The sequence below is a fragment of the Collinsella sp. TM05-38 genome, assembly GCF_003466445.1.
Taxonomy (GTDB): domain Bacteria; phylum Actinomycetota; class Coriobacteriia; order Coriobacteriales; family Coriobacteriaceae; genus Collinsella.
In genome coordinates, this window is the sequence record NZ_QSPM01000002.1 from 115,344 (window position 1) to 173,014 (window position 57,671).

General features: G+C 60.9%; 44 protein-coding genes and 1 tRNA gene (1 of these 45 only partly in view). 12 read left to right on the forward strand and 33 right to left on the reverse strand.

Going from position 1 to position 57,671, the window contains the following annotated elements; translation table 11 throughout:
* Positions 1–210: 210 nt before the first annotated feature.
* Complete coding sequence (locus DXD49_RS01415) at positions 211–2,892, reverse strand: cation-translocating P-type ATPase (RefSeq protein WP_117763564.1); 2,682 nt, start codon at positions 2,890–2,892, stop codon at positions 211–213.
* Between the two features lie 441 nt (positions 2,893–3,333).
* On the opposite strand from DXD49_RS01415, the gene pyk reads away from it, so the two are divergent.
* Positions 3,334–4,794: a pyruvate kinase gene (gene pyk / locus DXD49_RS01420; protein WP_089572705.1), complete on the forward strand. Its 1,461-nt coding sequence runs from the start codon at positions 3,334–3,336 to the stop codon at positions 4,792–4,794.
* A 420-nt stretch (positions 4,795–5,214) separates the two neighbouring features.
* Positions 5,215–6,288, forward strand: coding sequence for a hypothetical protein (locus tag DXD49_RS01425; protein WP_117743144.1), 1,074 nt, complete (start codon positions 5,215–5,217; stop codon positions 6,286–6,288).
* Here the strand turns inward: DXD49_RS01425 and DXD49_RS01430 are convergent.
* The 6 genes from DXD49_RS01430 to pheS all read right to left on the reverse strand — a co-directional run bounded on the left by DXD49_RS01430 (position 6,285) and on the right by pheS (position 13,781).
* Positions 6,285–7,133 (reverse strand): hypothetical protein, encoded by an 849-nt coding sequence (locus DXD49_RS01430; protein ID WP_117763563.1) that lies wholly within the window; start codon positions 7,131–7,133, stop codon positions 6,285–6,287. The genes DXD49_RS01425 and DXD49_RS01430 overlap by 4 nt on opposite strands.
* A gap of 80 nt (positions 7,134–7,213) precedes the next feature.
* Positions 7,214–7,981, reverse strand: a complete 768-nt coding sequence (locus DXD49_RS01435) for an energy-coupling factor ABC transporter ATP-binding protein (protein ID WP_117734722.1) — start codon at positions 7,979–7,981, stop codon at positions 7,214–7,216.
* A gap of 44 nt (positions 7,982–8,025) precedes the next feature.
* The gene (locus tag DXD49_RS01440) at positions 8,026–8,862 is read right to left on the reverse strand and encodes an energy-coupling factor transporter transmembrane protein EcfT (protein ID WP_117734723.1); all 837 of its coding nucleotides are present in this window, start codon (positions 8,860–8,862) and stop codon (positions 8,026–8,028) included.
* Positions 8,840–9,922, reverse strand: a complete 1,083-nt coding sequence (cbiM, locus tag DXD49_RS01445; protein WP_117794011.1) for a cobalt transporter CbiM — start codon at positions 9,920–9,922, stop codon at positions 8,840–8,842. Before cbiM ends, DXD49_RS01440 begins: the two co-directional genes overlap by 23 nt.
* A gap of 166 nt (positions 9,923–10,088) precedes the next feature.
* Complete coding sequence (gene pheT / locus DXD49_RS01450) at positions 10,089–12,542, reverse strand: phenylalanine--tRNA ligase subunit beta (RefSeq protein WP_117734725.1); 2,454 nt, start codon at positions 12,540–12,542, stop codon at positions 10,089–10,091.
* A gap of 162 nt (positions 12,543–12,704) precedes the next feature.
* Entirely contained in the window at positions 12,705–13,781 is a 1,077-nt protein-coding gene (gene pheS, locus DXD49_RS01455; RefSeq protein WP_117794012.1) for a phenylalanine--tRNA ligase subunit alpha, read from the reverse strand.
* 504 nt (positions 13,782–14,285) lie between these two features.
* Between pheS and DXD49_RS01460 the strand changes: the two genes are divergently transcribed.
* A complete protein-coding gene (locus DXD49_RS01460) occupies positions 14,286–15,860 on the forward strand; it encodes a carboxypeptidase M32 (protein ID WP_117794013.1) in 1,575 nt (524 codons plus the stop codon).
* A 502-nt stretch (positions 15,861–16,362) separates the two neighbouring features.
* Here DXD49_RS01460 and glmM read toward each other — a convergent pair.
* From glmM to DXD49_RS01495, 7 genes are all read right to left on the reverse strand, one after another.
* Complete coding sequence (gene glmM, locus DXD49_RS01465; protein WP_117794014.1) at positions 16,363–17,694, reverse strand: phosphoglucosamine mutase; 1,332 nt, start codon at positions 17,692–17,694, stop codon at positions 16,363–16,365.
* Positions 17,695–17,777: 83 nt separating this feature from the next.
* A complete protein-coding gene (locus DXD49_RS01470) occupies positions 17,778–20,090 on the reverse strand; it encodes a DUF4012 domain-containing protein (protein ID WP_117794015.1) in 2,313 nt (770 codons plus the stop codon).
* Positions 20,091–20,239: 149 nt separating this feature from the next.
* Positions 20,240–21,262: a DMT family transporter gene (locus tag DXD49_RS01475; RefSeq protein ID WP_195404620.1), complete on the reverse strand. Its 1,023-nt coding sequence runs from the start codon at positions 21,260–21,262 to the stop codon at positions 20,240–20,242.
* Positions 21,263–21,703: 441 nt separating this feature from the next.
* Positions 21,704–21,910 (reverse strand): hypothetical protein, encoded by a 207-nt coding sequence (locus DXD49_RS01480; RefSeq protein ID WP_199568404.1) that lies wholly within the window; start codon positions 21,908–21,910, stop codon positions 21,704–21,706.
* 451 nt (positions 21,911–22,361) lie between these two features.
* The gene (locus tag DXD49_RS01485) at positions 22,362–23,267 is read right to left on the reverse strand and encodes a TVP38/TMEM64 family protein (RefSeq protein WP_233541714.1); all 906 of its coding nucleotides are present in this window, start codon (positions 23,265–23,267) and stop codon (positions 22,362–22,364) included.
* A 182-nt stretch (positions 23,268–23,449) separates the two neighbouring features.
* Positions 23,450–25,249 carry a HAMP domain-containing sensor histidine kinase gene (locus DXD49_RS01490; RefSeq protein WP_233541715.1) on the reverse strand — a complete coding sequence of 600 codons (1,800 nt, stop codon included), beginning with the start codon at positions 25,247–25,249 and terminating at the stop codon, positions 23,450–23,452.
* Positions 25,234–25,968, reverse strand: a complete 735-nt coding sequence (locus tag DXD49_RS01495; protein ID WP_117794016.1) for a response regulator transcription factor — start codon at positions 25,966–25,968, stop codon at positions 25,234–25,236. Before DXD49_RS01495 ends, DXD49_RS01490 begins: the two co-directional genes overlap by 16 nt.
* Positions 25,969–26,227: 259 nt before the next feature.
* On the opposite strand from DXD49_RS01495, the gene DXD49_RS01500 reads away from it, so the two are divergent.
* Together DXD49_RS01500 and DXD49_RS01505 are read left to right on the forward strand one after the other, a co-directional pair.
* Positions 26,228–26,302 (forward strand) — tRNA-Val (locus tag DXD49_RS01500).
* A 402-nt stretch (positions 26,303–26,704) separates the two neighbouring features.
* A complete protein-coding gene (locus tag DXD49_RS01505; protein ID WP_117794017.1) occupies positions 26,705–27,391 on the forward strand; it encodes a DUF5710 domain-containing protein in 687 nt (228 codons plus the stop codon).
* Between the two features lie 445 nt (positions 27,392–27,836).
* On the opposite strand, the gene DXD49_RS01515 is transcribed toward DXD49_RS01505, so the two are convergent.
* On the reverse strand, positions 27,837–28,919 hold the full coding sequence (locus tag DXD49_RS01515; protein ID WP_117794018.1) for an HNH endonuclease: 1,083 nt from the start codon (positions 28,917–28,919) through the stop codon (positions 27,837–27,839).
* 338 nt (positions 28,920–29,257) lie between these two features.
* On the opposite strand from DXD49_RS01515, the gene DXD49_RS01520 reads away from it, so the two are divergent.
* On the forward strand, positions 29,258–29,626 hold the full coding sequence (locus DXD49_RS01520; protein WP_117799310.1) for a hypothetical protein: 369 nt from the start codon (positions 29,258–29,260) through the stop codon (positions 29,624–29,626).
* 100 nt (positions 29,627–29,726) lie between these two features.
* Here the strand turns inward: DXD49_RS01520 and DXD49_RS01525 are convergent, their stop codons facing one another.
* The gene (locus DXD49_RS01525; protein WP_117743130.1) at positions 29,727–31,193 is read right to left on the reverse strand and encodes an ATP-binding protein; all 1,467 of its coding nucleotides are present in this window, start codon (positions 31,191–31,193) and stop codon (positions 29,727–29,729) included.
* Between the two features lie 569 nt (positions 31,194–31,762).
* On the opposite strand from DXD49_RS01525, the gene DXD49_RS01530 reads away from it, so the two are divergent.
* From DXD49_RS01530 to DXD49_RS01545, 4 genes are all read left to right on the forward strand, one after another.
* Positions 31,763–34,804 carry an insulinase family protein gene (locus DXD49_RS01530; RefSeq protein ID WP_117794019.1) on the forward strand — a complete coding sequence of 1,014 codons (3,042 nt, stop codon included), beginning with the start codon at positions 31,763–31,765 and terminating at the stop codon, positions 34,802–34,804.
* Positions 34,805–35,117: 313 nt separating this feature from the next.
* Entirely contained in the window at positions 35,118–35,381 is a 264-nt protein-coding gene (locus tag DXD49_RS10030) for a type II toxin-antitoxin system HicA family toxin (RefSeq protein ID WP_117794020.1), read from the forward strand.
* The gene (locus tag DXD49_RS01540; protein WP_022094981.1) at positions 35,374–35,703 is read left to right on the forward strand and encodes a type II toxin-antitoxin system HicB family antitoxin; all 330 of its coding nucleotides are present in this window, start codon (positions 35,374–35,376) and stop codon (positions 35,701–35,703) included. The genes DXD49_RS10030 and DXD49_RS01540 overlap by 8 nt, the downstream gene beginning before the upstream one ends.
* A 121-nt stretch (positions 35,704–35,824) precedes the next feature.
* Complete coding sequence (locus DXD49_RS01545) at positions 35,825–36,421, forward strand: 5-formyltetrahydrofolate cyclo-ligase (protein WP_117743128.1); 597 nt, start codon at positions 35,825–35,827, stop codon at positions 36,419–36,421.
* Positions 36,422–36,463: 42 nt separating this feature from the next.
* On the opposite strand, the gene metA is transcribed toward DXD49_RS01545, so the two are convergent.
* Positions 36,464–37,390, reverse strand: coding sequence for a homoserine O-succinyltransferase (gene metA / locus DXD49_RS01550; RefSeq protein WP_117794021.1), 927 nt, complete (start codon positions 37,388–37,390; stop codon positions 36,464–36,466).
* Between the two features lie 211 nt (positions 37,391–37,601).
* On the opposite strand from metA, the gene DXD49_RS01555 reads away from it, so the two are divergent.
* Complete coding sequence (locus DXD49_RS01555) at positions 37,602–38,579, forward strand: L-lactate dehydrogenase (protein ID WP_117794022.1); 978 nt, start codon at positions 37,602–37,604, stop codon at positions 38,577–38,579.
* A gap of 133 nt (positions 38,580–38,712) precedes the next feature.
* Here the strand turns inward: DXD49_RS01555 and DXD49_RS01560 are convergent, their stop codons facing one another.
* The 12 genes from DXD49_RS01560 to DXD49_RS01615 form a co-directional block, all read right to left on the reverse strand.
* Positions 38,713–39,681, reverse strand: a complete 969-nt coding sequence (locus DXD49_RS01560) for an SIS domain-containing protein (protein WP_117735445.1) — start codon at positions 39,679–39,681, stop codon at positions 38,713–38,715.
* Between the two features lie 144 nt (positions 39,682–39,825).
* Positions 39,826–40,593, reverse strand: coding sequence for a GntR family transcriptional regulator (locus DXD49_RS01565; protein WP_233541716.1), 768 nt, complete (start codon positions 40,591–40,593; stop codon positions 39,826–39,828).
* Entirely contained in the window at positions 40,593–42,575 is a 1,983-nt protein-coding gene (locus tag DXD49_RS01570) for an ATP-dependent DNA helicase RecQ (RefSeq protein ID WP_117794023.1), read from the reverse strand. Before DXD49_RS01570 ends, DXD49_RS01565 begins: the two co-directional genes overlap by 1 nt.
* Positions 42,576–42,782: 207 nt before the next feature.
* A complete protein-coding gene (locus tag DXD49_RS01575) occupies positions 42,783–43,502 on the reverse strand; it encodes a GntR family transcriptional regulator (protein ID WP_117794024.1) in 720 nt (239 codons plus the stop codon).
* A gap of 104 nt (positions 43,503–43,606) precedes the next feature.
* Positions 43,607–44,614: a YitT family protein gene (locus tag DXD49_RS01580; protein ID WP_117794025.1), complete on the reverse strand. Its 1,008-nt coding sequence runs from the start codon at positions 44,612–44,614 to the stop codon at positions 43,607–43,609.
* Between the two features lie 353 nt (positions 44,615–44,967).
* Positions 44,968–45,597 carry an HAD family phosphatase gene (locus DXD49_RS01585; protein ID WP_158553134.1) on the reverse strand — a complete coding sequence of 210 codons (630 nt, stop codon included), beginning with the start codon at positions 45,595–45,597 and terminating at the stop codon, positions 44,968–44,970.
* A gap of 159 nt (positions 45,598–45,756) precedes the next feature.
* Positions 45,757–46,740: an SIS domain-containing protein gene (locus DXD49_RS01590; RefSeq protein WP_233502247.1), complete on the reverse strand. Its 984-nt coding sequence runs from the start codon at positions 46,738–46,740 to the stop codon at positions 45,757–45,759.
* Positions 46,741–46,939: 199 nt separating this feature from the next.
* A complete protein-coding gene (locus DXD49_RS01595) occupies positions 46,940–47,773 on the reverse strand; it encodes a PTS system mannose/fructose/sorbose family transporter subunit IID (RefSeq protein WP_117794026.1) in 834 nt (277 codons plus the stop codon).
* 13 nt (positions 47,774–47,786) lie between these two features.
* Positions 47,787–48,581: a PTS sugar transporter subunit IIC gene (locus DXD49_RS01600; protein WP_117794027.1), complete on the reverse strand. Its 795-nt coding sequence runs from the start codon at positions 48,579–48,581 to the stop codon at positions 47,787–47,789.
* Between the two features lie 36 nt (positions 48,582–48,617).
* Entirely contained in the window at positions 48,618–49,541 is a 924-nt protein-coding gene (locus DXD49_RS01605) for a PTS mannose/fructose/sorbose transporter subunit IIAB (protein ID WP_117794028.1), read from the reverse strand.
* Between the two features lie 184 nt (positions 49,542–49,725).
* On the reverse strand, positions 49,726–50,808 hold the full coding sequence (locus DXD49_RS01610; RefSeq protein WP_158564838.1) for a DMT family transporter: 1,083 nt from the start codon (positions 50,806–50,808) through the stop codon (positions 49,726–49,728).
* 362 nt (positions 50,809–51,170) lie between these two features.
* A complete protein-coding gene (locus tag DXD49_RS01615) occupies positions 51,171–52,163 on the reverse strand; it encodes an SIS domain-containing protein (RefSeq protein WP_117648180.1) in 993 nt (330 codons plus the stop codon).
* Between the two features lie 205 nt (positions 52,164–52,368).
* On the opposite strand from DXD49_RS01615, the gene DXD49_RS01620 reads away from it, so the two are divergent.
* Positions 52,369–53,091, forward strand: coding sequence for a GntR family transcriptional regulator (locus DXD49_RS01620; RefSeq protein ID WP_117794030.1), 723 nt, complete (start codon positions 52,369–52,371; stop codon positions 53,089–53,091).
* Positions 53,092–53,215: 124 nt separating this feature from the next.
* On the opposite strand, the gene DXD49_RS01625 is transcribed toward DXD49_RS01620, so the two are convergent.
* From DXD49_RS01625 to mfd, 4 genes are all read right to left on the reverse strand, one after another.
* Entirely contained in the window at positions 53,216–53,797 is a 582-nt protein-coding gene (locus DXD49_RS01625) for a GNAT family N-acetyltransferase (RefSeq protein ID WP_117735434.1), read from the reverse strand.
* Between the two features lie 78 nt (positions 53,798–53,875).
* Entirely contained in the window at positions 53,876–54,901 is a 1,026-nt protein-coding gene (locus DXD49_RS01630; RefSeq protein ID WP_117735433.1) for a low specificity L-threonine aldolase, read from the reverse strand.
* 45 nt (positions 54,902–54,946) lie between these two features.
* A complete protein-coding gene (locus tag DXD49_RS01635; RefSeq protein WP_117735432.1) occupies positions 54,947–55,810 on the reverse strand; it encodes a phosphatase PAP2 family protein in 864 nt (287 codons plus the stop codon).
* A gap of 154 nt (positions 55,811–55,964) precedes the next feature.
* Positions 55,965–57,671: part of a transcription-repair coupling factor coding region (gene mfd, locus DXD49_RS09715; protein WP_199568913.1), annotated on the reverse strand (this coding region is incomplete at its 5' end). 545 nt of the annotated region lie beyond the right edge of the window; the window shows 1,707 of its 2,252 annotated nt.

Below are 57,671 nucleotides of genomic sequence, written 5' to 3' on the forward strand. Positions count from 1 at the left end.
GAGCAGGTATTTTAAAACAAAAAGAGCTGGCCGGGCAAAGCCCGACCAGCTCACAAACTTTCCCTCAGCTTATGGTCCTGAGAGGTTATCCGAAGGCCCGCCCGCCGGGAGGGGTTTCCCAAGGGCACATCCCGCAGCCGCAAAGCGGCGAGGACGTGCCCGTGGAAACCCCGCAGGCGGTCGGGCCGGTGGGAAGGATAGCCTTTCGACCTACTCCTTCTCCACGGCGCGCATGATCGCCTTGTAGATCTCCATCAGCGGAATGATCAGGAAGGCAAGGCACAGCGCGGCGATAACGCCCTTAAGCTCAAGCGTCACAGGGCCAAAGAACATCTCGGCAAGCGTCGGCTGCACGGTTACGATCACCGTCAGCACCAGCGCCAGCGCGGCCGAAGCCCACAGCCACTTGTTCTGCTTCTTCATCTTAAACAGCGACGTGCGACGGCTGCGCATGTTAAAGCAGTGGAAGATCTCGACCATGTTGAGCGTGATGAAGGCCATCATCACGCCTTCTTCGTCGGCGGCGCCGGCGATCATATCGGCGATGTGGATGTAGCCCATGTCAAAGTACACGCCCACAAAGAAGCTCGCCAGCACCAGCACGGTGATGATCAGGCCCTGGACCACGCAGTCCAGACCCATATGTCCGGCAAAGACGCCGTCCTTGGCGTTGCGCGGCTTGCGCTTCATGATGTCGCCCTCGGCGTCCTCCATGCCCAGCGCGAGCGCGGGGAAGCAGTCGGTGACCAGGTTCACCCACAGCAGCTGCACCGGCTGAAAGATGGTAAAGCCGATGAGCGTGGCGATGAACACCGAGAAGACCTCGGCAAGGTTGGCCGAAAGCAGGAACTGGATGACCTTGCGGATGTTGTCGTAGATACGACGGCCCTCTTCGCAGGCACCGATGATGGTGGCGAAGTTGTCGTCGGCAAGCACCATGTCGGCAACGTTCTTGGTAACGTCGGTGCCGGTGATGCCCATGCCAACGCCGATGTCGGCGCGTTTGATGGACGGGGCATCGTTGACGCCGTCGCCCGTCATGGCCACGATCTGGTCGCGCGACTTCCAAGCCTCTACGATACGGGTCTTGTGCTCGGGCTGGACGCGGGCGTACACGCCGTAGTCCTCGATATGCGCGTCGAGCTCCTCGTCGCTCATGCGATCGAGGTCGGCACCGGTGATGGCATGGCTGCGATCGGTGACGATTCCCAGCTGCTTGGCAATGGCCACGGCGGTATCGATATGGTCGCCCGTGATCATCACGGTGCGAATACCGGCATCGTGGGCCTCGCGGATGGCGTCGGCGACCTCGGGGCGGACAGGGTCAATCATGCCGGACAGGCCGCAGAAGACCAGGTCATGCTCGAGCGCAGCGGGACTGCAGTCGGCGGGAACCTCGGTGTAGGTGCGGCTCGCCAGCGCCAGCACGCGCAGGGCCTCGTCGGCCATGGCTTTGTTGGCCGCCACGAGCTCGGCACGACGCTCCTCGGTCAGGGGGACGACCTTATCGCCCTCGTAGATGTGGGTGCACAGGCCGATCACCACGTCGGGCGCGCCCTTGGTGTACTGCTCATACTCGCCGTCCAGGGTCTCGACGACCACGGACATCATCTTACGACCCGAGTCGAACGGGGCCTCGCCCACACGCGGATGCTCGGCAGTCAGGCCGGTGAGGCCCGCTTTGCCGGCGTCGTTGACAAGCGCGCACTCGGTCGGCTCGCCCACGGCCTCGCCTAAATCCTCGTCCCACTGGGCATCGGAGCACAGCGCCATACCGGCCAGGAACTTCTCCTTAGGCGCAGCAAGCTCGTGCTTGACGACGGTCATCTTGTTTTGAGTAAGGGTACCGGTCTTGTCGGAGCAGATGGTCTGCGTGCAGCCGAGGGTCTCGACGGCAGAAAGCTTGCGGATAATCGCCTGGCGCTTGGCCATCTTGGTCACGCCAAGCGACAGCACGATGGTCACAACGGCGACCAGGCCCTCGGGGATGGCAGCGACGGCGAGCGAGACGGCGACCATAAAGGTGTCGAGCAAAGCGGTCGGGTCGGTAAGGACGTTGCCCACGCCGTGGCGGAGGATATCGACGCCAAAGATGACGACGCAGATGACGATAACCATGATGGTAAGGATGCGGCTGAGCTCGGCGAGCTTCACCTGCAGCGGCGTGAGCTCTTCCTTAGCCTCGGCCAGGGCGCCGGCAATCTTGCCCATCTCGGTGTTCATACCGGTGCCGACCACGACGGCGCGGCCACGGCCGTACACAACGGTGGAGCCCATGTAGCACATGTTCTTGCGGTCGCCGAGCGGCACGTCATCGGTGCCCGCAGCAAGCTCGATCACGTTGGCGTGCTTCTCGACCGGCACGGACTCGCCGGTGAGTGCGGCCTCTTCGATCTTCATCGTGGCGCTCTCGAGCACGCGGCAGTCGGCCGGGACGGAGTCGCCCGCCTCGAGCATGATCACGTCACCGGGCACGAGCTCGGCGCTCGGCAGGTGCACGAGCTTGCCGTCGCGCAGTACCTTGGACTGCGCCGCGCTCATCTCTTGCAGGGCTTCGAGGGCCTCCTCGCTCTTGGCCTCTTGGACTACGCCCAGCACCGAGTTGACGATAACGACGAACATGATGATGGCGACATCAGCAAAGTCGGGCTCGCCCTTGACCATGCCCGTGAGCGCGCTGATAACCGCGGCCGCGATCAACATGATGACCATGGGGTCGGCCATCTGCTCAAAGAAACGCTTCCAAAGCGGCGTTTTCTCGGCTTCCTCAAGCTTGTTAGGGCCTGTCTTGGCAAGACGCGACGACGCCTCGCCGTTGCTCAGGCCGAGGTTCTCATCGACACCTTGGTCGCTGAGCACCTCCGCCGCGGCGGACAGGTATTCCTTTTGCATATAGAGTCCCCTCCTGGGATTCGGGCCACTCAGCAGATTGATGCCCGATCATAATTCCCAGGAGAAGGGCAAGGGCTCATCAAGGCTGCCGTGCTGAGCGGCAGTTGATAGTGGAGCTATGGTACCCCAAAGCGACGCGTCTAGCCAAAACATTCCATCTGGAAACACGGCACAGGCGCAACGGTGCAGACAGTGTGATGCTCGAGATTGATAAAACGTTTTTTCTTCAGCGCATCGGCAAACTGAAATATCGCCCAGATAGCAGCGGTAAGACCGCTTGGTAAAAGTTTTTCTTTAGTCTTTTTTGACTAAAGAATGAACTTCTAAATCGGCGTACGGTCGATTTTTTGGGGTATTCGGTCGTCATTTCGTTATAATCAACTCAGTTTTATTTCTTATGCTTTATCTATCAGCGCAAGACGATGTCAGATGGAGGTCTGAATGTACAAGCGCACTAAGATTGTATGCACCATGGGTCCCGCCTGCGATAGCGACGAGACCATCCGCGAGATGATCAAGGCGGGCATGAACGTCGCCCGTTTCAACTTCTCGCACGGATCCTACGACGAGCACCACGGTCGCATCGAGCGCGTCCGTCGTATTTCCAAGGAGCTCGGTTTGCCCGTCGGCATCCTGCTCGACACCAAGGGCCCCGAGGTCCGCACCGGCCTTCTGGTCGACGGCAAGAAGGTCGCCGTCAAGACCGGCGATAAGATCGTCGTCACCGCTCAGCCCACGTCCGAGGATTTCCACGGCACCGCTGAGCACATCTCCCTCGACTACCTGGCTCTGCCCTCCGAGGTCGAGAAGGGCTCCCTCATCCTGATCGATGACGGCCTGGTTGCCCTCGAGGTCGAGTCCGTCGACGGCCAGGACATGACCTGCGTCGTCAAGAATGACGGCCTGATCGGCGAGCGCAAGGGCGTCAACATGCCCAACGTCAACATCTCGCTGCCCGCCATCACCGAGCGCGATCGTCAGGACATCCTCTTTGGCCTGACCGAGAACATCGACTACATCGCCGCTTCCTTCATCCGTGACGGCGAGTCCGTCCGTGGCATCCGCAAGCTTTGCCGCGAGAACGGTGGCGAGCACGTGACGATCTTCCCGAAGATCGAGTGCGCCCTTGGCGTCGAGAACTTCGACGAGATCCTCGAGGCTTCCGACGGCATCATGGTCGCCCGTGGCGACCTGGGCATCGAGATCAAGCCCGAGCTCGTTCCCCACATCCAGAAGGAGATCATCGCCAAGTGCAACGCGGCCTACAAGCCCGTCATCACCGCTACGCAGATGCTCGACTCCATGCAGCAGAACCCGCGCCCGACGCGCGCCGAGGTTGCCGACGTTGCTAACGCCATTTACGACGGCACCGACGCCGTCATGCTGTCCGGCGAGTCCGCTGCCGGTAAGTACCCGGTCGAGGCCGTTAAGATGCAGGCCAGCATCGCTCTCGAGACCGAGAAGTACCTCCCGGCCCACGCTCCGCTCGAGGTTCCGGCTGACGCTCACGGCACCCGCGTCGTCAACAACGTTGTGGGTATGTCCGCTGTGAACATGGCCACCACCGTTGGCGCCAAGTGCATCACCGTGCCGACGACCACCGGTCGTACCGCTCGCCTGATCTCACACTTCCGTCCCAACATGCCGATCTGCGCGTTCTCCCGCCACGAGTGGGCCGTCCAGCAGATGATCATGTACTGGGGCGTCATCCCGCACCAGGCAGAGATTACCCAGGGCACCGTCAACGGCACGATCGTCAAGGCGATCGAGACCGCCAAGGAGCTCGGCTACGTCGAGGCCGGCGATCTGACCGTCGCCACCGCCGGCGATCCCCGCATGAGCGTCCAGCTCGAGGACAAGGTTTCCTCGACCAACGTCGCTTACGTCGCTCAGGTGCGCTAAATCGCACTTGCAAGCAGATTTGCATTGCAAAGGGCCCGGAAGGCTTCGCCTTCCGGGCCCTTTTTCTGTGTGCCAATACCTGCACACGGCAAAACACGCACTCATTTCTTTACCAAAAGCGCGAAATCCACCCTTCAGGGCCCAAATAATAAAGTCCCAAGCGCTAAAAGTGTTCGCCCGGTGGCAAACCCACACCTTAACCGACGCTGCTAAATCGTTTTAGCAAGGTCAAAAATGACTATGTTTTCGGAAGTGCGGGGAAAAATTGCTCACCCCCAAGCACAAGCCCTTTTATTTCAACAAAACCCCTGATAAAGTTGGCTCAAATACTCCTTGTGCTTTGCCTGCTTCTCTTTTTCCCCGCACTTCCGAAACCGATAGCCTTTCTAGCCCAAACAACGCTCAAACGATCGGATTGCTATGTCATTTCTCGCTTGCGGACCCTCGGCTTTCCAGTACTATCGCATCCCGCCCCAGATACTGGGACTCTATCCGGCAATCCTGCCGCCCGACCATGACCATCGCTTGGTGCATTACTCAAAACAGCCAGTATTTGAGGATCTACTCGACAAGCCGGTCTGGAGATTCGTGGGCGAAAAGGGTCGCCGCGCGAACGGCAAGCTTTTTCGCAGCCGCCTGCTGACCCAGGAACCACCTCCCGGGTCGTTTAGGCAAACTGAACATGGATTTGATGTCACATCGCCCGAGTTCACACTGCTCAACCTTGCTACGCAGGTCTCACGCAACCAGCTGCTCATGGCGTGTTATGAGATGTGCAGCTCATTTGCAGTATTTACGCCCTGCGAGCGTGCGCAAAAGCAACTTGATGAGGCAATATCCCTTAAGCTCATTCCACCCGACTGTGGCTGGGAGCGCGTTGTTGACACCAAGGGCAATGGCACCAATTTGTGGAAACGCGCGCCGCTCCTCAGCGCGGCGGATATCGCCGCGTTCGCCAAGCAGGCCGCAGGCCTGCGCGGCGTCAAGCAACTCCGTTGGGCCGCCAAACGCATGACAGGACAGACTGCCTCACCCTTCGAGGTCCAAACATCCATGCTCATCTCACTCCCCCGCGACGAAGGCGGCCTGGGCATAGACATCACCAATAACGCGCGCATCCCGCTCAGCGAAGCCGCACGTTCGCTGTATGACAAAACCTGCTGTTACGCCGACATCCTCATCGAAAGTTTCACCGACAGCATGGGTGTCATTCTGGAATGCCAAGGCCGCTCCGCTCATGACAGCGAAGCCGCGAGCCTCTCCGATGCCGAGCGCGCCACCGCACTCACAAGCATGGGCTACGACGTCATCCAACTTACCTATGACCAGATTAAGGATAAGAAGAGCTTCGACCACATAGCCGAGCTCATCCATAAAAAGGCTGGGCTTCCCTACACCCCAAAGACCAAACAGGAGTGCGACGCCGAAGATGCCCTGCGGCAAAAGCTATTTGTCGATTGGGACGAGCTGTTCACTACCGGGCCGGCCAGCTAGCAGCTAGCAATCAGGGGCAGTGCGGGTGTGCCGGGAGCGGCTACGCGCTCGGCAAAGCCTGCCTCGGTTAGCTCGATGACCTCGGTAAACGTTGCATCGAAAAATTCCTCGGTTAGCAGGCGATACGGCGGATGATCGGGCTCACCGGGGTTTTCGCGTACAATCTCGTGCATGACGCCGATAGTCTTGAGCACATACTCCTTATGGATGGGATACTGCCCAAAACGCGTCGCCGCGGTATACAGGCGATTGGTCGCACGCGGAATCGAAACAATGCCCAGCGTCTTGCCAAACCAGTCAAAGTCGCCTTGCTTTTTAATGCGGAACTCCTCACACGGCTTGCCGCCGTGCGCCTCCAGATACTGGTTCACACGCGTGTTCCATACCGTGTCGGCCACCAGATGCGACCAGACGCCCAGCGTTAAATCGAGCAGCGACTGCGCCACATCTTCGGACGCAAGCGAGAACTCACTAGCGCCGGGACCGGCAACCGGCTCGGCATACTTGTAGCGCTGGGGATAGTGCACGCGGTTCAGTCGCTCGCGTTCCTCGACAATCGACGTCGCCGCAGCCGGCGCACCTATCGGCATACCCTTGAGCAGCGGCGCCACATAAGTGTCCCAAAACTCCTGCTCACGCGGCTTGGGGATAGGCTCGGGCTTGGCAAAATGTGTAATGCTATACGGAATGGGATCGGCAATGCCAGGAACCATATAGCCCACGAAGATATCCGGAACCACGCAGCCAAACAAAAAGGCATTGCGGTCGCGCACACTATCGGCAAGCACACTGGTGCGATCCAGCAAACGCTCCGTCTGAGCGATATGAATGTTCCAGCTTGGCATAGCCACCCCCATAAAAAACCTGGATAACTATACCATCACGGCAAAGCCGCGCAGGCGGCTACGCACGCTTTACGCAGCAACTAGTCCGTAGCACCGCTTTCGGTTCCATACGACGGCGAAGACGCCTCGACCACATGGTGATATCGATCGATATAGATGGCGCGGGCACCCAGGCGTCGCACCAGATCCTGGTGATGCGTACTCATCAAAACCGTCTTACCCGCCGCGACGTAGGCCAGCAAGAAGTTGACCACGATGTCGCATGAATCTTCGTCGAGTCCATTGGTAGGTTCATCGAGGACCAAGATATCCGGGTTCATCGACACCACCGCAGCCAGCGCAACGCGCTTCTTTTGCCCGCCCGAGAGCTGATAGGGAGAGGCGTCGGCAAGGTCGGCAACCTGGAACAGCCCCATGGCATCGCGCACGCGGCGCTCGAGCTCGTCTGCCGGCAGCCCCATCTGGGCGGGGCCAAACGCGACCTCCTCGCCAACCGTGGCGCAAAAGAGCTGCGCATCGGCATTCTGGAACACAAAGCCCACGCGCTGATGGAACCGCTGGGCCGTCGCGGAATCCTTGAGATATGCCGCATCGACCGCATGCCCGTCGAACAGGTACGCACCCGCGTCCGCGAGTTCAAGACCGTTAATAAGGCGCATGATCGTCGTCTTGCCGCAGCCATTCGGACCAAGCAGGGCAACGAGCTCGCCACGATCGACCTGCAGCGACACACCATCGACAACCGTATGCCCCGCATAGGAAAACACCACGTCGCGTAGCTCGATGAGCGGCGCGACCTCGGCGCCCGCACCGTTCGTGCCCGCCGCATTATTCATATCGATCGTCAAAACGCCGCCCTTCCCTACTCACATCGACAGTTCGACCGTCCGCGCTACAACACCGCGCACAACACGAGGAGCAACGCCACAACGGCCGCGTAAACGGCATCGCGCCAGCCAAACCCGGCGCGCGCGGGCGCCGGATACGCACCGGCAAAACCGCGACAAAGCATAGCCTCGTCCATCGCGCGGCTGCATTCCATCGCCTTGATAAACGTCATGCCCATGATACCCGCCAGCGAGTCGGTGCGCGAAAAACCCGCAGGCGCGGATCCGACGCTGCGCAGCATGACCGATTCGCACAGATCGTGCGCCGTGCGTCCCAGCACCTCGATATGCTTGAGCGCCATATCAAACGTAAAGATAACTTCGTCGGGCAGATGCAGCATTTTGAGCGCCGCCGACATGCGGCTCCAGGTAAGCGTCCACGAAACGCCCAGTACCAGCGACACATTAATGAAGGTCTTGAGCGCGATCTTGAGCATGGCGCCCGTGGCAGAAGCGCCCAGCAGCAGAGCAGGCAGCGCCAGAACCACTGCGAGTCCCGCGGCGCCGAGCGCCGGCACAAAGGTCGCGCGCAGCCCGCGTACAGGGCGCACGGCAACGAGCACCAGCGCGATAGCCGCCATCAACATGAGATACAGCGGGCTTTGCGTCAGACACACGCACAGGACGCAAACGAACATCCCCACCAGGCGCACCGGAGCCGAAACGCAAGAAAGGGCGCGGTCGACCATCGACCCGCCCTCGTGCGCGCCTCCACCCAGGCGAACCCGCTCAAGCAGGCTCGCCAGGTGCAGGACATTCTTTTGCATCACACGATGCCGAGCCCCCACGGGCTCATATCGCTCCTCGGCCGCAAGCCAGCTAGGCAGCTCGGCTATTGCCATGAGCACCGCTTTCCTTGACCGTCAGCGAGACCAGGCGGAATGCGATGGTAAGCACCGCCACGCCAATCACGCCCGAAAGAATATACATCGCGGCCTGGCCGGCAAAGCCAAGGCCCTGCTCCTCGGAATAGACCTGCAGGTAGTCGCCCGTGGGCAGCGCATCGGCAAAGGTCGGAGCATCGAGGCCGACCGAAGCCTGCAGACTGTCGTCACCAGCCTCCTGAACGGCGGTCGCGGCGCCCTCAGCGTCCCACTCGCCCCAGGCGTCACCCGTGGCCAGCAAGCCCAGCGGCGTGGCCACGATAAGCACGGCGACCAGGATAAGCGTGGGGATTAGGGAAGTCTTCTTGGCGGTACCATCGGCAGCAAGCTGGCCATCGACGGCCTCGGGCCCGACGATAACGCTCGGCGCCGTCTTCTTAATGAAACCGTAGATGGCGGCCGTCGCCACGCCCTCGATCACGCCGGCAACCAGCATATGCGGAATCAACATGGCCGGAATAGCCACGGACAGTGGGAAGGGGCAGTACAGCGGCGCGCCCGAAACGTTGGTAAAGAGCATCGGCTGAATACCAAACTCGATTGCCGCGCACAGGGCCGCCAGGCACAGGCCGACCCAACCGCTCACGACGGCAGAAACCGAGGTGCCCCAGCTCTTGTCGTGCAGACGACTGTTGAGCGCGCGGAACACGATGACGGCGGCAAACGGCAGCACAAAGGCCATGTTAAAGCAGTTGGCGCCAAACGACAGAACGCCGCCGTCGCCAAACAGCAGCGCCTGCAGCGCCAGCGCAACCGAGACAGCGATAGCCGCGGCCTCGGGGCCCAGCAGCAGCGCGATGAGCGCACCGCCGACGGCGTGACCCGTGGTGCCGCCGGGCAGCGGCACGTTGAACATCATGAGCAAAAAGGAGAACGCGGCGCAGATGCCCAGAAAAGCCATGTGCTCGCGATCGAGCGTGGCGCGCACCTTCTTGATGCAGTGGACCCAAACGGGCACCATCGCCACCGCCATGACGACATCGGTCTGCGGGGACAGATAATTATCTGGAATGTGCATAGCGCCTCCCGGTTGTCGGCACGCGATCGCAGTGCCGTTTGAATCACCTTGCCAGTGTTACGTATTGCTAGGTTCGTAACACGCCGCCGGCTATCATAGCAAACGGCGCACTGCCAACAAAGCAGTGCGCCGTTTTGCAATACATTTGTCACAGACGCAAGCGATCCTATCCGCGAACCTCGCCGTTTACGCCCTTGCACACCTTGGTGACGATCTTCTGGTGCGCCTTCTCGACCTCTTCGCTGGTGAGCGTGTGGTCGTCGGAGCGATACGTAAGCGCAAAGGCCATGGACTTTTTGCCCTTGCCGATGCGAACCGGATCGCGGTAGACGTCGAACAGGCGCACGCCCTCGAGCAGCTTACCGCCGGCACTGGTAATGCGGCGCTCAAGATCCTCGCAGGTCACAGCGTTGTCGACCACAATTGCCAGGTCGTGCTCAACAGCCGGGTACTGCGAGAACTCGCGGTAGTTCTCCTGGTTGCGGGCACCCTTGATCAGCTTGTCCAGGTCGAGCTCAAAGGCAACGACGACCTCATCTATGCCGCAGGCCTCGCGCGCCTCGGGGTGGATCTCGCCGACCCAGCCCAGCACGGTACCGCCAGACAGAACCTCGGCGGCACGGCCCGGCTGCAAGAAGGCGTAGCCCTCGCCCACGGCGGGACGGAAGCGAACCTTCTCGATGCGCAGCTGGGCGAGCAGCTCCTCGACAATGCCCTTACCAAAGAAGAAGCGCAGCTTGCGGTACTTCATGTTCCAGGACTGCTCGCTCCACTGGCCCGAGAGCACACCCGCCACGGACTTGGTCTCCTTGGGCAGGCTGGCGTTCTCGCGACCGTGGAACAGGCTGCCGACCTCGTACAGGTGCACGTTGGGCGTGCCGTGGGCCTCGTTATAGGCCACGGATTGCAGCAGGCCCGGCAGCAGCGAACGACGCATCTCGGTCTGCTCGGCTACCAGCGGATTCATGAGCACCACGGGGCAACCGCGGCCCTCGGTGGACATACCGATCTTCTCCAGGTCGCCCGGGGCGGCAAAGCCAAAGGTCGTGGTCTCGTTGAGGCCGCAGGCGCGCAGGATCTCGCCGACCTTGCGGGTGAGCTTCTGCTCGCGAGTCAGGCCACCGATGTGGTTCTTGGCAGCCGGGATGGTCGCCGTCACACGGCCCATGCCCCACAGGCGCAGGACCTCCTCGATCAGGTCGATCTCGCGCGGCAGGTCGGGACGGAAGCTCGGCGGAGTGACCATGAAGTCCTCGCCGTCGCGCTCAACGGTGCAGCCCAAGCGGGTGAGCGAACGCTCGATAAAGTCGGGCTCGATGTCGGCGCCGCAGATGGCATGCACGCGGGCCAGGCGCAGCTTGATGCTGTCGATGGTCTTGGGCGCGGGGAAAACGTCAACGTAGCCGGGAGCGACCTCGCCGCCGGCGATCTGCTCGATGAGCGCGCAGGTAACGTTGGCGACATCCACGCAGCCGGTCTCGTCGACCTGGCGCTCAAAGCGGATGGAGGCGTCGGAGATCAGCGACAGGTCGCGGCTGGTGTGCGAGGTACGACCGGCGTTGAAGCAGGCACTCTCGACCATCACGTCGACGGTGTCGTCCTCGATCTCGGAATCCATGCCGCCCATAACGCCGGCCAGCGCCACGGGACGCTCGCCGTCGGTGATGAGGCCCATGCCGGCGTCGAGCGTGCGCTCCTCGCCGTCGAGGGTCGTGAACTTCTCGTCCTGCTGGGCGGCGCGAACCACCACGCGGCGATGGCCCTCGCGCTCGGCAAAGGTTGACAGGTCAAAGGCGTGCAGCGGCTGACCGGTGAGCATCATCACGTAGTTGGTGATATCGACGATGTTGTTGTGCGGACGCACGCCCAGGGCGTTGAGGCGCTTGACCATCCAGTCGGGCGACGGGCCGACCTTCACGTTGCGCACGATGCGGGCGACATAGCGGTCGCACAGGCCCTCGTCGGCAATCTCGACCGAAAGCTCGTCGTCGGTCGCGCGGCCGGTCTCGGCCTTGATGGCGGGCAGCTCAACGTGAAAATCGCGGTCGAAGATGGCGCCGGTCTCGCGGGCCATGCCGATCATGGACAGGCAGTCGGGGCGGTTGGGCGTGATCTCGCAGTCGAGCACGGTGTCGCTCGAGCCCACATACTCGGCAAACGGCATGCCACAGGGCGTATCCTCGGGCAGAATCATGATGCCGGAGTGGTCGCCGCCCAAGCCGAGCTCACGCGCGGAGCAGTTCATGCCCATGGACACGACGCCGCGAAGCTTGCTCTTCTTGATCTTGACGTCGCCGGGCAGAACTGCGCCGATCATTGCCGTGACGATGTGGTCGCCGGCCTCGAAGTTCTGCGCGCCGCAGACAATCTGCAGCGGGGCGGGGTTGCCGTCGGCGTCGAGGTTCTTGTCACCCACGTCGACCGAGCACACATACATATGGTCGCTATCGGGGTGCGGGGTCTTGGTGAGCACCTTGGCGGTCACCACGTGGTCGAAGGACTCGCCCACGGTGTCAATCGCCTCAACCTCGGTGCCGGTGCGGATATACTCGTCCGAAAGGGTCTTAGGATCTTCCGGAATATCGATCATGGTCTTGAGCCAGTCGTAAGAAACGCGCATGTAGCTCTCCTAGTTCTTAATCTCCGCATAGGGAGGAATATCAAATGAAGACGTTCGCCTTAGGGTTGTCCAGGTGCCCCAGGTTGGCGTGAAAGAGGAGCGACGCGTACTAAAGGTACGCGAGCGACGGTTTGAACGCCAAGATGGGGTGCCTGGGCAAGCCTAAAATTGGTTCAGGAAACGCATATCGCCTGTCATGAGAGTTCTGAGGTCGGGCAGGTCGTAGCGCAGGGCCGCGACGCGCTCGGCGCCAATGCCAAAGGCGAAGCCGGTGTACTTCTCGGGGTCGATGCCGCAGTTGATGAGCACGTTGGGATCGACCATGCCGCAGCCCAGGATCTCGATCCAGCCGCTGTGCTTGCAGAAGTTGCAGCCCTTGCCGCCGCACACGTGGCAGCTCACGTCCACCTCGCAGGAAGGCTCGGTGAAGGGGAAGAAGTGCGGGCGGTAGCGCGTCTTGCGGTCCTCGCCAAACATGCACTTAACAAAGTAGTCGAGCGTGCCCTTGAGGTCGCCAAAGGTGATGTCCTCGTCGACGACCAGGCCCTCGATCTGGTTGAACTGCGGCAGGTGGCAGGCGTCGGCCGTGTCGGGACGATAGACGGTGCCCGGGCAGATCATGTAGATGGGCGGCTTTTGCGACTCCATGGTGTGGATCTGCACGCCCGAGGTCTGGGTGCGCAGCAGTACGTCGGACTCGCCATGGGCGTGAGCCTCGGGGTGCGCGACGCTGCCGGGGTTGTTGTCGACCACGTAGAAGGTATCGCGGGCCGAGCGGCTCGGGTGATCCATGGGCGCGTTGAGCGCGGTGAAGTTGTAGTAGGAGGTATCGACCATGGGGCCGGACTCGACGGTGTAGCCGATGCCGCAGAAGATGTCCTCGGCCTCCTCGATGATCTGCTTGATCAGGTGCTGGTGACCGATTTGCGGACGGATGCCCGGCAGCGTAATGTCGACGGCCTCGTGCTCGAGTGCGTGCTTGAGGGCGGCGGCCTTCATCTCGGTGGTGCGCTCGTCGAGCATGCCCTCGATCAGCTGGCGCATCTCGTTGGCGCGCTTGCCCATGACAGGACGATCCTCGGGGGCGAGCTTGCCCATCATACGCATCAGGCCGGTGATGCGGCCCTTGCGGCCGAGCAGCTCAACGCGCGCAGCCTCGAGCTTTGCGGCGTCGTCGGCGCCTGCGACGAGCTCCTTGGCCTCTTCCTCGAGTTTGACCAGATCATCAATCAGACTCATGTCTTCCCTTTCGTCTCTCGCGTATCCGCGCTCCGGGACGGCTGACGCCGCCCGATGCTGCGGATACGCGGCCCGGTTCGGTAACAAAAAACCGCCCTCGGGCATGTGCATTGCCCAAGGACGGTTAAATTCCGCGGTACCACCTTGTTTGACCCGGCGGATGTCTGGCCCGCCGCGCCCACTCTGCGCCTCTTGTCGCGAGGCTCACGGCTTCCCTACTGGGGCTTTGCTGCCACTGGCCGCGCGCCCGTTGAGGTCGCTGCTCGGGAGTGAACGCTTGGCCCTTGCCACCGCAGGAAGGCTTGCAGCCCATGACCTTCCCTCTCTTGCCGGCGACGCGGCGGGCAAAAACCCTCTCCGTCAACGCATTGGGCTATAGGATAACACATTCTGCAAGCATATCGCCGCGTTCCGTTTTGTTCGCGCTGGGTACAAAGCAGGTAGCTGTGCAAACTGGCCGTGCACCCGCCTGCGGCGCTCGGCCTGCGAGATTAAGGATACGATATGGGAAAGAAGCTCGATAAGAAGGCCAAGCCCGCAGCGGGCAAGACGCCTAAAGGCATGAAGGTCGACAAGGCCGTCAAAAAGTTCCGCAAACTCGAAGGCAAGCTGTGGACTCGCGAGTACCTGCTCAAGATTGCCGAGTTCGATGGAGCGACGATTGCTCCCGCCAACGGCGCTGCCGCCCGTGCCGACGCCATGGGTACGCTTGCCGGCGAGCATCACAAGCTGCTGACCAGCGAGAAATCCGTTGAGCTCGTACGCTCGTTAGCGCGCGAGACGGTTGCAGGCGGACATGTAGACGACCCGCAGCTGCTCGACGAGCTCCGCGTGCTCGGCCGCGACCAGCGCGAAGCGAGCGTTGTCCCTACCGAGGAGGCCGAGGCCTGGACCAGGCTCACCTGCGAGGCCGACGCCGTGTGGCACAAGGCCAAGACGGCCAATGACTGGGCGAGCTTTGAGCCCTATGTGGACAAGATTGTGGGCCAGCTCAAGCATCAGGCCGAGCTTATGGACCCCAAGCGCGACCCATACGACGTTTGGCTCGACCAGTACGAGCGCGGCCTTTCCGCCAAGAGCTTCGATGCGTTTTGTGACGAGGTCAAGGCCACGGTCGTGCCGCTCGTGCACGCCATCGGCGAGCGCGGCCAGCAGCCGGCTGCCGACTTTTTGCACGCCCGCGTGCCCGAGGCCGCCCAGCGTGCCATGAGTTTCGACCTTATGAAGCTTGTCGGCCTGAATCTGGACGACACCACGCTTGCCTTTACCGAGCACCCGTTTAGCGAGGGTTTTGCCGTGGGTGACGCGCGCATCGCGACGCACATCTACGAGGACGATTGTATCTCCAATGTCTACAGCATCATCCACGAGGCGGGACACGCCATGTACGAGCTGGGCGTGAACCCCGCCTATGCGCGCACGTGCCTGGAGGGCGGCACCTCTATGGGCATCCACGAGAGCCAAAGCCGCTTCTTCGAGAACACCGTGGGCCGCAGCCGCGCCTTTATGGGGCCGCTGCTCGAGGTACTGCGCCGCCACGCGCCCGAGGTCTATGGCAGCGTGGACGAAGACACGCTCTACCGCGCCGTGAACATCGCGCAGCCGTCGCTGGTCCGCACCGAGGCCGACGAGCTCACCTATCCGCTGCATATTATGGTGCGCTACGAGATCGAGCGCATGCTGTTTGCCGGCGAGGCCACGGCCAAGGACATCCCCGCGCTTTGGAACCGCTTCATGGATGAGTACCTGGGCATTCCCGTTCCCGACGACACGCACGGCTGCCTACAGGATACGCACTGGAGCGGCGGCTCGTTTGGCTACTTCCCCACCTATGCGCTGGGCAGCGCCTACGACGCCATGTTTGTGCCGGCCATGTGCCGCGACGGCGTCGACCTTACCGGTGCCTGCGCGAGCGGCGATCTGGCGCCCGTCCGTGCCTGGCTGGGCGAGCACATTTGGCAGTGGGGCCGCGCCAAGGACGCGCCGGAGCTCATCAAGGGCGCCTGTGGCATGGACTTTGACGCCCGTTACTACTGCAGCTACCTCCAAGACAAGTTCACCACGCTGTACCAGCTGTAAGGCATAACCGACACGCCAACGCAAAGGGGAGCGCCGCGGAATCAATTCGCAGCGCCCCCCCTTCACTTAGTCATTGGGGACGCTCTTTAATGACTAGTCGTTTGGGACACTCTTCGCCAGCCAACAACCCGGCACTTGGGGACGTTCCTAAACTGCCGGCAGATAAGGAACGTCCCCAAGTGCCGGCAGAAAGGGAACGTCCCCAAGTGCTGGGTGACTGCCCCGGAGAGGCTGTGGTCAAAAAAGGCAAAAATGAGTACTGTTGTCAGGTTGATAGCATTTATTTCGGGCTAAAACAGGGTCGCAAATGAGATTTAATCTCATCCGCGACCCTGTTTATTGGACATATGAGGAGCAACGTCTGTCGATATAACGCTCAGGCAATGCCGAAACGGCCTTTTGAGGCAAAATTTGCTGTTACTTATTTAGTGACAGTACTCATTTTTGCCCTTTTTTGACCACAGCCTTTTATAACCCCCTGTCAGACAGCCCAAAAGGCGCCCTATAGAGCCTCGAGTGCGTTGGCGATGCGCTTCATGGCGGCATCGGCGGATGCCTGGTCGGGGGCTTCGGCCAAAATGCGAATCACCGACTCGGTTCCGCTCTTGCGCACGAGCACGCGTCCCTCGCCCGCCAGCGATGCCTCGGCCTCGGCGATGGCGGCCTGCACACCCAGGTTGCCCAGCGCGGCGTCCTTGTCCGCCACGCGCACGGCAACCTGCGCCTGCGGCAGCAGCTTGCACGGTGCCGTGAGCTGCGAGAGCGTCTCGCGCTCGGCGCGAATCACTTCCATCACGCGCAGCGAGGTCATAATGCCGTCGCCCGTGCGCTCGATATCGCCAAAGATCGTATGGCCCGTCTGCTCGCCGCCCAGGCTGTAGCCGCCCTCGCGCATCTTGGCATACACGTGACGGTCGCCCACGCCGCTGGTCACGGCACTTAGGCCGGCAAGCTCCAGCGACTTGACCAGGCCAAAGTTGCTGGCAATCGTCGGCACCACGGTACCGCCCGAAAGGCGACCGTGCTTGTTCAGATACACGCCGCACACGTACAGGATCTGGTCGCCGTCTACCACGCGACCGCGCTCGTCCACGGCCAAGCAGCGATCGGCATCGCCGTCATAGGCAAAGCCCACGTCCAGGCCCTGCTCCACCACATGACGCCGCAGACGCTCCATATGCGTGGAACCGCAGTCGACGTTGATGTTAAAGCCATCGGGCGCGGCATTGATCACGCGCACGTCGGCACCGAGCGCGTCAAACACCGGCTTGGCCACCGAGGAAGCCGAGCCGTTGGCGCAGTCGATACCGATCTTGACGCCCTGCAGCGAAAAGTTCGCGCTGGCGATGAGCGAAGCAATGTAGCGGTTGCGGCCCTGCATGTAGTCCACCGTGGCGCCGATGTGGTTGCCCGTGGCCAGCGGTACCTCGCTCTTACCATCGATGTAGTCCTCGATGAGCTCCAGTACGTCCTCGTCCATCTTAAAACCGTCGCTATTGACGAGCTTAATGCCGTTATCGCAAAACGGGTTGTGGCTCGCGCTGATCATGATGCCGCAATCGAAGCAGCCTTCCACGGTCTGATGCGCTACGCCCGGCGTGGGGATCACGTGCAGCATATAGGCATCCGCACCACTCGCGACCAGGCCGCTCACCAGCGCCGCCTCGAACATATAGCTCGAGCGACGGGTGTCCTTGCCCACGATCACGCGCGCCTTGCGCTCGCGGTTGGCGCCGTAATACCAGCCCACAAAACGGCCAATCTTATAAGCGTGCTCTACCGTCAGCCCAACGTTGGCCTCACCGCGAAAGCCGTCGGTGCCAAAGTACTTCATGCGCTCTCCTTACAAAATAGGGGCGGACAGATTGCCTGTCCGCCCCAAAATGGTACTCGATTATCTGCGCTACCAGAAAAACCCTACGCCGACGCGCTGTCGCGAGCCGCCTGGCATGTAGGAGTCTGACGCAGCGTAAGCGGCTTGTCCCCCGCCTCGGCCGACGTGGTCAGCGTATACGTGATCGTCGTCGTCTCGCCAGCATGCAGGTCAACGGTGCCCGAATAGAAGGGAATTCCATGCCACGTAGCGGCGCCAAGACCAAACTGGGCGCCCTCGACGGTCAGATCAGTAATGTTGCCGCCCGTCGGGGCAAACAGTGAGACATTCAGACGCTCGTCGTCGCGCGCGGCATCGGGCGCGCTCGCCGCGACGTAATCGGGCAGCTTGCCTGCCTCCTCCTGTGTCATGATGTTCGTCAGGGTAACGGTGATGCGATACGAGCACGTGCCGTCGCCGTTCTTGACGCCCTGGCCAATCTGCGTGTCGGCGTTCAGATACCAGTCGAGCTTGGAGAAGCTCAGGTTGTTAAAGTAAACGCCGGCAACGGGATCGGCACTCGGATCATCCGGATCGGGCAGCGAAGCGTCAATGCCCGTCTCTTTGATGGCATTCTGCTCATCATCGTTTCTCATCCAAGCAATCAGACGGCCCTCTTCGGCACCGCGCTCGAATGCACCGACAAGCTTTGTAACGTCGACATCACCGATGCCACCGAGAATCTTGTCGAAGGCGGCGCTGGCAACAGCCGCAAAGATGCCATCCGATTCCTCGACCGGATAGTTCCAATACACATCGTGCATGAGAACCTTCGCCGCGTTGGTACCGTCGACGACCGTACCATCGGGCAGCGAGACATTACCGACAAGGCCCAGCAGGTACTGCAAGAACACCGGGTCAATACCCACGACACCGTCAACGTCCTGGCCATATTGAGATTTCCACAGGGCTGCGACACGTTGCGAGTTGCGGGGCCAATCAGGCGAATAGGTATTGCCCGAGTTGTACAGGTTACTGTGGTTGCCGAACAGCGCCTCATCCTCTTCGTCGACGCTCTCGACTGCCTCATCCTCGCTGAGTCCAATGCGGGGAACAAAGTCACCGATCGACATCTGGCCATCGGTAACTGAAATCAAACCTTGCGAACCGCCAAAGCCGCCGCAGGCACGAATCTCGACGTTGTTCATGGCGTACACAAGGTAGTTGCGCGTCTGGCCGTTGGCGCCGAGCATCTGGGGAAGGACGGGGGCGACCTTCTCCGCCGCGTCAACCGCGCCGTTGAGGGTGGCAAAGCCGTCCTTGGCCTTATCGACCAACTCGGTCACCTGGGAAATATGAGTATCGCCAATGCCCTGGATCTTCTCGTTGACGCTCTTGAACACCTTCGAGCTATCGGAGAGCGAATCGGCGACCGCCTGCAGTGCGGACACGTTGATGGTCCCATCCTGGAACAGCTTGCCGGGCGTGGCCTGCGAAAGGTTATCGGCCATGGGAACCAGCGCGTTGCTCGAGACATCGGACAGGGCGTCGATCATGGTGCGGGCCGCATTGATATCGCTGCCATACACCGGGATAAATGAAGCCGCCGTCCACAGCGGGCTCGAGGTCTCCGCCTTCATGCTGTCGCAGAGCTCATCGATCTTCTTCGCGTCGTCAGGCAGCGTCGAAAAATCGCCCGACGTGACCTTGTCCTTAAGGCCACCGACGATCTCGACAGCCTCCTTCGCTTCGCTCTTTACGGTCTTTGCCGAGTTAAGCAGCATAAAGCCGCTTGCGCCAAGCGCAACGAGAAGCACCGCGACTACAGCGGCAATAATGGCGCCAGTGTGACGCTTTTTGCGCTCGCCCTTGCGATGGCGATGACGGACCAGACCGTCAGAGGTCGAACTCGACGAAGCGTCGCCACCGTAGTTCAAGCCAAAATCGTAATAATCTTCCTTGGAACCCGAGCCCGCAAACTCGACACCGCTATCATCCAGGCGGGCGAACGTGCCAGTCTCGGAGGCGCCGGTGTAAATCGTGCCAAGGTTACCCGTAAGCCCCACGCCACCGGAAGAGGGAGTATTGTTGGCGGCCCTGCCGGCATTAACGTTGCCGTCGGTATTCGCGGCGTTGACAGCACCTGCGTTGTTCGCAGGTGCCGAAGGAGCCCCGCTCGGCTGCGACGTGGAGGTTGCACCGCCCGCAAAGACATTCCCTCTTGCACGGCCGGTCTTTTTTGCCTTTTGAGACTGCTCGTACAGAGCGGTAAACATCGCCGTCTCGCCCGGGGACACGCGCTTACCAGAACCGCCCTGTCCAGCGCCGCCCGGCGTGCCGGCCTTACCAGCCCCGTTCGGACGCGGCGGAACTGCAGGACGGCCGCTATCGCTGCCCTTAAAGTGATTACCAGCCATAAAGAAATCCTCGCAATTGAGTCGCAATGAAAAAGTCCATAACGTTGCTAGTTTATGGCATTTTGGGCATCGACAGCTAAACTCCAGACACGGACATCAATTGGCGAAAATGTGGCACAACACCTTTTCTGTCTTGGCGGCGGCGCCAGCTACACCGTGAGGAACATCATCACGATGATCATGGCAAAGCCGATAAGGTCGGTCGGCAAAAACACCGTGCCCAGCATAACGGCGCTGGTGATGGTCGCCGAAACCGGCTCCACAGTTCCGATGAGGCTCGCACGTACCGAGCCGATGTCCTTAACGCCCTGCATATAGAGCATGTAAGCAAAAAACGAGCCGATAACCACGAACACCGCGAGCGCCTCGACGCCGGCAGCGTCGAGCGCCGGCATATGCGCCCAAGGCTGCACGAAGACACACGAGACCACGCCCGCCGTGAGCATTGCCGAGCCCGTGACGATGGGGCTGCCGTATTCGGGCAGGATCTTGGCGGGAATCACCGCCATGCATGTAGCGCTGACCGCACACATGAGACCCGCGATCAGGCCGAGCGGCGAGATATTCAGGCTGGTGGGGTCGCCACCGGTGGCGATTAAAAAGGTGCCACCCAGAGCCAGACCGATGCCGATGACTTCGCGAGTACGCGGCATGCGGCGATCGGTCACGCAGGTGTAGCCCATGATGATAACGAGCTGCAGGCACTGAAGCACCGTCGCGGTTCCGGCGTTCGTCAGACGCACGGCCGAAAGATAGCAAAACTGATTGAACAGCAGGCCAAAGGCGGTAAAGAGCAGCAGCTGCTTGCGATCGGCGGCTGTGGTCCAGAGCTTAATCAGGCGCTCGCGGTCGCGCGTAACAACCACGGCCATAAAGAGTAGACCGGCGAGAATCTGACGCACGCTCATAAGCCACAAGGTATCGACGTGGTAGGTATCGAACAGAAAGCTCGCGCTGGTGCCCGAGAAGCCCCAAAACGAACCGCCCACCAGCGTAGCCAAGACGCCCATGATCAACTTGCGCGTCGAAGCGCTGTTCAGGCGGTCGCGCCATGCACGGCGGGTGTTGCGGCTGAGCTCGTCGGTGCCCTCGGGCACATCAATGTTCGATATATCGGTCATCGGCACCGAAGCTCCTGCGCCTTCGACCTGCTCGACGCACTCTTTGCTCATACCACTCCCCCGAAACAGCCTGGAAACAATTCGGCTTACCTTACCACGGCGAAGGCACCAGCCGGAGGCTTGTCCGCTTATCGGTAGGACAATTCCGCAGGCGTCTTTCCATAGCTCGGTACCGCAATGGCCTTGCATTATGCGACAGTCAAATCGCGGCAGCAGGCTCTTTTGAAATGGATATGACAAAGCCCCCGAATTCCACAATGCAAGGGTTGATTTCCGATCTCAGCCGAACACATTGAGCAAATAGGCCGTTCCCGCACCTAGCCGAACGCCCCCGCGGCCCCTCCCGGGGCCCGGGGGCGCCGTTTTCCCAGTTGAATGAACGGTGGAGATGTGTTTCGATGGGTCCGGTGGCCATGCTCCGCCCGCCGCCCGGCGCCTCTTCCCAGACTCAGCCGGACGGTCGGTTCCGTCTATTCCGTTTTCCCTTTCAGGTTAGGACAGCGGGGCATCGCCCCTTTCCTCGCGCGCCCGCGCGATGAGCCCCGGCGTCAGGTCGAGCTCGCCGACGGGCACGTCCTCGATGCCGTACGCCTCCAGCAGCGCCGCCGCGTCGCCGCCGAGCATCGCCCGGAAGGCGCGGGCGGGCGTCGCGAAGCCGAGCGCGCCGCGCGGCTCGGAGTTCACGTGCGACATCGCCAACGACAGGTCCGCCGGGGCCAGCCGGTCGAACCTGAGGCCGCGGCCCTTGGGGGCTGCTCGAAGCAAAAACGAGCGACCCCGCGGACCTCGCGCGCGCCGTCGAACTCATCGAGATCGGCGGCGGCATCGACGCGTGCCGTGATCTCGCACTCAAACTCGCACAAGAGGCGCAAGACACCAGCCGCGCGCTCGCCGAGGCCGGTGTCATTTCGCACAACGCCGCTGACCTGCTCTGCTCCATGGCCGATTTTTTCATCAATCGGAGCGCATAGCGGGGTCGCAAGCGCGTAAACCCTCGAAACCTCCCCCAGCATGTGCATTTTGCTCGCGTTTCCGCAAGATTTCGATTTCAGAATGCACATGTTGGGGAGGTTTTGGATTGCTGTGGCGACCGGCGGTCCGATGTGGCCGCAAAAGGCCCATCAGCCGCCGTACATCCTCGTCGGCCGCCTCAGTTCGCCTTGGCACACAGGCGACGATACAGCAAGCCGCCCAACGCCACGCACAGCAGTGACACGGCAGCGACGACACCAACCACCAACCAGTTTCCGCTGCCCGCAGCGGATGCCGCGGCCGTCGAAGTCACAATGGAGGGAATGCGCCCAAACGTTGCGATGAGCACCACGGGGGCGAAGCGCATCTTGGTGAGGCCGGCGAAATACGTCAAGAAGTCCTTCGGGGTTCCCGGGATCAAGAAAATCACCAGCATGACCAGCTCGAGTCGCTTCGCATTATTGAGCCACGAAAACCGGTCGAGAAGGCTGCGGTCGAAGAAGAGGCCAACCAGGCTCCAGCCCCATCGACGCGTCATCCAATAAATCGCCGACGTCGCCAGCCCCGAGGCGACGAGGCACAGCGCCGTCCCCTCCCAGAAGCCAAACGCGTAACCGCTCGCCAGCTCCACAGGCTCGCCGGGCAAAAAGGCCAAGAAGATCTGGGTGACGTTGATTCCAAGCATGACGAGACGACTTATCACGCTATGGTCGGCGACGAACGACCGAACCGCCTGAGGGTCTGCAAGCCATGCCAAGATCCCCGGAAGGTATTCCCAGCATGCAGTCGCGAGGATCGCGACCGAGGCTGCAAGCGCCAAAAGCACGCGACGGCGCAGGATTCGACGGCGGGCATCGAGACCATCGTCCTCTGCGACGGCCTCGGCCGACATTGCCGCAGCGGTCGCGAATGAGGGGGCGTTTGCGGTCCGCGCGCCGGCAGAAGAGGCGTCGTCCAGCGCGTCATGAGCGCTCGCGACTCGATTGCGAAGCTCGCTCAAGGCGCTTACGTCAAGACGGCGAGCGGCGCCCCCGCAAGAAACCTGACCGGAATACCCTTCGGCTTCGGGCTGCATCCTCATCATCGCGTTACCTCCTTGTGTACCTGACAAGGACAGTTTCGCAACTTGGTGTCTATGTTTTGTCTACCAGCAATGACAATTCAGTAAGCCTTACGTTAAGGTAAGCCATTCTTAAGGTAAGAGCAGGTAACTGGTTCGCCGACGGCTCGATGAGCCCGGCGACGCCCGCGCAGCGCGCGCCCTCGTCACAATTCCCCTGTTTCGTCCCCATCGCCGCCCATGCTAAACGTCGCCGTCACACGTGCCCCGCCGGTCGAACCATTCCCTAACTCAAGCGCTCCCCCGTGTAAACCGCACAAAATGCTCGACACATTCAAGCCCAGTCCAAAATGCTCGGCAGATTTGTTCTCGCTAAAGAACGGATCGCACCCGCGCCGCAGGGCTTCGGGCGTAAAGCCCGGACCATCATCGGCAACGCTCAGGGCCAACCTGCCCTCTCGAACAGAAATCTCAACCTCGATGACGCCCTTCGCATGGCCGCACGCATTGCTCAAAAGGTTGTCGAGGACCTCTTCGACCAGGGGTAGGTCGATGTGGGTCATGTCGGCGCGGGCGCCATCTTCACCCTCGTCGATTGCAACCCTCAACGCGAGCCCTTCCCCGCGCGCCGCAACAACCTCGTTCGCATGCGACTCGAGCTCATCCACAAGGAATCGCGACGTCAGCGGCTTGCGGTCTACAGGCCGATCTTCGAGCTTGCTCAGCCCTCCCATCTCCGTTGCGTACCGCTCCAAACGCACCACCTGGGCCGACAGGGCATCCAACGAACCAACATCGAGCTCATCGCCGCGACGCAGGCGCATCTGCGCCATCTCGACCGTCCCCTTGAGCACCGTGATCGGCGTTCGGAGGTCGTGCGCAAACGCCGCATTGAGCTGACGCCGCCCTTCGGCGGTGCGCCACAGCTCGCGCTGGGCATCGAGCAGCGACGCCCTCATATTCTCCAGTGTCTCGGACAGGCGACCAAGTTCTTTGCCCCGCACGCGCTCGATCGAGAAATCCAAATCCTGACCGGCGATGCGCCCCGCGGCGCTCGCCAGCTCCCCCAAGGGCCCGGCGATGTGAACGCGGTAGAAGTGCTTGAACGTGAGCCAACCCAGGCCGCCGTACGCCAAAACGGGCACAAGCCCCGTCGCAAGCGTGAGGACCCAAGGCATCGGACCATCGGGAGGCGGTGAAGCCGCATAATAGGCAGTGTTCGAGACGAGCCCCTCGCCAAACGTCTCCTCAAGATCGGCTCCCGTCATGTTTTCAAACAGCTCCACGCTCTGCGCGCGGCCCACGCGGCTCAACGCGTCGTAGTGGGCGAGGTTCTCCGCTGGAATCGTGCTGTTCACCTCGAGAATCTCCTCCTGCGGATAGCCCTCGTTGTAATTGAGCCCCCAGTCGTAGAGCTGCACCTGGCCGCTACGAACCATGTCGACGGTCGCGTACAGCGTGCTGATGGTGCGCCCGCCCTCCGGCACGTAATCGCTACCGGTCCCCCAATCGCCCGTCGCAATGAAGACCGCGTACGGACCATCGCCTGGCAAGTTGAGCTCGGATGCGGGAAGCAGCTGCTGAGAGGTGGGGTCGTAGATGTATGGGCCCGAATCGATCACGCCGTGCTCGGTCAAACCGTTGTCGAGCGTCACCTCGAGTTCGTAATATCCATTATTCCAAGCCGCGAGTACCTCAATGGCGCTCAGCGCAAGCACCGTGGCGACAACAAGATAGGCGACCAGATACGCCGTGAAGATCACGCCCAACGGCCGCAGGCTCCACCAGGCACGCAGGCGCTCTTTTCGCGGCAGGCGTTTCAGCCGCTCGCGCTCAAGCTCGCGGGCCGCGCGTCGCTCGGCGCGGCGAGCTGCGCGGCGGTCGCGCCTGCGGACAGAACCGCCATTGTCCCGACAACCGTCCTCGCAAGCGACAACTCGGCCGTCTTCGTGAGGCGCATGGCGCCCGCGTGGGCCCTTACCAAAACCCGTCACTTTGCCACCCACTTGTAGCCCACGCCCCATACCGTTGCGATCGGATCGTCCGCGATCCCCGCCGACGTAAACTTGTTGCGAATGCGGCGAATGTGCTCGCGCACCTGCGACGGGTCACCCGCGGCATCCCATCCCCACACACGCTCGTAAATCACATCGCGGTCAAACACCTGGCCAGGGCGCTTGCTCAACAGGGCGATGATGTCGAACTCGAGCTTGGTCAAGTCGACGGTCACCGCGTTCGAATCGCCCCCGGCGGACGAATCCCGATTACCGCCCGCGCCGTGAACCTCAACGATGCGCTGAGCGTAATCGATGGTCATCTCGCCAAAAAAGCGGACGGCGCCGTCGCTTTGCCGATCGCGAGCCCTTCCCTCGCGCGCCATGTGCGCCGCCACGCGACGACCCAGAACCTCGAGAGAAAAAGGCTTGAGCACGTAGTCATCGGCGCCCGCCGCAAAACCATCAAGCTGGTCCATATCCTCAACGCGCGCCGTTAGAAAGATGATCGGGCAGCTCACATGCTCCCGCACGCGGCGACAGACCTCGAAGCCGTCCATCCCCGGCATGTTTACATCGAGCAGCATGATATCGGGGGCGGGGCCAGAAGAAGCCGCCGCCAGGGCCGACGGCCCGTCATGGGCAACCGAAACCTCGTAGCCCTCCATGCGGAAAAACTCCGCGAGCATATTTGCGATATCAGCCTCATCATCTACGACCAGCATGTTCATGGTCGGCCCCCATACTACTCAAACAACGGCACACGCCTCGTGCAATCGTGCGCAAGACGGTGAAGCCAGCACATACTTCCCTGAAACCTTGCCACAAACCTGTCTACGCTTTGTCGATAATTTGACCGCAAACGGTCACCTGCAGGCGGCGAGCGGCTTTTTCTCACCAGACCACAATGCAAGCGATTTTTAAAAATGTTCTTGCCACCGAGTTCAGGCTCCGTTATATTATCCCTTGCGCACTTGCGCACCCTTGATCGGGCGTTTAGCTCAGGGGGAGAGCGCTTCCCTGACACGGAAGAGGTCAGAAGTTCAAATCTTCTAACGCCCACCAAATGTTCACAGCTCAGAGGCTATGTCTCTGGGCTGTTTTGTTTTATGTCGCCAAATCCGCTGGCAGCTCCAACCATCATCGCAACGTAGCATCAATTCACCTGACGAATGGCTGCCAAATAAATTCAATACCCCAACATCAACAATAGCCAGGCACAAAACTGCGCCGCAAACTGCTCCAACCGCTCAAACAACCACCCTGCCCATGCACAAAACCGCGTCAGCAACCCAAGTGCCTATCCCGGCTGACTCCGCAGTCAATCAAAACCGCCCCAATAGCCACCGAGGCCGAGACCAACGCGTCTCGAACCCATCCGAACCGCAACTTCTCAGCAAAACGCCGCGATGTCTGCGCTCTGCGGTATCCTTGAGCCACTTGCACCTGCAGCACCAAGGAGCCGCCATGCGCACCGAGCTCGATGTTCCCTTTTCGCACAAAGAAGAAGCCAAGGCGCTGGGCGCCAAATGGGACCGAACCAAGAAGATCTGGTATGTACCTAGCGGCGTCAACCCCGAACCCTTTGCCGAGTGGCTGCCCGGTGTTGACCGATCCGACCTCTCGGCGCCGTATATATATCTAGTACTGGGCAAGCGCGAGTGCTGGAAGTGTCACAAAGAGACCTCGGTCGCGGCCTTCGGCATTCCCTATCGAACCGATAACGACGAGAGCATCGCCATCGCGCACGCACCCAACGAAGCCGGGCACATTGCCATCGACACGGCCAACGCCAACGCACTCGCCATCGTGCCCGCTCTTGGCTGCGCGCCGGGCGAGATCCGCGACTACCTTCATAAGCGCTGCGGCTACAAGCCCGTGGGCGCGCGAGCCTCCAAAGCCCCGTCGCTCGGCAACACGTGCACCAGTTGCGACGCGCTGCAAGGCAGCCGCTATCTGTTCGAGGAGCCCTCGTCCCCGTTTGCCCTCACTGCCATCAACAAGCTGCCGGCACTGGAGTTTATACGCGTCGAAGTTGCCGGCGTCTTTGGCGTCCCGGCCACGCGTACCGACTTTGACCAGGCGCTCTTTACCTGGGCACGCGACCATCACGCCGAGTTCCACAAGCAACTCGGTGAGGGGATTTATTTGTAGGGACGGAGAGACCTTCACAGCCAGCTCCTCCGCATCACCTATCCCTCGTCGCCGGCGTCGTACACGATATCGAGGCCACAAACAGGGCATTTCTCCGGGTACACCGGCATATGAACGCCTGTCCGTTTTCTCACTTCGTCGCTGAGTCTGTCGCGCGCATCGATGAACCGAATGTCGAGACACGGTATTTGCGAGCCGCAACAAGGACAGGCGACGACAAACGACCCGCAATCAACTTCTACGCTCGGAAACATATTGTTGTCGATAAGGGCACGCGGCAGTTTTCCGTACTTCCCCATCACGACATCGCCTCGCCAGCTCACGCTCGCTCCCTTCCCGTAATTGAAACCAGGAAGAGCATGCACCAGCAAGTGCGCGCGAAATTGCATCGCCACGCGATCCGATCAAACAACACGATCTTAAAAGACCACCAAAGCCAAATACGCTAATACGGCAGAATCCCCGCCTTTTCACGCTTCTTTTCCGAGCGATCGAACTCAATGCGATGGGCCTCAAGAAACGCCGTATTGGGTCGCCACTGACGCTCATTCGGCTGCCTTAGCGTCGCACCTGCAAAGGAAGCGTAGTCGGTCTTATCCAGCAGGTACGATCCGCACAGCCGATATTCACCGCAAACAGGCTCAAACGAAATCAGATGAGCATCAAATAGGGAATGTAAGTCGCGCCGAAGCAGAATGCCATTGCTGGCAACTTGCGATTTAGGGCCCGAGTAATTCTCGATATGTGCAGCCTCCAGAGCTTCGCTGACGCCGCAGTCCGACACCGCGCAACGGCCGTCATAGGCGGCAACGAGCTGCTTGCGGAACCATTGTTGCCCCAGTCGCTCGCGCCTTAACGCATAGCGAACTTTTTCGTCATCGGTCGCATCCCGTCCGGCAAACTCAATGTCGACTGGCATGTGCTTCAGATAGCTCATGTCGGACGCAAAACGAGGGTCAGGCCCGCCTTTATGAACGGGACCATGCAGAACAAACCAGCCGTTTTCGGGCTCGAACCGTTCAACAAACGCAAGGCCAAGCACCTTATAGCCCACCTCAGTTGCAAATATGACTCCAACTGGAACGCCACATTCCATGCAGTTGAGCATTTTCCGGTTATAGTCTTGGTCTCGAGAACCAACGGTGCCCGGCGCTTGAACCGAATACTTAATGACCCACGTGCCGTCATCCAAATAGAGCGGAGGAACATCGGTATAGAAACTCTTTTTAGAGTTATGAACCGAGAGCGCAAAGATCTTATCGGGATCTTGCTTCACCCGATCCTGGCCCGGCCAGAAGATCCCTGAATCCCGCGTTACGGGAAAGAAGTCCGAGCCAATTCTCAAACGATACTGATATTGAGGGCTATCTTCCTTGGTGTGGTGCGGAAGGCTGGTCCAAACGCCGCCGCGCTGCTCCTCACCCAGAAACCACTCCCATGCCTCAACGTATTCGGAAGGCACGAGATTGCAGGCACGGTCATAGCTTGGTCCATCCATCAACGGAACAGCAAGGTCAAAGTCGTTCATCGCCAGCACCTACAACCATACGAACACGAGTCATGCCCTTCAATAATATGGCCGAGAGTCAATTATTACGAGATCTCATTCCGCAATCGGCACATCGTTGATGCTCTCGGTTTGCCGCTGGCGCGCTTGTACCCCGCTGTCCCACTTCCCTGTATACTGATGTAGCACGTGTTTCATCCGGGCTTGTTGGACCGGGTCGTTCATGGGAGGGCCTTATAGCTGCTTCGAATCCGCCTAAGGGGAGCGTTTCTTCTTCGTCCATCAAGCCGGTTACACGCAAGGCCGTGCGCTGCCAGCGCGAGGTCGCCTGGCTTGTCACGCAGGCAGCAGGCAGACTCGTGGCGAGCACGGAGGACGTCAATGCTCCCACACCGAGCTTTGTGCTGGCAGCGGCGCTGGATCGAGTACGCCAGCTGGAACTCGTCGCACAAGAAGACGGCAGCCATCTTGGCTACCAGGACGCTATGGCGCCCGACCTGTTGACCTTTTGTCGCATGACCAAATTGCCCGCCGCACCCAATGCGCTTTCGGACGCAGGCTACATGTTTACGCTTTCGGGCGCGGACCTTATCCGCGACATCTATGCATACTGCAGCGAGCTCGCCGAGCGCAGCGTCTTTGGCACGGCTGAAGTCAAACCGGGATATGTCATCAAGCTGGTTCTTAGGCTGTTCTTGATGGACGGGTTCGGGGCCATGCCGGCGTAAGCCGAGTCTTTAGCATCACCGTCGACTGGGCAACAACCGCTTTACCTTAATGGACGCCAATCGAGAGTCGATTATTGGGTCGCCTCGTCCACTAACGCATCTATCCCACGCGCTCCGACAGTCGATACTTGCGGTTGCGGCTCGTCGCCGGCGCCGTGGGCTCAAGCTCGCCTTGAGCAATGAGCGCGTTGACGCGCGACCTAACCTGGGAAATTGTGAGCCCTGTGTGCTCTGCCAGCTCGCGCGTCCCCAGCTCGCCGTAGTGTTTGAGTGCCGTCACAATTAAGCCCCCGCCATGATCGACCGGCTCGATCTTTGAACGGTAAAGTACGACCTTGAACCGATCGAATCCCGGGCAGAACAGGGGCTCGGCCAGACCATGCGCGCGCATGGCATCGATCATCATCGGGATGCCCGAGCCATTGCCCTCAGCCGGCGAACCTGCGCCATCCGGCAGCGGGACAATCGACATGAGCTTCACAAGCGTCGCGTTACGGCATCGGGAGCTGCCGTCAAACAAGTTCTCGCGAGTCTTTCCCCCGTAAAGGCCGCCAGGATTCGTCACCTCGACACGATCATCAAAGACGTCGACGGCAATCGATTGTCCACAGAACCGATCCCCGTATTCTCGATGGATTACGGCGTTGGCGATTGCCTCGCGCAGAACCTCCTCGGGAATCTCAAGCGAGTCGACACGCGAGACGCCTTGGACGGTCGAGGTTCGCCGCAAATTCTTGGCGACGGCTGCGACGGCATCCGAGATCATCTCGCCCAACGTTCCCTCACAGATTGTGCGGTCCATGAACCTCAGCGACCCCGCCATGCCCTTCTGAGTTCCCGCATGGACAGCCACGTCAATGAAGAGCTTGGGATAGAACTGCTGAGGGTAGGTGCCCACAACTAGGAGTCCAGCCTTGGTGACATTGCCCTGGGAATCAAGGATATTTAGGCGCTCCAGCTTCGTTTGTTTGTCCGGCGCGCCGCGCATTGCCCGGGGCGTCAACGAGAAAGCCCGATCTATCGTACGGTCGACCAGCGTCTCGTCGAGATCGTCCGCGCCCGCACCCGCCACCGCGTCGCGATCGCTCGGAGTCGCTCGACCGTATGACGCCAATGCGAGCACCTCGGTCGATGAAAGCGGCACATCTTTGTCATCGATGCGCTTGTAGCTGCCGCCCTGGGCGCCCCGCTCTATGACATAGCAGGGCTTGCTCGACGGATCGAGCTCCTCAATCGTAATGACGAGAACGATGACGCCCTGAAGCTCCACTCGCTCGATCGTGTATTTGGGCGGATTGGCCAGCTTTCCTCGACCGCCCGCATCACCCATGCCTGACACAAATTGGTTGAGCACTTTCTCGGTCTCGAAGTTCTCAACCGGGACAAAACCTGCGCGCTCACTCACTCCGAGCACGATGATTCCGCCGGCAGTGTTCGCGAATGCGCTCACCGTTTCCCACACGTCGCGGGAAAGCGTCGTGGCGCTCTCCTTCACTTCGACGTTAAGATCATCCGAGCCCATACGCCTTAAAGACTCAAGCAGACCGGTCAGCTCGTTTTCGTTCATCTGCACGTCCTTTCGCTCGGTCCTGCGGAGAATGCCGCGGATAGATTTCCCTCGTCTCTCAGTTATCTCTCGTAATTATCTCTCATTTATCTCTCTATCTCTCGGCTTAGAGATAAGAGATAGATAGAGATGAAATGTCTACCATTTGCTTCATTTATACATATTTTTGCTGGTAGAACAATCGGTATTGAGACAATACCATGATTGCCTGTCTCTTTGCTGCTCAGTTATCTCTCATATTTATCTCTCACCTTTCTGTTATCTCTCGTATTAGAGACGAATGAGATATGAGAGATGTGTGGGCGGCGGATGAGCGTGGATTTTGGACGGTCGGGAAATGAGGGTGGGTATTTGGACGGTTTTTGGGCGTTTTGAGGCTGATTCCGTCCGAAAATCCACTCTCATTCGATAGGCGTCCAAATTTCCACGCTCGCGCGGCGGTCACGCGGGGCCTTTACCCAATCCGCCGGTATCGCCTTCAGTTCGCTGCAGAACCGCGGCCCCATATGGGTATACTCTCGAGGATTCGACTCGATTCGCCCCCGCTGGGGCGTCAAAGGAGGCTGCATATGCCCACCACCTCAACTGACCCTCGCGCCGCTGCCGCCGCGCTACTGGTGCCCGGAACCACCTGCCACGGCTTTACCGTCGAGCGCTGCGAGACCGTGCCCGAGCTTGACGCAGACGCTTACGTGCTGCGCCACACCGCCTCGGGCGCTCGTCTGCTGTACCTGGCGTGCAACGACGAAAACAAGGCCTTTGCCATTGGCTTTAAGACGCCGCCAGCCGATTCCACCGGCGTGTTCCATATTCTTGAGCACTCGGTGCTGTGCGGATCGGCCAAGTTCCCCGTCAAGGAGCCGTTTGTCGACCTGATCAAGAGCTCCATGCAGACGTTCCTCAACGCCATGACCTACCCCGACAAGACCATCTACCCCGTTGCCACCACCAACGAGCAGGACCTGTACAACCTGATGGACGTGTACCTGGACGCGGTGTTCAACCCGGCTATCTATACCAAGCCCACCATTTTTGAGCAGGAGGGCTGGCACTACGAGCTGGACCTGCCGGAGGGCGCCGAAGGCGAGGGCGACGCCGCGAGCCTGCGCGAGGGCACGCTGCGCTATAACGGCGTGGTGTTCAACGAGATGAAGGGCGCGCTGTCCGACCCCATGAGCGTGCTGGACGACGCCGTCAACGCCGCGCTCTATCCCGACACCGCCTATGCGCACGAGAGCGGCGGCGACCCGCGCGCGATTCCCGCGCTCACCTACGAGCAGTTCCTGGACACGCATGCGCGCCACTACAATCCTTCCAACTCCTACATCACGCTCTACGGCGACCTGGACGTGGACCGCGCACTGGCCTTTTTGGACGAGCGCTATCTGTCGCAGCCGAGCGCCGCGAGCCGCCGCATGGACGCAGCCGTTGCCGCCGGCGAGGACCCGTCCACGCTGGCACCCAATCCGCTGGGCGTGCAGGCGCCCGTGACCTGCGAGTACAAGCGCGTCGAGATGGCCACTACACCCGAGAACGCCCTGGTAGGCCTAGGCCTGGTGCTGGGCAGCGCGCTCGACCGCAAACGCACGATCGCGGCGGATATCCTGTTTGAGGCACTGCTGGGCTCCAACGAAGCGCCGGTTAAGAAAGCCATTCTGTCCGCCGGCCTGGGCGGCAACGTGGTGAGCTACACCGCGGCCGAGAGCCTGCAGCCCTACGAGCTCATCATGCTGCAAAACGCGCAGCCCGGCGTGGCGCGCGAGCTGCGCCGCGTGTTCCAGGGCGCCTGCCGCGACCTATGCGAGCATGGCGTTCCGCGCGAGCGCCTGGAAGCCATCATCAGCAGCAACGAATACGACCTGCGCCAGCGCGACTACGGTATCGCCGACGGCGTGGCCATTGCGTGCGATGCGCTGAGCACCTGGCTCTACGATGACAACGCCGCGACGCTGGCGCTCAAGTACGGCCCGGTGTACGAGGAGCTGCGTGGCGAGCTGGACGGCAACTATTTTGAGGACCTGCTGCGCGAGCTGGTGCTGGAAAACGATCACATGGCGCTGGTCGAGCTGGTGCCGGTGGACGCCGCCGAGGGTTCGGAGGGTGCCGAGGCCGCCGAGCTGGCAGCCAAGCGCGATGCCATGACCGATGCCGAGCTGGCCGACGTGGTCGAGCGCACGGCCGCGCTGCGTGCCGCGCAGGAGGCCGAAGACACGCCCGAGGCCAAGGCCACGCTGCCGCGCCTGCGCGTGTCCGACATTGGCGAGGCGCGCCCCGAGCCGCCGCTGGTCGTGGACACCACTGCGCCCATTCCCTGTCTGCGCCACGGCATCCCCACCAACCGTCTGGCCTACGCCATGCAGTATTTCGACCTGAGCTGCGTCGCGTTTGAGGATCTGCCCTATGTGACGCTGCTCTGCCGCCTGCTCAAGCAGCTGCCCACACGCGAGCATTCGGCCGAGGAGCTCGACAATTTACTTGCCGGCAAGCTGGGCTTTTTGAGCTTTACGACCGAGGTCATGACCCAGCCCGACGTGGACGGCGTGCGCCCCTACTTGCTGGTGAGCGCCGGCGCCCTGTCCGAAAAGATCGACGCGCTGGCGAGCCTGCCGCGCGAGGTGTGGTCGAGCACATTGCTGGCGGACGCCGATGCCGACCGCGTGCGCGACGTGCTCACGCAGATTCGTATTGGGCTTGAGCAGGGCTTTATCAACAACGGCCACTCGGCGGCGCTCGGTCGCGCGATGAGCTACAGCTCGCCTTCGGCCGTGGTGCGTGAGCAGCTCTCGGGCGTAGACTTCTACCTGTTCCTGCGCGATTTGCTCGACCACTTTGACGAGCGCCTGGACGGCCTGCGTGCCAGGCTTGCCGAGCTGGCAGGCCGCATCTTTGTGGCCGACGGCTGCCTGGCGAGCTTTACCGGCAGCGATGAGGACTTTAACGCGTACTGGGCCGCCGCGGGCGACTTGGGGTTGAGCGCGGACGCTGGCGGCGGCGCTGCCGGCCGCGACGCGCTCGTGGTGCCGGTGCCGCGCGACCGCCACGAGGCCTTTGTCATCCCCAGCGACATCTGCTTTGCGGCAAGCGCATGCGACCCGCGCCGTCTGGGCATCGACGTGACGGGCGCCTGGGCGGTTGCCGCCAACGCGCTCTCCTACGATTACCTGTGGAACGAGATCCGCGTAAAGGGCGGCGCGTACGGCTGCGGATTCCGCGCGGCCGGCGAGCGCCAGGCGGCGTTCCACACCTACCGCGACCCGGCAATCGATCCCTCAATTGAGCGCGTGGCGCGCGCGGGCGAATGGCTCGGCAACTTTGAGCCCGACGAGGCCGCCTTCGAGGGCTTTATCGTAAGCTGTGTGAGCGGCATGGACGCGCCCGTGAAGCCGTACGCGCTCACCAAACGCCGCAACACGACTTACCTGGCCGGCCTCGATCCCGACGCGCGCGAGAAGCGCCGCGCCCAGATACTTGCCGCCACGCCCGGTGAACTGCGCTCGCTCGGCGCCGATGTGACGCGCATCGCAGCCGAGTCGCCGACCTGCGTCTTTGGCGATCGAGACGTCATCGCCAAGAGCAATGCCGGCTTCAACGTAGTCGACCTTCTGGCCTAACCACCAAAGGTAGATTTTTGGGACATGTCTGAAAATCTACCTTTTTTCTGCGGTTTGAGCGGGGCGGCGCAGCCCACCGCGGCGGTTTGTCTCAATCTGTAACATCTAGGTCCAATTTTGCCGAGTTACTGTTACAGATTGAGACAAACCGCCGCAGACGCCCACTCCACAGCACAGACCACCACAAAGGTGCCTGTCTCCTTCCTCAGTTGTGATTCGAACACTTGTTCTATACGCACACATGTTCTATAGTAGAGGTGCTTGCATCAAACTGAAATTGCAACTAGAATATAGTTGCAGAATGTGAGGCGGGATGACTCGATCCGATAAACTCATCGCCCAGCTGCTTAGCTGTCCTTCAACGTATAGATTCGCTGACTTTCTTAAAGTTATAGCTTCATATGGCTTTGAAATGGACAGCAAAGGCAAGACATCCGGATCGCGCGTTCGCTTCTGCAGGCCATCAGATGGCAGGACGTTCGTAATGCACACGCCTCATCCATCTGACGAATTGACAGCGGGGACCATTCGAAACATCGTTCGCTTTCTGCAAGATGTCGGAGGTAGTCATGAGTAACGTTTTGGCATATAAGGGTTATTTCGCCCCGGTCGAGTTCGATGCCGAACAGCATGTGCTAACAGGTATGGTCGCCGGCATTAGGGACGCAATCGTATTTGAAGGCTCCACGGCTGAAGAAGTGGAGCAATGCTTCCACGACGCCGTCGACGATTACCTTGAGTTTTGCGCCGAGAAGGGCAAGGAACCCGAGCGGGCTTTTAAGGGCTCGTTCAACGTAAGAACGGGCTCTGAGCTCCACAAGCAAGCAGCACTGGCGGCGGCAAAGAAGGGTGAGTCACTCAATAAGTTTGTGACTGAAGCGATCGCTGCGGCGCTGTGAAGCCAACGTCGAGTCGAAGCCGCCACAAAGGGCGCCTTTGCGGCGGCTTCGACGTTTGCCCAGATAAAACCTGCCAAAATAAACCTGTCCCTATTTGGTAGGTTTGGGAGAGGGAGCTGGGATGGATAAGGCTGAGTTGCGACGGGCGGTGATTTCCCGGCGCGATGCTCTTGATTTGGATGTGCGTGCGGCAAAGTCCGCCGTTATCTGTACGCGGCTGGTTGAGCTGTTGGATCGCTCGGATGCCGCGGTGCCGCACACCGTTGCCATCTATGCCGCGATGGGTTCCGAGGTCAACCCTGCCGCGTTTGCCGCTGCGGTCGCCGCGCGCGGCTGGCGCGTGGCCTATCCGTGCATGCTCTCGGCAATTGATGCCGCAGCTTGTGGCCAGCGCATGTGTATGCGAGCAGTTGCCGCCGACGATGCGTTCGCGGCTCCGTTTATCGCCCACCCCGCGCGGGCCTTCGCGGCCACGGACATCGACAGCGGCCGCTTCCCCATCGTGCCTGCCGAAGCACTCGACATGATTGTTGTGCCGCTCGTGGCCTTCGATCAAACCGGCGCGCGTCTGGGCTACGGCGGCGGTTGCTACGACCGCTACCTGCCCATGCTCTCACCCGCATGCCAAATCATCGGCATCGCCTTTGACGAACAACGCATCAACCACGTCCCCACCGATGCCCACGACCTGCCGCTGCCCGACATCATCAGCGCCTAATCGCCGCCACATCAGCCACGGCTACAGCAGTACCATCGCAGTCTAGTGCTCCTCGCCGGCGCGGGCTAGGTCGTAGGGCGTAGTCTGGTAGACGTAGTAGTTGAGCCAGTTGGTATAGAGCAGCTGAGCCTGGCTGCGCCAGACGTTGCGCGGCTCGGTCGTGGGGTCGTCGTTCGGGAAGTAATGCGCCGGCACTTGAGGGTTGAGTCCGCGCTTCACATCGCGCTCGTACTCCAGGCGCAGCGTGTCGGTATCGTACTCGGGGTGGCCAAATACAAAGAAGCGGCGACTGTCGGTCGACTTGACGATGTACAGGCCCACCTCGTCGGACACGGCCACGACCTCAAGCTGCGGCTCGGCCTCCACGTCCTCGCGGCGCACATCGGTGTTGCGCGAATGCACGGCATAGAATCGGTCGTCAAAACCGCGGACCAGCGGGCTCTGCGGCTTCACCAGATAATGCTCAAAGACGCCGCTCGCCTTTGCCGGCAGGTCGTACTTCTGAATACCGTAATGATGGTAGAGCCCCGCCTGCGCGCCCCAGCAAATGTGCAGCGTAGAGTGCACGTGTGTGGTGGACCAGTCCATGATCTGGCAGAGCTCGGGCCAGTAGTCGACCTCTTCGAACGGCATCTGCTCCACCGGCGCGCCCGTGATGATCAGGCCGTCGTAGTGGATGTCGCGGATGTCGTCGAACGTGCGGTAGAACGTCTCCAAGTGGCCGGCGCTCACATGCGTGGCCTCGTGCGTCTTGGTGCGCAACAGGTCCACCTCCACCTGCAGCGGCGTGTTGGAGAGCTTGCGCATGATCTGCGTCTCGGTGGCGATCTTGGTGGGCATGAGGTTAAGGATGAGCACGCGCAGCGGACGGATGTCCTGGTGCAGCGCGCGGTACTCGGTCATGACAAAGATGTTCTCACTCTCGAGCTGCGCGGCGGCAGGGAGGGCGTCGGGAATGCGAATGGGCATGGAAGCTCCTAACGAGTCAGTTGCAGCTATGGTACAACGAGCGACCCCATCCGCGCGAGCACATCGCCCAGCGATGCCGTCGACGGCCCAAATCACTCCAAAAGTAGAAATTAAGGCATGTCCCAAAAATCTATTGCACTTTAGTCTAGCAAAGTGGCAACAGGACGCTACAATGGTTCGACGCGAAAAACTCGGCCGGAAGGATACGTATATGTACCAGACGCGTAAGATCGGTGTGGTCGGCCAGGGCCACGTAGGAGCACATGTCGCCAACAGCCTGCTTATGCAGGGCATTGCCGACGAGCTGTACCTGTGCGATATCAACGAGGCCAAGGTGACGTCCGAGGTCCAGGACCTGCGCGACTCCCTTTCGTTTGTCCCGTACAACACCAAGATCGTCAACTGCTACGACCGCTACGAGGAGCTGGCCTGCTGCGACGTCATCGTCAATGCCGCCGGCAAGGTCGCGCTGGCCGCTGGCAGCCGCGACGGCGAGCTGTTCTTTACCACCGACGCCGCGCGCACCTTTGCCAAGCGCATCGTCGACGCCGGCTTTGACGGCATCTTCGTGAGCATCTCCAACCCCTGCGACGTCGTGTGCACCGAGCTGTGGCACCTGACCGGCTACGATCCCAAGAAGATCATCGGCTCGGGCTGCGGCCTGGATTCCGCCCGCCTGCGCACCGAGATCTCCAAGAAGATCGGCGTGAGCCCCAAGTCCATCGACGCCTACATGATCGGCGAGCACGGCTTTAGCCAGCTTGCCGCCTTTAAGGCCGCAACCATCGCCGGCAAGAGCCTCACCGAGCTTCAGGCCGAAAACCCCGACAAGTACGCCTTCGACCACATGGAGATCGAGGAGCTCGCGCGCAAGGGCGGCTATGTGACCTACGCCGGCAAGCAGTGCACCGAGTACGCCGTCGCCAACTCCGCCGCGCGCGTCTGCGCCGCCGTGCTGCACAACGAGCACGCCGTGCTTTCGGCCTCTACGCTCATGACCGGCCAGTATGGCGAGGAGGGCATCTTTACCTCCCTGCCGTGCGTAATCGGTGCCGAGGGCGTCGAGGAGGTCTACACGCTCGACCTTTCCGAGCACGAGCTCGAAGGCTTCCACAAGAGCTGCCAGCACATCCGTGACAACATTGCCCAGCTCGACTGGTGGGATGCCGAGGCCTACGACGCCAAGTAGGTCGTCGATTGACGCAATACTTTGCACACACAGATGCAATGCAGAGCGGGCCGCGCCGGAAACCCACCGACGCGGCCCGCTTTTTACGCACGCTGTTCGCTTGCGAATCGAAGGTGAATACTTTTCCCGGTACCTAGTACTGCTCGACACCCATATAGCGACGAACCTCGGGGCTGTGGTCGAACACCTTGCCGCGGGCGGCGCGCAGCTCGCAGCTCATCGCGTAGAAGAAGATCGGCTCCAGGAACGAACGCACGCTGGCCGGCACCTCGCCCACGCCGTACTCGAGCGCATCGAGCACCATGACCGTATCGGTATGCGTGTTGAGGAATGCGAGCGCGCGCTCCTCCATGGGACGGCACTCGCCCGATCCGAGCTGCACAAAGTAGAACACGCCGGGCTCGGTGGCCTCGAAGGGGCCGTGGAAGTACTCGCCGGAGTGGATGTAGCAGCAGTGCTGCCACTGCATCTCCATGAGCGAGCAGATGGCCATAGCGTAGGTCTGGCTAAAGTTGGGGCCGGAGCCCAGGATGTAGAAGAACTTGTGCTGCTGGCAGAGCTCGGCAAAGCGGTCGCCCAGCTCCGCGTTGACCTTCTCGCGGGCGGCGGGCAGCAGCGCGTCCATCTGCTTAAGGCCGGCATACATGTCGGCGAGCGCCTCGTAGCCTTCCTGCTGGTCGAGCAGCTCGGCAGCCATCAGAACGCCGATGCCCTGCGGGACCTCGGCCTGCGACTCGCCCTTGCCCCACGGATAGACCCAGGTGGTCCACTTGCCGTTGTCGATCTTGGAGCCCGCATAGTCGGTCATAGCCACGACCTCGGCACCGGCAGCCAGCGCCATCTCGCAACCGTCGACGACCTCCTGCGTGTTGCCGCTGTGGCTGCAGGCGACGACGAGCGACTTCGGCCCCAGGCTCTTGGGGGCCATCAGGCAAAACTCGCGCGCGGTGTAGACCGTCGAGGCAAACGTGGTGGCCTCGCGCTTGAGCAGCTCGTTGGCCGGCATCAGGTCGATCATCGAACCGCCACAGGCGATCCAAAAGACGTTCTCGATCTTACCCTTGCGCTCGATAATTTCCTGAATCAGATCGTGTGCGTTCACCGTGACGCTCCTCCTTGTGTGGCGGCTTTGAACGACGACAGCTCGTACCTGCGATCGTTCTATGTTGTCCTATTTATAACATGCGAACTGTCACAGGTGAAGTCGTTTCAGCAAATTTGTTCTATGTTGTTCTGTCTATGGGCGTTAGATGTCAAACAAGTAGCGCGAGCCCACGATCTTTTGGCGCCCGAGCAGCAGGGGCCGCCCGTCCGCATCGGTAAAGTACGCCTCCATATAGAAGAGCGGCTCGCCAACCGGCACCTCCAGCAGCGGGGCCGCCTGAGCATCGGCAAGCGCAATCTCCACGGTGCAGGGGTCGGACTTGAGCGGTGCGCGGCCCGAATGCTCGGCAACGAACGCAAAGATCGAGTTATCGGCGAGGTCCTTATCGGCCAACGTCTGCAGGTAGGGATGATCGGCCAGCACAAAGGCGTTGTTCTCGAGCATGACGGGCACGCCATCTGCCGTGCGCACGCGCTCGACCACGATAAGCTCGCAGCCGGGCTCCACGCCAAAAAACGCCGCGTCCTCGCGCGTCGCCGCAACCACCGTGCGCGACACCAGGCGCGCTCCGGCCACCATATCGTTGGCAGCACAACCCTCAGTAAAACTCTGGACGTCACCCTTCTGGCGAATCTTGCGCTTGAGCTTGGGCGCACACACAAACGTGCCCCTCCCCTGCTGGCGGCTGAGATACCCCGCGCGCGACAGCTCCTCGATGGCGCGGCGCACGGTGATGCGTCCCACGCCGTAGGACTTCGCGAGCTCCATCTCGGAAGGAATACGCGAGCCGGCCGCGTACACGCCGCGCGCGATCTCGCCCTTTAGGTCGTCCATAACCTGCTGGTACAGCGGCACGGCGGACACCTCGGCGCGCTCGGAACGTTCGGTCTTGCTATCGGCTGTCATCATTACGCTCCATCCCGCGCATGCTCGGACTCAAATTCTTCAATCGCCGCCATAAACTGCTCGCCAAAGGCGTCGGCCTTTTTCTCGCCGATACCGTTGACCCGGATAAGCTCCTCGCGTGTCTGAGGGCGCAAGCGGCACAGGCCGCGCAGTGCCTTGTCGGAAAAGACCATGTACGGCGCCATCTCCAGCTCGGTCGAGATCTCCTTGCGCAGCGCACGCAGGCGCTCGAACAGCTCGGCATCGTCGCCCACGCGCGGACGCTGATCCAGCTCGGCCTCCTCGCGCAGCAGATCCACCGCACGGCGGGCACGGGCCGAGGCCTTGCGCTTGGACGCGCGACGTTTAACGGTAAAGGCGAACGCCTCATCCTCGACCTCGACGGCACGCGGGCCCAGCCCAACGACCGGGTACTGCCCCTGCGAGGTTGCCAAATAACCGCGGCCGCACAGCTGGCCGATGATGTCCTTGATGCGCCCGACCGATTCGCTCGACAGCTCACCGTAGCCGCGGTCCTCGTCCAGATGCATCTGGCGAATGCGCTCGGTGTTGCCGCCGTGGAGCACGTCGGCGATCAGCGACTTGCCAAAGCGCATGGGACGCGTGGCCACATAGCGCACGGCGGCGCGGGCCATATCGGTGACGTCCTCGACCTCGAACCGTGTGAGGCAGTTGCTGCAGTTGCCGCAGCCCTCGGCCTCGTCCGTGGCGGCGCCACCCGCACCAGCTGCGGTCGCATGCTCGGCCGCGGCCTCGTCTCCAAAGTAGCGCAGCATGTATTCGCGCAGGCAGCCGGTGGTATTGCAGTAGCCTTCCATCTGACTGAGCAGGCGATATCGATTCTGAAGCGCCCACGCGCGCTGCTCATCGTCGAGCGCCTCGTCGGCCGCATCGCCGCGGTCGATCAAAAATCGCCGCATGCGAAAATCGTTGCCATTCCACAGCAGGTGACAGCTGGCAGGATCGCCATCGCGGCCGGCGCGACCCGCCTCCTGATAGTAGGCCTCGATGCTCTCGGGCACGTTGTTATGGATGACGTAGCGCACGTTGGGCTTGTCGATGCCCATGCCAAAGGCGTTGGTGGCAACCATCACCTGAATGTCGTCGTCGATAAAAGCGCGCTGGCTTTGGCGACGGGCGTCGTTGCCCATGCCGGCATGGTATCGGCCCACGCGAATGCCGCTGGGGCACAGCGCCTCGGCAAGCTCGCCGGCGAGCGCATCGACGGTCTTGCGGGTCGAGCAATACACGATACCGCTCTCGCTCGAATGCGCGATCACATAGTCGCGCACCCAGGCGGCCTTAGCCTTGTCGCCCATCTCCTCGCAGCCAAAGTAGAGGTTCTTGCGGTCGAAGCCCGTCACGACCGTGGCCGGGTCGCGCAGGCCGAGCATCTGCTGAATGTCCGCGCGCACGCGCTCGGTCGCCGTAGCGGTAAAGGCCGCCACGATGGGGCGCTGCGGCAGGGAATCGATGAACTCGCGAATCTGCAGGTAGGCGGGGCGGAAATCCTGGCCCCATTGGCTTACGCAGTGGGCCTCGTCAATGGCCACGAGCGGCACGCCGATGCCGCCGTCCGCCGCGGCCTCCTGCGCAAAGGCTAAAAAGCGCGGCTCGAGCAGGCGCTCGGGCGCCACGTACATAAGCTGGTAGCGACCCTCGCGCGCCCGCTTGAGCACGGTGTTTTGCTGGGCCGGAGTAAGGCTGGAGTTGAGATAGCTGGGGCGCGCACCCGCCGCGAGCAGCGCGCGGGTCTGGTCCTCCATAAGCGATAGCAGCGGGCTCACCACAAAGGTGATGCCAGGCAGCATGAGCGCGGGCACCTGGTAGCAAATGGACTTGCCGGCGCCCGTGGGCATAACGCCCAGCGCATCGCGACCGGCAAGGATCGCATCGACCATGCGGTCCTGCCCCGGGCGAAACGAGGTGTAGCCAAAATAGGCGCCGAGCGTGTCGAGCGCCATCTGCTGCATGCTATCGGTCATGGTTTCCTAACGTCAGAATCCTCTGCCGCCGATTATACGCCGCCACGCGGACCAGCGCCGAGCTGCCGCTAGCCACGAGCAACGCGTTCCGAAAGGAACGAGAGTGGATTTTTGGACACCCGACGAACGAGAGTGGATAATCTCCCACTTTAAGGCCGCCACCGGACCTAAAACGGGAGATTATCCACTCTCGTTTTCTATCCCGAACTACATCACCATAACGTAGCGCGATCCCACGTAGTACTGCTTACCCATCAGGACCGGCTCGCCGTTGGGACCGGTAAAGCCGGCACGCAGGTTGAGCAGCGGATCGTGCGGAGCAATGCCCAGCTCGGCCGCCTGCTCGACGTTAGCTCGAACGGCCTCGACCGTACGGTAGCCAACCGAGACAATCGGCGTTCCACCAACACGCTCGACCTCGGCAAAAATCGACTTGTCCTCAAGATCGGCCGTCAACAGCTCACGGTATGTATCAAACGGCACAAAGATGTTTTCCTCAAAGATGGGCTCGCCATCGGCCGTACGCACGCGCTTGATATGCAGCAGCAGCGCGTCCTTCTGCAGGCCAAAGAACTCCATCTCGTTTTGACGCGCCGGCACAATCTGGCGATCGACCACGTGCGCGCCGGCCTTCATCCCATTGTCGGCACACAGTGCGGTAAACGTCTGCAGCGTCGAAGCATGGAACTGACGGTTGATGTGCGGCGTGGAGACAAACGTGCCGCGACCCTGCTGCTTAACCAGATAGCCATCGGAGCACAGCTCCTCGACGGCGCGGCGCACCGTAATACGACTCACCTCGTACTGCTCGGCAAGCTCAAGCTCGGACGGGATGCGCTCCTTGGGTGTATAAACACCTTTCTCGATCGCTTCCTTGATCTCGTCGTAAATCTGCTGGTAAAGCGGTGCATTTTTGGGCGCTGGCATGACTGTTCACTCTTATCAAAATATCGAAATAACTAATACGTATATAACGTCTTTTTATATGTTACCTCAGTTTGATAAAACGATACACCGCATACAGCAAATCTTTACTTGCCGTCGTCCTGCTGCAAGCTTTCCTGATCGTGCAGACGGGCCTGCCTGCTGGCCATGCGCGCGGGCTTGTCGGGATCAGGAACGGCCGTGGGCATGGGCTCGTCGACATGGCCGCCCCACCAGCCGCCCACAAAGTTGAGCGTGTGGAACACATTGATCACTGCGCCGGGATCAATGTCGCACACCAACTTGATGATGTCCTGGCTCTCGTAGGTCGAGACAACGGCGTGCAGCAGGTACATCTTTTCGCGGCTGTATCCGCCAACGACCTCGGCGCAGCTAATGCCGTGCTGAAAATGGTCAACATAGGCGGTCATGACCTCGTCTGCCTTGCGCGTCGTGATCTGCAGCGTCACGCGGTCGTAGCGGCGGTAGAAGCTGTCGATGGTCTTGGTCGAAATAAACTGGAACACGATGGAGTACGCCGCATTGTCCCAGCCGAACATGAAACCGAAGATCGCCAGGATAAAGCAGTTAAAGCCAAAGATGACGCCCCATATGGTCTTGCCCGTGTGGTTGGAGACCCACAGTGCGATAAAGTCGGTGCCGCCGGTGGACGCGCCGGACTTAAGCGCAATGGCGGCGCCCAGGCCCGAGACCACGCCGCCAAAGATGATGAGCATGATCGTGTCGCCCAAAAACGGGGCGAAGTGAAAGATATTGAGGAACAACGACGAGAGCACGACCTGCATCATCGAGAAGATGACGAAGCGCTTGCTGATGCCGCTCCAGCACAGAAGCGCCACGGGGATGTTGAGCGCGAGCATGCCGAGCGAGATATCGATATGAACGCCGCCGAGCGAGGTGACGCGATCGAGTAAGACGGCGACGCCGGTGAGACCGCTCGGTAGCAGGTCGGCGGGCTGAATGAACGCCTGGATCAGAAATGTCTGAAGAATGGCGGAAATCGTGACCGCCACGGCAGTAATGGCGCGGCGGACGATGGTGAGGCGGCCGAGCACGAGCACGCGGTCCGTGAGCTGATCGATGGCGTTCGCCACGTAGGCTCCTTTCGAAGGCAGATGTAATTGTGGGGCATGCCGGCGATTGTAGCATGGAGCGCGAGTGGGCGCTTCAATTCACCCTCTCTCGACAACCAAAACGAGCCTGCAGCTCCCCAACCAAAGAGCCAAATTCTAAGTGAGTAGACTTTTTACGATCTGCCGAGCACACCAAAAACTGCCACCTCTGTGACCTGCGGTTTTACTAAAGCAGATACGCTTTGTGCTCGGCATGTGCCAAAAAGTCTACTCACTTAGCCTGAGTCGAAGTCAAACGGATCAAAATCCAAGCCAAATTAAGCCAATCCGCCGCAAAAGACGTGCGAATCTGTACTACTCGTGGTGGATCGACGCTACAAAGCGGCCAAAATGTCGGCCAGGTTGTCGATGATGGTGTCGGCGGCGGACTGATCCAGGTTGACGCCCTCGTGCGGACGCAGCGCCAGGACGCGGGCGCCGGAGCGCTTGCCGGCCTCAATGCCCATAGGCGAGTCCTCGATAACCAGGCACTCGGCCGGCTCAACACCCAACGCCTCCATGGCGCGCAAATAGATCTCGGGGTCGGGCTTAAACGCACTGCACTCATGGCCGCTGATGGTGTAGTCCAGCACGTCGGCGATACCGGCAATCTCCACCAGCTCGTCGATGAGCTCACGGTAGGACGAGCTCGCGATGGCACACTTCACGCCGCGCTCGTGCAGCTCACGCATCACCGGCTCCGTCTGCTCGTTGAGCAGCTCGGCATACGGAACGGGATGGACCGGGCTGTAGACCTGCTTGTACTCCACGCGCAGGCGCTCGCGCAGCTCAACATCGTCGGGCACCAGCGACTTCCAAATGGCGGGCTCGTTAGACCCCGAAAGATCGGGGATCTCGTCAAAGTGGAACCCTTTCTCTTCCATAAACGCCACGCGGCGACGATTGTAGAACCACTCGGTATCGACCAGCACGCCGTCCATATCAAACAGCACTGCCTTGATCATACGCATCTCCTCCCACTTGCCAAAAAGGGACAGGTTTATTTTGGTAGGTTTTATCTGGGGTTTTGCGGCGCGTGCGCACACGCCCTCCCCAGAGCAAAAAGGGGACGGGGCAAAACCCCATCCCCTCTCAATCAACCCGTAAGGTTAACTTACTTGTGATTAGTAGGAAAGCTTCCACATGTAGCGACGCATGGTCAGCGGGTGCTGACGGGCCTCGGCGATCTGGTTGCCGTACTCGCGCATAACGGCGAGGTGCAGCAGCGGGTTGAAGTAGGTGACGACGCTTGCCGGCACGGCGTCGGCCAGGCCGTAGTCCTTGGAGTCGATCAGAGCGACCTTGGCGCCCATGCGCTGCAGGAAGGTGAGGGCGCGAGCGTCCATCGGACGGGTAGCACCGTCGGACATGAAGAAGACGTAGGGCTTACCCTCGGTGGAAACCTCGAACGGGCCGTGGAAGTACTCGCCGGTGTTGTAAGCGGCGGCGTCAATCCACTGCATCTCGGTGAACAGGAAGGCGGCATGAGAATAAGCCATCTTCTCGGAGGCACCGGAGGCCATGAAGTAGATCATCTCGTCGTCCTTGAAGTCCTGGGCGAACTGCTTGGCGAGGCCCTTGGCGGACTGAGCGGCGTTCTCGCAGAGCTCAAAGACGTTGGTGAGGCCGGTGATCATGTCCTCGTAGTGGTCATAGCCCTCGGTCTGCTGAAGGATCTCGAGAGCAAGGGCGATGGCATAGCCGGGCTTCTCGCACTTGGCAGCATAGTTGGCGTGGAAGCCGTGAACGATGACGTGGTCGGCGTCGACGGTCAGAGCGGAGCCAGCCTTGTTGGTGAGGGAGACGACCGGGCAGTTGTGCTTCTTAGCGGTCTTGTTGGCCTCGACGGTCTCGGGCGTGGAGCCACCGAGGGAGCAGGTGATCACGAAGGTGTGCTCGTTGACCCAGGAAGGCGTGTCGTAGTTGAACTCGTTAGCGGTGAAGATCTGAACGTTCAGCTTGTCCGTGTTGTTGGCCAGGAAGTACTTGGCGGGGTAAAGATCGGACATAGAAGCACCGCAGCCGACGAAGGCGACGCTGTGGATCTCGTGGTTGGACAGGACGTCAGCGACGATCTGCTTAGGGAGGTTAAGGTCGATCTCGTACATCTGACACATTCCTTTCGAATTTTTGCGGCGTCACATTGCCGGACGCTCGCAGGGTTACCGTGGTTAGGACCGAGTCGCCGGCCCGTTGAGGATGCGACAAAGGGACTGTCCCTTTGACACATTTAGGGATGGAAGCCTGCCTGGGGTATGGGATGCCAGGCAGGCCCCCGGGGGAAAGCGGTTAGACGCTGGGTCGCGACTAGGCCAGGATGCCGGCCGCGGAGAGGGCGATGCCGCCCACGATGGCGATCACGAGAAGCCAACCGGTGTTGACGTTCTTCTTGATGAGCCAGTACATAAGGCCGGTGAGGCCAAGGGAGATCATCTGGGGCATCATGCCGTCCAGGATGTCCTGGATAACGACGGTACCCTCAGCGAACTGCAGCGGGGTGGTGGCGCCGATCAGCGTAGCGATCATGCCGCCCACGGACATAAGACCCACGATGCCGCAGACATACATGAGCTTCTCCATGAGGTCGCCGCCCTGGAGCTTGCCCAGGTACTCGTGGCCACCCTGGTAGCCCATCTTGGCGGCGAACCAAGTGATCAGCACGGAGGGCACGATGGAGATGAGCATGGCCAGGATCGGGCCCATGATGGAGCCCTGCTGAGCCAGCTGGACGCCCAGACCAAAGGCGATGACGCGGATGGTGCCCTGGAAGAAGGAGTCACCGATACCGGAAAGCGGGCCCATGAGGGAGGTCTTGACCGCGTTGATCGAATCGGGGTCGAAGTTCTCGGGATCCTTGGCGTACTCCTCCTCCATGGAGGCGGCGAGGCCCAGGACGAAAGCGCTCGTCTGCGGGGTGCAGTTGTAGAACGCCATGTGACGATGGTAGGCCTCTTTCTTAGCAGCGAGCTGCTTGGGGTCAGACTCGTCGGGGTAGAGGCGGTCGAGCGTGGGAACCATGCCGTAGAGGAAGCCCATGTTCATCTGACGCTCGTAGTTCCAAGAGGCTTGGATGGCCCAGGAGCGCCAGAAGAACTGGCTGACCTTCTTGTTCAGGGACACGTCCTTGGTTGTGGTTGCCATAGTGTGTTCCTCCTTAGTCTTCGTCGTCTTCGAGCGGATCGTAGTCGGAATCGACACCGGCGGCTGCATGGGAACCGTTGAACTTGAAGCCCATGAAGACGACAGCCAGGCACACACCGATCAGAGCGACCGCGATGACGGACAGGTTGAGGTAAGCGGCGAGCAGGAAACCGATGAACAGGAACGGGGTCATACCCTTCTTGATCATCATGGTGAGCAGCAGGGCCAGACCGTAGGCAGTCATGATCTTGGTCGAGACGTTCAGACCAGTAGACAGCCACTCGGGAACCATGTTGACGATGGCCTGGACCAGGTCGGTACCGACAAAGACGGCCAGGAAGATCGGCAGGAAGTACATGATGGCGTACAGACCGGAGCCGACGCAGATGTGCATGCGGTAGGCGGTCTTGAACTTGCCGTTATCGATCGCGCTATCGGCCACATGGGTGAGGGCGGCGATGATGGAACGGAACACGATGCCGAGGAGCTGACCCAGGACGGCGACCGGGATGGCGATCGTCATGGCGGTCTCGGCGGAAGCATCGGTCAGGCACGCGAAGGCAGCTGCCACGATGCCGCCAAGGACCATATCGGGCGGAACGGCGGCGCCGACCTGCACCAGGCCCATGGACACGAGCTCGACGGCGGCACCGACGGCAAGGCCGGTGGGCACATCGCCCAGCAGCAGACCGACGAGCGTGGCGCCAACGAGGGGCTGCTCGAAGTTAAGACGACCGAGCAGGCGGGAGTCCCACATGCAGAACACGCCGACGAGGCCGACGAGCACCGCACTGATGAACGTATTCATACCCTTCTCCTTTCAGTCAGGCAAAAGCCTGGTTGATTACAGCTTGGCGTCGATGTCGACGCTCTGATACGTGGGGGTCTGCTGGACGTAGAGCTTGATGCCCATGTCGAGCAGCTGGTTGACGTCGGCCTTCTGGGTGGCGTCGAAGAAGACGGAGCTGTCCTTGCCGCCGACCTGATCGGCACCGTCGTGGTTGGCGGTGGCGCCCAGGTTGATGGCATCGAGCTTGTAACCCTGGCAGAACTGCAGCATCTCGGCCGTGTTGCCAAAGACGAACATGACGCGCTCGCCGAGGGTGTTGAGCTTGTCCATCTTGGCAAGGGCACGCTCGACGGTGAAGACGTTCAGGCGCACGCCCTGGGGCTTGGCCAGCTTAAGAGCACCCTTCTTGATGTCATCGTTGGCGGCAGCATTGTCGACGACGATGATGCGCTCGGCCTGAACCTTGGTGGTCCAGGTAAAGACGACCTGGCCGTGCAGCAGACGGTAGTCAAGACGTGCGAGGACGATCTTGGCGGGACCGGAGCTGTGACGGGGCGCCTTGGCCTTCTTAGTGGGGGCCACGACAGCCTCGATCGGCGCGTTGGGGTTGGTCAGACCGGTGCGGGCCTCGTTGATGAGGGCCGCGAGCTCGGCGCCCGTGACGGGGACGGGGCTCATAGCAAGCGTCAGTGCCAGCGGAATGTTGAAACCGCTGATCACCGTGAATGCTGCACCGTTGCGGGAAAGCTCGACCATGCTGTTGTTGACCGAGCTGCCGAGCATATCGGTCAGCACATAGACGGTGTCGTCCGCGTTGAACGTGGCGATCAGAGCGTCCACCTTATTGGTGATGGGCTCCTTGTCGTCACGAGCAAGCGACACGACGTGGACGTTCGACACGTCGCCGAGAACCATCTCGAGCGTGTCTTTGGCGCCTGCGGCCAGGCCGCCATGAGATGCGAGAATGATCTGATTCATCTTGCCTCCTCCTTTTCGTTATGGTCATTATAACGTCTTATACGTTGCGAATATTGATAATTATTATAAGAACCACTCACGGCCAAATATCGACCGTTCGCGGGTTTAACTGACTGGAAACGAAAGCGCCGTGGCTCGTTGGACAGTCCCGCTCAGTTACGTTCCCCAAGGGCTTACACTGCCTCTATCGCACGAAATACCAGGGGCTTTCCTGCACGGTGGGCTCCAGCGCGATGCCGGTGCGTTCCTTAAACAGATCCATGTCTTGAGATTTTTCGGTCCACCACGCGTTGGGCTTAAAGGTCATGCTCTCGACAATACGTTTGACAATGACGCTATTCCGCAGCTTGGAAAAGTCGGTGTTCATGATCAGGATGGACGCGAGCACCAGCACAATACCCAGGACCTTGATCGCGCCGACGGGCTCCGCGTAGATACCAATGCCCACAAGAACGGTGACGACCGTCTCGAATGACATTACGACGGGAACTTTCGACGTCTCGAGCCCCATGGACAGACCCTGCATATATAAGATGTAAGCCACGGCTGTGGGGATGAGTCCAAAGCCAAGGAACAGCAGCAGCAGCTGTGGCGACATTGCCGCGGCGACATCCGGCCACGGAGCCGCGATAGCTGCCATAACCGCACCGCCAAAAACAAAGCCCCAAAACGTGACGGCCAGCGGGTGGACCGTCTTGGTTGCTATTCGGCTAAACACCGCGAGCGACGCCCCACAAAGGCCTGCAATCACGCCCGACGTGACGCCCCAAACCGAAAAATGGAAACCGGAAAGGTCGCCATTGGTCACTGCAAGTACACAGCCACCTATGTTAAAAGCGATGGCAACAAGCTTGTTGGGGGTCACGTCCTCGCGATAAAGCACGCGGCCGAGCACGACGCCAAACACCGGCGAGGTATAGAGCAGCACCGAGGCCGTGGACATGCCCACCTCGCCCATGCACTCGTAATAGCAGGTGTTGGCGGCGGCTAAACCGACGATACCGACAAGTGCGCAGGAAACAAGCTCTTTAGGGCTTGCCTTGAACAGGGCCAGCGGACCCTGAGCCACGGTAGACCCCTCATCCGGACGGCAGCCCATAAACATCAGGACCGGCGCCAAGATAAGCGCTCCGACCAACAAGCGAAAGGCAGCCATGCTCTGGGACGAAACACCCATGGCCGAGATGCCGTTTACAAAGATTCCGATGCTGCCCCACATAAGCGCGGCGATCAGCACCAGCACATAGCCCAGATTGCTTCTCTTCAACGTAGCCTCCTTGGCTTTGTTTCCAGTATGTTTCATGCTACGTTATAGTCGTTATATACATTTATCAAGACACAAATCGGCAAACGGGAAATCTCTAGACAAAAGGAGTGGAGTCATTGGGGACGTTCTTAAACGACTAGTCAAACAAAAACGTCCCCAATGACTAGTCACCCAACTGCCGCAAAATGACGAGAGTGGATAATCTCCCACTTTGAGCCCCCAAACATGCCAAAAACGGGAGCTTATCCACTCTCACCTTGGGGCAGTCGTTTAAGTACGTCCCCAATGAGTGGCCCGCCGCAGGTAGAGGACGGACAGCGCAGCGTCGAGCCGTTACGCGGTTTGGTAAAACCGCGTAACTCCTAGTAGTCCAGCTTCCACATGTAACGGCGCGTCATGTAGTCCTTGTGGGTGACGGCGGAGAGCGCACGCATGTAGACGTTGTTGAGGATCGGGGCAAAGATCAGGTGGTTGAAGTACTCGCTCACGCTGTCCTTGATGTCGTTGAGACCGAGCTCCTTGGCATCGAGCTGATAGACGCGCTCGCCACCGTACTGGTTGACAAAGCGGATGCCGCGCTCGTCGTTGCAGCGGCTGCGGCCGACGCTGATGAGCTGGAACAGCGAGGTGCGCTTGTCCAGGATCTCGAAGGGGCCGTGGAAGAAGTCGCAGGTGTTGATGGTGCAGGAGTCGATCTGCAGCATCTCCTGCACGTTGCAGATGCTAAAGACATAGGCGGCACCAAAGAGCGGACCCTGAGCCATGACGTTGATGCAGGGCTTGTCAGCGTTCTGCTCGGCCCACTTGGCAGCGAGCGGACGGGTGTACTCAACGGCCTTGCGATAGATAGGATCGACCAGGTCGAAGGCTGCCATAGCGGTCTCGTACTCGGCATAGCCCTCGGTCTGCTGCGTAAGCTCCATAGCGATCATGGTCACAACGGCGGAGTTGGTGCGGCCCATGCAGGACTCGTCGACGGCCAAGCTGTCGTACTGAATCTTGTAGTCACAGACCTCGGTGAGGGCGGACTCGTCAACATAGATGGCGATGGTGCTGGCGCCGTGGTCCTTAGCGACCTGAGCGGCGACAATGGTCTCCTTGGTGCCGCGCATGGAAACGACGACGGCCAGGGTGTTCTCGTTGACGTAGGCCGGGGTGGCGTGCACGAACTCGTTGCTGGTGTAGCTGGAGCTCACGACCTGCGTAGCCTCGTGCTCCATAAAGTACTGGGCAGGATAGTTGCCGCCGTTGGATCCGCCGGCGCCAATCCACACAACGCGCTTGATGCCGCCCTTGTCTGCCTTGTCAGCCAAAACCTGGGAGACGACATCCTTAACCTGTTCCTGAGTAGTCATCGTGCATCAGCCTTTCTTCTCATTTGATGCTCTTGATGGCATACAAGTTACATACATGTTTTAGCGATGTCGACTAGTTGTATGCTATATTTGTCTTAGATATTTTGCTGATACGGTATATAAATACTCGTTACCAGCGGTTTTGTTGTTGAATTGGATACATGCTTGATTAGGCAAGCATACAGGTTAGATACAGGTTGATCGCATGAGCGCTTCATCTAAAAAGAAACTGACCCAATACGAGCGTCTGGCGGCCACGCTTCGCGACCGCATCGCTGCCGGCATCTACGCCTGCGGTGACAAGCTGCCGTCCGAAATGGAGCTCATGGACGAATCGGGGCTGTCGCGCAGCACTGTGCGCCATGCCCTTAAGGTGCTTGTTGACGAGGGCCTGGTTCGCACCGAGCGCGGGCGCGGCGCCTTTGTGGCTGACACGCCGGCGCTCCACGAGAACAACCTGGTGTTTTCGAGCTACACGGCGCAGATCCAGGGCCAGGGCATGAAGCCCACCACGCGCACGGTGGACTCGGGCTTTGCCAAGGCTGCCGGCGACGTGGCCAAGTTTTTCGATGCCGCCGTGGGCAGCAAGCTCGTCAAGCTCGTCCGTCTGCGCTATCTAGACGATGCGCCGCTGTGCTTGGAGACCACCTATCTGCCGCCAAGTTTTGAGGCGCTCATCGATCGCGATATCAACGGATCGCTCTACACCGCACTGCGCCAGGAGTTCCATCGCGCGCCGGCGCAGGGGCACAAGACCTTTGAGGTGTGTTATGCCTCGCAAAACGAGGCGTTTTTGCTCAATGTGAAGCGCGGGCAGGCGCTGATTCTGATCACCGACTACGTCTACGACACCGACGGCCGCCCGCTGCACATCTCCAAGCGTATCCAGCGCACCGACCGCGCCAAATACACCGAGCCCATCGGCTAACCACCACCAAAACCACCACAATGGGGACAGGCACCTTTGTGGTGGTTTTTAAGGTTAACGCGCCAAAAACGGCCGATTTTCGAGAGAAACCACCACAAAGGTGCCTGTCCCCATTGTGGTGGTTTTAGGCGAGGAGGTCGGGGAACCAGGTTGGTTTGGGTTGGTTGGGGACGCGCTCGGCTAGGACCAGCTCCATCCAGCACATGTCGTACCAGCGGCCGAACTTTTGGGCGCAACGGTCGAAGGCGCCCACCAGGCGATACCCCATATGGGCATGGAAGTCCTGGCTGTTGTGCGTCAGATACTCGTCGTCTTTGTCGTGCGGTACGGCGATGAGCGCGCACATGTTGGTGATGCCCATCGCGACCAGGCATTGCTTGAGCGCATCGTGCAGCTTGCGACCCAGCCCACCATGGCGCACATCGCGCGCCAGGTAGATTGACGTCTCGACCGACCAGTCGTATGCCTCGCGGCTGTTGAGCGGGCTCACGTAGGCATAACCCACCGGACGCCCGTCCAGCTCCATCACCAGATACGGATAGCGCTTGAGTGTACGCTCGATGCGCCCGGCGAACTCCTCAACGCTCGGCACCTCGTATTCGCAGGTAATCGCCGTCTGGCGCACATACGGCTCATAGATGGCAAGCAACGCCGGCGCGTCTTCGGGCGTCGCCAGGCGAATCGTCGGCTCGGACATCTCGGCCATACAACCCTTCCCTCTCAAAAGCAAAGGCCGCCCCGCGCCAAACCCAGGTGCAAGGCGGCCCCTCGTCATTACATCAACCTACAGGACAGCCGCCAGCGCGTCGATGTCCTCCTGCGTCGTGGCCCAGCTGGTGCAAAAACGTACCACGGTGTGGGCCTCGTCGTACTTTTCCCAGTACTCGATCGAGGCATGTTCGCGAATGCGGGCCATGTCCTCGTTGGGCAGAATCACGAACTGCTGGTTGGTCGGCGTCTCCAAGAAGAACTGGTAGCCGCGCTCGTGCAGCACGCGACGAAGCGCCTGCGCGGCCTCGATTGCCTGGCGACCAACCTCAAAATACAGGCCATCGGTAAAGAGTGCCTCAAACTGCACGCCCGTCAGGCGGCCCTTGGCAAGCAGCGCTCCGTGCTGCTTAATGCGCGGAATGGGATGTGCCGGAGCGTGCATGCCGCAAAACACCACGGCTTCGCCGCAAAGCGCGCCGCACTTGGTGCCGCCAATGTAGAACACGTCGCACAGCTGTGCCAGCTCGGGCAGGGTAATGTCGCACTCATCGGCTGCCAGCGCATAGGCCAGGCGGGCGCCATCCACAAACAGCGGAATCTGGCGCTTCTGGCACACCGCATGAATCGCCGCGAGCTCGGCCTTGGAGTACAGCGTGCCGTACTCGGTCGACAGGCTCACATACACGGCGCCCGGGAATACCGTGTGCTCGTAGCTCTCGTTTTCGTAGAACACCTGGATATAGTTTTCGAGATCCTCGGCGTGCATCTTGCCCTCGTAGCCGGGGATGGTGAGCACCTTGTGGCCGCCAAACTCGATGGCGCCCGCCTCGTGGCAGGCAACGTGGCCAGTCTCGGCAGCAACGACGCCCTCGTACGGCGCAAGCAGCATGTCGATCACCGTCGCGTTAGCCTGCGTGCCGCCCACCAGGAAAAACACGTCGGCGTCAGGCGCCTGGCAGGCCTCGCGAATAAGTTGCTTGGCACGCTCGGTATGTGCATCGGTACCGTAGCCGGGTTGCGGCTCCATATTGGTGTCGACGAGCGCCTGCAGCACCGCCGGATGTGCGCCGTGGGAATAGTCGTTGTTGAACGCGAGCATGATAATCCTCTCTAGCCGGGCACGAGCCCGATGATTCAGATGGGGCTATTGTACGCCGCCCGGATAAGCAATGCGCGCGGCAAGGCACTCGAGCGCCAGCACCAGGGCAAAGCCGCAGCTCACGTCACTCAAAAAGTGCGCGCCAATCACGATGCGACCAAAGGCGACGAGCGCCGCAACCACAGCGGCGACCCAAAAGACCACGCGGCGGCGCGACGGCTTTTCCTTAAAGGTCGCCGCGGGAAGCCCGGCGAGCATAAGGCCGATCGCCGCGTGTGCCGTGTGTCCGCTCGCAAACGACTTAAAGCCGTCCTTGATCACGCCGGCGGCGATATAGGCCCACTTGTCGGGGTTACCGATCACCCACCACGGCTGAAAATCGAGTCCCTGCGTCACCGCGATCACGCGCATGCGCGGGCGCGACCACAGCGGCTTGACGATCACGTTGAGGATGACGGCCTGGGCGACCCACACGGCAAGCACCATCAACGCCCAGCGCGTGAGCTCTTTGGGATCGGTATCGCGCGTGAGGCGGCAGACGATAAGGTTGGCGGCGATGACCAGCACAAACGTCAGCACCAACTGTGCTGCGACAAGTTTGCCGCCAACCCGCAGGGACGAAACGACCTCGTAGCCAGTCAGACCGACGTTGACAAGGATGCCGAGCACGGCGAGCCATTTGCTCCCCCTGGAGTCGGGACGCACCGCGCGCACGAGCATAACGCCCGCGATGCTCGCCGTCAGCTCGAACGGCAGCTCGCCGGCGGCCTCGATAAAGCGGCCGTACATGCTAGCGATGTTAAACAGCGCGCTCGAGATCTGATAATCGAAAAAGCTGCCCACGCACAGACAAAGGCACAGGACAACCGCGATAGCAGCGGCATCTTTCTTGTAAATGTACCCGAACATGCTTTCCTTTCGATGGGGCGAAGGGTCGACCCGCAACGTGGTGGGACAAAGTTATCAGTAGTTTTTGTCCCAGGGTTGCTTGCGTTGACAGGCTCGATGCGACTGTCGCACCTGGGACAAAACTACTGATAACTTTGTCCCACCGACTTACTTGTTAGTCGTCGTCGCTCGCACCCAGCTGCTGCAGCAGCATGAGTGCGGCCGCCACGGGGCCGATGCCGTCGTTGGCGTCGAGACCGCGGCCCAGGCCGCTGCCTGCGCCGGCGCCCGCCTTGTAGGGCACCGATAGCTTGCGGCTCTTGGGGAAGTTCACCGCGCCATAGCGAGTCTTGAACTCAAAGGCCACCTTCTTGGGCACGTCGACGCCCAGGAAGGTAATGCGCCCGCCGCTGAGCGTGACACTCTCGAGCCCCAGGCGCTCGCCGCGAATACGAATGCGCGCGCGGTTGAACAGGTTGAGTCCCGCCAACGGCAGCTCGCCATGCGCGGCCTCAGTCTCTTCCTGCACCTCGTCGATGCTCTCCAGGTCCTCGGCCGCCGCGAGCTTACGGTACACGAGCACGCGCTGATCCACCGCCGGCAGGTACTCCTCGGACAAGAAGTAGTCGGCCGGCAGGTTAATGCCCACGTTCGCCGCCTCCACGCCGGCATCGTCGTCGCCGCGCGCCTCGGCCACGGCCTGGCCCAGCATCTGCGTAAACAGGTCAAAGCCCACGCTCGACAGGTTGCCGTGCTGCTCGGCGCCCATAAGCGAGCCGGCGCCACGAATCTCCAGGTCGCGCATGGCGATGCGCATGCCGCTGCCCAGGTCCTGGAACTCGGACAGTGCGGTCAGGCGCGCCGTTGCCTCCTCGGTAAGCGGCAGCTCGCCCGGGAACATAAAGTATGCGTAGGCCTGCGTAGCCGAGCGGCCCACACGGCCCTTGAGCTGGTAGAGCTGTGCCAGGCCCAGGCGCTGCGAATCCTCGATGATAAGCGTGTTGGCGCACGCGTTGTCGATACCGCTCTCCACGATGGTCGTGGCAATGAGCACGTCGATCTTTTTGGTCGCGAACTCGATCATCACGTCCTCGACCTCGCGCGGGCTCATCTTGCCGTGCGCCACGCCCACGCGCGCCTCGGGCGCGGCCTCGTGCACGCGCGCCACGGCGTCGTCAATGGTCTTGACGCGATTGGACACGTAGTACACCTGTCCGCCGCGACTCACCTCCAGGCGAATCGCTGCACTCACCACGTCGGGGTCGTACTCCCCCACGTGCACGATCACGGGACGACGCCCAGTCGGCGGTGTCGTGATCAGGCTCATGTCGCGCACGCCGCTCGTGGCCATCTGCATGGTTCGCGGAATAGGCGTTGCCGAAAGCGTGAGCACGTCAATCTGCTCGCGCAGGTTCTTGAGCTGCTCCTTGTGCTGCACGCCAAAGCGCTGTTCCTCGTCGATGATCACCAGGCCCAGGTTCTTGGGGTTCACATCGGCCGAAAGCAAGCGGTGCGTGCCGATGAGCACGTCGATCGTGCCCTCGGCAAACGCCTTGAGCGCGCGCTTTTGCTGCGCCGGCGTGCGGAAGCGGCTGAGCACCTCGACCTCAAGGCCAAACGGGGCAAAGCGCTCAAAGAAGGTCTCGTAGTGCTGCTGGGCCAGAATGGTCGTGGGGCAGAGCACCATGACCTGACGGCCGGAGTCCACACACTTAAACGCCGCGCGCAGGGCGACCTCGGTCTTGCCAAAGCCCACGTCGCCGCACAGCAGGCGGTCCATGGGCTTGGGCGCCTCCATGTCGGCCTTAATGTCGGCGATAGCCTCCAGCTGGTCGCGCGTCTCGTCGTAGGGGAAGCTCTCCTCCATCTCGATCTGCTCGGG

Coding starts and splice junctions, on each gene's coding strand:
- DXD49_RS01415 (WP_117763564.1), bottom strand. CDS start 2,892: ATGCAAAAGGAATACCTGTCCGCCGCGGCGGAGGTGCTCAGCGACCAA.
- pyk (WP_089572705.1), top strand. CDS start 3,334: ATGTACAAGCGCACTAAGATTGTATGCACCATGGGTCCCGCCTGCGAT.
- DXD49_RS01425 (WP_117743144.1), top strand. CDS start 5,215: ATGTCATTTCTCGCTTGCGGACCCTCGGCTTTCCAGTACTATCGCATC.
- DXD49_RS01430 (WP_117763563.1), bottom strand. CDS start 7,133: ATGCCAAGCTGGAACATTCATATCGCTCAGACGGAGCGTTTGCTGGAT.
- DXD49_RS01440 (WP_117734723.1), bottom strand. CDS start 8,862: ATGGCAATAGCCGAGCTGCCTAGCTGGCTTGCGGCCGAGGAGCGATAT.
- cbiM (WP_117794011.1), bottom strand. CDS start 9,922: ATGCACATTCCAGATAATTATCTGTCCCCGCAGACCGATGTCGTCATG.
- pheT (WP_117734725.1), bottom strand. CDS start 12,542: ATGCGCGTTTCTTACGACTGGCTCAAGACCATGATCGATATTCCGGAA.
- pheS (WP_117794012.1), bottom strand. CDS start 13,781: ATGAGTCTGATTGATGATCTGGTCAAACTCGAGGAAGAGGCCAAGGAG.
- DXD49_RS01460 (WP_117794013.1), top strand. CDS start 14,286: ATGGGAAAGAAGCTCGATAAGAAGGCCAAGCCCGCAGCGGGCAAGACG.
- glmM (WP_117794014.1), bottom strand. CDS start 17,694: ATGAAGTACTTTGGCACCGACGGCTTTCGCGGTGAGGCCAACGTTGGG.
- DXD49_RS01470 (WP_117794015.1), bottom strand. CDS start 20,090: ATGGCTGGTAATCACTTTAAGGGCAGCGATAGCGGCCGTCCTGCAGTT.
- DXD49_RS01475 (WP_195404620.1), bottom strand. CDS start 21,262: ATGAGCAAAGAGTGCGTCGAGCAGGTCGAAGGCGCAGGAGCTTCGGTG.
- DXD49_RS01485 (WP_233541714.1), bottom strand. CDS start 23,267: ATGATGAGGATGCAGCCCGAAGCCGAAGGGTATTCCGGTCAGGTTTCT.
- DXD49_RS01495 (WP_117794016.1), bottom strand. CDS start 25,968: ATGAACATGCTGGTCGTAGATGATGAGGCTGATATCGCAAATATGCTC.
- DXD49_RS01505 (WP_117794017.1), top strand. CDS start 26,705: ATGCGCACCGAGCTCGATGTTCCCTTTTCGCACAAAGAAGAAGCCAAG.
- DXD49_RS01515 (WP_117794018.1), bottom strand. CDS start 28,919: ATGAACGACTTTGACCTTGCTGTTCCGTTGATGGATGGACCAAGCTAT.
- DXD49_RS01525 (WP_117743130.1), bottom strand. CDS start 31,193: ATGAACGAAAACGAGCTGACCGGTCTGCTTGAGTCTTTAAGGCGTATG.
- DXD49_RS01530 (WP_117794019.1), top strand. CDS start 31,763: ATGCCCACCACCTCAACTGACCCTCGCGCCGCTGCCGCCGCGCTACTG.
- DXD49_RS10030 (WP_117794020.1), top strand. CDS start 35,118: ATGACTCGATCCGATAAACTCATCGCCCAGCTGCTTAGCTGTCCTTCA.
- DXD49_RS01540 (WP_022094981.1), top strand. CDS start 35,374: ATGAGTAACGTTTTGGCATATAAGGGTTATTTCGCCCCGGTCGAGTTC.
- DXD49_RS01545 (WP_117743128.1), top strand. CDS start 35,825: ATGGATAAGGCTGAGTTGCGACGGGCGGTGATTTCCCGGCGCGATGCT.
- metA (WP_117794021.1), bottom strand. CDS start 37,390: ATGCCCATTCGCATTCCCGACGCCCTCCCTGCCGCCGCGCAGCTCGAG.
- DXD49_RS01555 (WP_117794022.1), top strand. CDS start 37,602: ATGTACCAGACGCGTAAGATCGGTGTGGTCGGCCAGGGCCACGTAGGA.
- DXD49_RS01565 (WP_233541716.1), bottom strand. CDS start 40,593: ATGATGACAGCCGATAGCAAGACCGAACGTTCCGAGCGCGCCGAGGTG.
- DXD49_RS01570 (WP_117794023.1), bottom strand. CDS start 42,575: ATGACCGATAGCATGCAGCAGATGGCGCTCGACACGCTCGGCGCCTAT.
- DXD49_RS01575 (WP_117794024.1), bottom strand. CDS start 43,502: ATGCCAGCGCCCAAAAATGCACCGCTTTACCAGCAGATTTACGACGAG.
- DXD49_RS01585 (WP_158553134.1), bottom strand. CDS start 45,597: ATGATCAAGGCAGTGCTGTTTGATATGGACGGCGTGCTGGTCGATACC.
- DXD49_RS01590 (WP_233502247.1), bottom strand. CDS start 46,740: ATGTACGAGATCGACCTTAACCTCCCTAAGCAGATCGTCGCTGACGTC.
- DXD49_RS01595 (WP_117794026.1), bottom strand. CDS start 47,773: ATGGCAACCACAACCAAGGACGTGTCCCTGAACAAGAAGGTCAGCCAG.
- DXD49_RS01600 (WP_117794027.1), bottom strand. CDS start 48,581: ATGAATACGTTCATCAGTGCGGTGCTCGTCGGCCTCGTCGGCGTGTTC.
- DXD49_RS01605 (WP_117794028.1), bottom strand. CDS start 49,541: ATGAATCAGATCATTCTCGCATCTCATGGCGGCCTGGCCGCAGGCGCC.
- DXD49_RS01615 (WP_117648180.1), bottom strand. CDS start 52,163: ATGACTACTCAGGAACAGGTTAAGGATGTCGTCTCCCAGGTTTTGGCT.
- DXD49_RS01620 (WP_117794030.1), top strand. CDS start 52,369: ATGAGCGCTTCATCTAAAAAGAAACTGACCCAATACGAGCGTCTGGCG.
- DXD49_RS01625 (WP_117735434.1), bottom strand. CDS start 53,797: ATGGCCGAGATGTCCGAGCCGACGATTCGCCTGGCGACGCCCGAAGAC.
- DXD49_RS01630 (WP_117735433.1), bottom strand. CDS start 54,901: ATGCTCGCGTTCAACAACGACTATTCCCACGGCGCACATCCGGCGGTG.
- DXD49_RS01635 (WP_117735432.1), bottom strand. CDS start 55,810: ATGTTCGGGTACATTTACAAGAAAGATGCCGCTGCTATCGCGGTTGTC.